A 57,671-nucleotide genomic window follows, 5' to 3' on the forward strand; every position below is an offset into this window, starting at 1 on the left:
ACCTCGACGGCTCCGCCGCTGACGGTACCTGGCTCGCCAGCCAACAAATCAGCCTCTCTGCTGGCCGCGCCTACATCAAGATCTATGGCTACAGCGGCGGCTGGGCAAGCTGGGGCAAGACCTACACCCTCAACATGGGCTGGATTTGGTCCTCAACTCCTGTACCAGGCATCTCCGGGACTCCCCAGGTGGGCCGGACCCTGACAGCGGTGACTGGAACCTGGTCGCCCACGCCGGACGTACTGCGTTTCCAGTGGTTCCGCTCCGGAACCGCCATCACGGGGGCGACAGGGAAGGCCTACACCCTGCTTGCCGCCGACTACGGCAAGACAATCACTCTGAAAGTAACCGGGAGCAAGGCCGGGTACCCCAGCATCACCAAGACCTCCGCCGCCACAGCAGCAGTCGCGAAAGGCTCCCTCGTAGCGCCTGTGCCGACCATCACGGGCTCGGTTAAGGTCGGCTCGACCCTGACCGCGGCCCCTGGGACTTGGGGACCGTCACCGGTGACCCTGACGTATCAGTGGAAAGCCAACGGCGTCGCTATCACCGGCGCGACCGCCACAACATACAAGCCAATTGCAGCCGACGCCGGCAAAACCCTCACCGTCACCGTCACCGGAACCAAGACCGGCTACACCACCACCGCGAAGACCTCCGCCGCCACGGCAGTGGTCGCGAAAGGCTCGCTCGTAGCGCCGGTGCCGACCATCACTGGCACGGCTAAGGTCGGCTCGACCCTGACCGCGGTCCCGGGAACCTGGGGACCATCACCGGTGACCCTGACGTATCAGTGGAAAGCCAACGGCGTCGCCATCACCGGCGCGACCGCCACAACATACAAACCCGCCGCAGCCCAAGCGGGCAAGACCCTCACCGTCACCGTCACCGGAACCAAGACCGGCTACACCACCACCGCGAAGACCTCCACCGCCACAGCAGTAGTCGTTTGACGACGGTAGATGGATCCGGCCGCCAAAATAAACGGTCAGAAACCACTGCTTCTACCTGCCGGTGCGGATCAAGGCGTAGGAGCCAGCCCGATTTGCAGCTCGAAGCCTTCCCTCGGAATGGAAAGCTGTGGTGCAGCGTTGGCGCCGCCTGGGCGGCTGGCCCCACGTGCATGCCCTGCCTTGGCCGCCCAGATCCAATCCCACCGTCTGGGCGGGGCCTGCCTCATCGCTGCGCTACCCCGGCACTTGTCGGGAATGGCGGTGGTTGGGGGTCCACCCTTTTCCGGGCGAGGGAGGGTAGCGTTCCATTATGAGTGCGCAGCAGCCTGACGATGTGTACACGCACGGCCACCACGAGTCGGTGGTCCGCGCCCATGCCTCCCGCACGGCGGAAAACTCGGCAGCGTTCGTGCTCCCGCATCTGATGCCCGGGACCTCCGTCCTCGACGTCGGCTGTGGGCCTGGCAGCATCACCTGCGACTTCGCGGAGCTGGTGGCGCCGGGCAGGGTCACAGGCTTGGACCGCTCCCCCGACATCATCGCCCAGGCCGCGGCCCTCGCCGTCGAGCGCGGCGTGGACAATGTCGGCTTTGCCGCCGGCAACATCTACGACCTCGATTTCCCGGACGAATCCTTCGACGTCGTCCACGCCCATCAGGTCCTCCAGCACCTCACGGACCCCGTCGCGGCGCTGCGGGAGATGCGGCGGGCGGCCAAGGCAGGCGGGATAGTGGCGGTGCGCGACGCCGACTTCCACGGCATGAGCTGGTACCCGGCCATCCCCGAACTCGACGACTGGATGGAGCTCTACCAGCGGATCGCCCGCCGCAATGGCGCCGAGCCCGACGCCGGCCGCCGGCTCGTGTCCTGGGCGCAGGCCGCCGGCTTCACGGATGTGGCGCCGTCCAGCAGCAACTGGCTCTACGCCACTGGGCATGAGCGGCGCTGGCAGGCCCGGGTGTGGGGCGAGCGGGTGCTGCATTCGTCTTTTGCCGACCAGGCGCTTGAGTACGGCCTGGCCAGCGAGGCGGACCTGGCCCGGATTTCCGCGGGCTGGCACCGGTGGGGCTCCACCGACGACGGCTGGTTCTTGATTCCCAACGGCGAGGTCATCGCCCGGGCGTGAGCGGCGGCCGTGGTCACAGCACCGGCACAGGCCGCCGAAAGTGCAGCCATAACTCCGCGCCTGAGGCTGGGTACAGGCCGAATCCTCGGCCGGCCCGGAATTCCGGGCCCCAGCAAAGGAGTTTCAGCATGGCAAGAATCAATAAGACCACCGCGGGCATTATGCTCGCTGCGGTGATCGGCGGCGGCGCCATCGGCGCGTCGGCCATCCCCGCGATGGCTGCCGATTCCACGGGCAGCTCGTCCTCGGCCCAGGCCACCGACGGCTATGGCACCGGGGGCCAGCGCGGCCCGCACCAGGCCAACGGAAAGACGGAGGAGGTCCTCACCGGCGACACCGCCACGAAGGTCGAAGCGGCGGTAAAGGCCGCCCAGCCGGATGCGGCGATCGAGCGGATGGAGACCGATGCCGACGGCGCCACCTACGAAGCCCACATCACGAAGGCGGACGGCACGCGCGCCACTGTCCTGCTGGATGCGAACTTCACGGTGACCGCAACCCAGGAAGGCCAGGGCGGCCCAGGCGGCGGCCATGGCGGCCCCGGCGACACCGCCACGGATGGCTACACGTCCAACGGCTAACCCTTAGCGGGTCTTGGGCGTGCCCCTTGCACGCCCAGGGCCCGCGATCCTTGGCGGCACAGCCGGCCTCCGGGGCGTTCGCCGTCGAGTTGCCGGCAGCCATTCCCTGCTTCCGGGTCTGCGGATAGGGTGCATTAGATATCTGCACTGGAGACCCACGGCAAGGAGATACCCATGCGCAAATTGACGGCCGGCCTTTTCTGCTCTGTGGACGGCGTGGTTGAAGACCCGTTCAAGTGGCAATTCGACAGCTTCGACGAAGAGCTCGGTGCCGGGATGGCCGAGATGATGGGCCGGATCGACACCGCGCTCCTCGGCCGCGTGGGCTACCAGCAGTGGGCAGAATACTGGCCCAACGCCGAAAGCGACGCGGACTTTGCCGGATTCATCAATCCGCTGCCGAAATTTGTCGCGTCCCGGACCCTGACAGGCGAGCTGGAATGGCAAAATTCACGCCTGGTCGAGGGCCCGCTGGAAGACTTCGTCGCGGCTCTGAAGAACAGTGACGGCGGCGAAATCGGGATCTTCAGCAGCATTTCGCTGGTCCGCCAGTTGCTGTTCGCCGGGCTGCTCGACACCTTGATGCTGATCGTCCATCCGGTGATCGCGGGCAGCGGGCGGCGGCTGTTCAACGACGGCGATGCCCTCACCCGGCTGGAGCTGCAGTCGTCCCAGCAGACCAGCAAAGGCAACATGATTCTCAGCTACGGCCTCCGCCGCGACTGACTCCCGTCATCAATCGGACCCGCCACGGCCGGGACCGTAAACTTACCTGGTGCAACCCTCCCTTTGGCTGGCCCTGGCCGGCGCCGGCGTCCTGATCAGCTTCACTCCCGGCGCGGGCGCCATCAACACCATGAGCAACTCCCTGAACTCGGGATTCCGCCGGTCCCTTTGGGGCATCCTGGGCCAGCAGGCCGCCCTCGTTGTGCACATCCTGATCGTGGCCCTCGGCGTCGGGGTGCTCGTGGCGAGCTCACCGGTTGCCTTCAACGTGATCCGCTACGCCGGCGCCGCCTACCTGGTCTACCTGGGCATCCGGCAGTTCCTGCACAAGCCGGACCTGGACCAGGAGAAGGCCGCGGCCCTGCGCAACGAGCCGGGCCTGTCCATGTTCCGCCGTGGCCTCTGGGTCAATCTGCTCAACCCCAAAGCCGTGGTCTTCTTCCTGGCCTTCATGCCGCAGTTCATCCGGCCGGAGCAGCCGCTGCTGCCTCAGTACGTGGTCCTGGCCGCTACCGTGATCGTGATCGACGTGGCGGTCATGTGGTTCTTCTTCGCGGCTGCGGCCCGGTCCTTCCAGCGCTTCACCCGCGACGCCCGCGGACAAAAGCTCCTGAACCGGACGTTCGGCGGGCTCTTCGTCGGTGTCGGCGTCCTGCTGGCCGCAATCCACTAGGCACCGCGGCCGCCGGCGTCCCGGCACCGGCGGCCGGCTCACCGTCCGGGACCGGGGGCCACCGTCAGACGTGGCCGGGCGCCAGCTTCCGAAGGTCCGCTTTCCGGATCTTGCCGCTCGCTGTCCGGGGCATCTCGTCCACGAAGACGACGGATTTGGGGATCTTGTACCTCGCCAGCCGGCCCTCCAGGTGGGAGCGCAGCTGCTCTTCCGTGAGCCGGGCGCCCTCCCGCAACAGCACCACGGCCCGCGGCACCTCGCCCCATTTCTCGTCCGGCACCCCGATCACCGCGACGCTTCCGACGGCGTCGAGCTCGGCGATCGCCTGCTCCACCTCGGCGGGATAGATGTTCTCCCCGCCGGAGATGATCATGTCCTTGAGCCGGTCGGAGATGAACACGAAACCGTCCGGGTCCTTGTAGCCCATGTCTCCGGACTTGAACCAGCCGTCCCCTGTGTAGGAGTCCGACGAGGCCTCGGGCCGGTTCCAGTACTGGTGGATGACGTTGGGACCCTTGATCTGGATCTCCCCCACCATTCCGGGCGCAGCGGGCCCGGACGCCGGGTCGAGGGGATCGGCCACCCGGACATCGGTGAAGAAATGCGGCAGTCCGGAGGACCCGGCCTTGTCCCGGGACCTCGCCGCCGGCAGCGTGGTGGCGCCCGGGGCCGTCTCGGTCATGCCGTAGCCGTTGGAGAAGCGCAGCCCCCTCCGCTCGTAGGCTTCCAGGACCCGCATCGGCACCGCGGACCCGCCGCAGGTCAGTTTGTTCAGCGAACTGAGGTCCGTGGCGTCCCAGTCCGGGTGCTCGCACAGCATCTGGTAGGTCGTGGGCACCCCGCTGATAGTCGTTGCGCGGTGCTGCTGGATCAGCTCGAGCGTCCGGCGGGGATCGAACTTGGCCTCCAATATCACGGTGCCACCTTTGAGGAGCGTGGGCAGGACGCCCATGTCCAGGGAGGCGACGTGGAACATCGGGGAGATCATGAGAGCCACGTCGGTGGAGGCAAAGTCGAAATCGACCAGCACGTTGATGCAGTTCCACGTGATGTTGCCGTGGGTCAGGAGCGCGCCTTTGGGGTTTCCGGTGGTTCCGGAGGTGTAGAGGATCATGGCGGCGTCGTCCAGGCCCACGGGCTCGTCCGGCGCCAGCGCCGCACCGGACGCAATGACGGCCTCATACGCCTCCACGGCGGTTCCCCGGCCAGCGCCGCCGTCGGCCCCGCCGTCGGGCAGCGTTGGATCGGGCAGCGTTGGATCGGGCACCGTTTCGGCTGGCACTGTTGACTCGTCGACGACGATCCGCGAACCCACGGCGGTCTCCGCCGAGCCGCGTTCGGCGAGCACCGCGAGCGCCTCCGAGTGGACCAGCACGACAGCGCCGCTGTCCCGGAGCTGGAACTGGATCTCGGGCGGCGCGAGCCGGGTGTTCAGCGGGACGAAGACGGCACCTGCCAGGCCGGCGGCGAAGAGGGTCTCCAGGAAGGAGGGATCGTTTTCGCCCAGGTAGGCCACCCTGTCGCCTTTGATTACGCCGCGGTCCCGGAGGGCGTTGGCGAGCCGGGTGGAGCGTTCCGCGAGCTCGCTGTAGCTGAGACTGCGTTCCCCGGCGATGATTGCGGTCTTGGTGCCCGACTTCGGGCGGCGCCGTTGCAGCCACGAGCCGATGCCAAAATTCTCCACGGAAAATCCTTTCTAGTTAGACGGTAGCGCCGGCGGGCCTGGTTAGGACCGGACAGTCTGCAGATCGTTGTTCTTGGGCTCTCGCGTCAGCAGGATGAAGACGATCGACACGACGGACATGATGGCCAGGTACCAGACCACGGCGGCGGTGTCCTGTCCGGAATCCTTGAAGATCTGCGCCACGATGCCCGGCGTGAATCCCGCGCCGAGGAGCGTGGCGAGCTGGTAGCCCAGCGAGGCGCCGGTGTAGCGCGATGTGGTGCCGAACTGCTCGGACACGAAGGCCGCGAGCGGGCCGAACAGGGTGGAATGGATCATGAGGCCCACGGCGAAGGCCACGAAGATCAGCCCGATGTTGTTGGAGGACAGGAGCTGGAACATCGGCGTGAGGTACAGGATGAAGAGCACCAGGCCGCCGATCATGACGGGCCGCCGTCCCAGCTTGTCGGAGAGCCGGCCGCCCATGATCACGAAGGCGATGGACACGAAGGAGGCGGCCGCGAAGGCGTAGAGAACGCCCTGCCGGTCCGCACCCTTGGACACGGCGTAGGTCACGGAGAACGTGGCCAGCACCACCTGGAGCGCAAACCCGGCCGCGCCGGCCAGCATGGTGAAGATCAGGGTCTTGGGCCGGCGCAGGACCTGCAGGAGGGGAATCTCGCGGCGCACCGGCACGCGGCCCTGCGCCGCCTGCCGCGGCTGGGTGTTGTCCCGTTCGGCCTGTTCCCGCTCGGCTTTCTCTTGTTCCAGTGCCGCCTTGAAGATGGGGCTTTCGGAGACCTTGAGCCGGACGAACATGCCGATGCCCAGCAGGACGAAGGACAGCAGGAAGGGCACGCGCCAGCCCCAGGCCAGGAACTGCTCGTTGGGCAGGGCCGCGAACGCGCCCATGACCAGGGTGCCCAGCACCGCGCCGGTGGGGGCGCCGGCGTTGACGAACGAAGCCGCGAAGCCGCGCTTGCCCGATTCCGAATGCTCCAGCGCCATGAGGGCGGCGCCGCCCCACTCCCCTCCGACGGCAATGCCCTGGCAGACCCGGAGGATGACGAGCATCACGGCACCCCAGGCTCCGGCCACCGCGGCGCCGGGCACCAGTCCGATCAGGGTGGAGGCGATGCCCATGACCAGCATCGAGACAATCAGCATGTTCTTGCGTCCCAGCCGGTCGCCGAAGTGGCCGAAGATGATGCCGCCGAGGGGCCGTGCCACGTAGCCGGCGGCGAACGTCCCGTACGCGGCCACCACCCCCACCCATTCGTCCGCGCCGGAGAAGAACACCTTGGGAAAGACCACCGCGGCGGCCGTGGCGTAGAGCAGGAAGTCGTAGTACTCGATGGTGCTGCCGAGATAGCTGGAGGCGATGACGGTCCGTGCTTCACGGCGACGCGTACCCGCGTCCATGGCCTGCAACTGCGAAATTTGGGACATCGTTGTTCCTTATGGCAGAGGGGGGATGGTGAAGGGGTGTGGCGGTTTACTTGTAGAAGCGGGCGAGGAACTCGGCCACGACGGCCGGGCGTTCCTGGCCTTCGATCTCGATCGTGTTGGCGACCTTGATCTGGGCGCCGCCCTTGACCTCGGTGACTTCGGCGATGGTGGCCCGCATGCGGATGCGCGAACCCACCTTGACGGGGGAGGTGAAGCGGACCTTGTCGAGGCCGTAGTTGACCTTGGTGGTGACGCCGTCGACGTCGAACAGCTCGCCCCAGAACGGGATGATGAGCGAGAGGGTGAGGAAGCCGTGGGCGATCGGGGCGCCGAACGGGCCGTCCTTGGCGCGTTCCGGGTCCACGTGGATCCACTGGTCGTCGCCCGTGGCGTCGGCGAACTTGTTGATCTGTTCCTGGGTGATTTCGCGGTAGTCGGTGGCGCCGAGGTCGGTGCCGGCGAGGGTGAGGAGTTTGTCGAAGTCGACGACGAGGTTGGGCATCTTTGGCTCCTGGAGCGGTTGGGTTTGGGTGTACAACGACGGCGGAACACCGTCAGCGGGTAAAGAGCGTCAGCGGGTAAAGAGCGTCAGTGGGTGAAGGCGCTGTGGCCGGTGAGGGCGCGGCCGACGATCAGGGCATTGATCTCGTGGGTTCCCTCGTAGGAGTAGACGGCTTCGGCATCGGCATGGAACCGTGCGACGTCGGCCGCGAGCGTGATGCCGTTGCCGCCCACCACTTCGCGGGCCAGCGCCACGGTCTCGCGCATCAGCAGGGAGGTCTGCATCTTGGCCAGGGCCGAGTCCTGGTCCCGGTAGATGCCCTTCTCCTGCTGTTCGGTCAGCCGGACCACCAGGGACAGCGCCGAGGTGACGTTGCCGAGCATCCGGGCGAGCTTTTCCTGGACGAGCTGGAAGGACGCGAGCGGGCGGCCGAACTGCCGGCGCCCGGAGACGTAGCGCAGCGCGGCTTCGAAAGCTCCTGCAGCGATGCCGGCGGCGATCCACGCGACGTCCGAGCGCATGGCCCGCAGCATCGCCGCCACGTCCCGGAACGAGTTCACGTTGTGGAGCCGCCTGGCCTCGGGGACGCGGACGCCGTCGAGGGTGATGTGGGCGTTCTGCATCATCCGCAGCGCGGTCTTGCCGTGGATCTTCTCCAGGGTCACGCCGGCCGCCTCGCGGTCCACGAGGAAAGCCTTGACCTGGCCGTCGGCGACGTCGCGGGCGAAGACGGCAAGGACGTCGGCCGTTGCCGCGCCGCCGATCCAGCGCTTGGCGCCGTCCAGGACCCAGGTGTCGCCGTCCGGGCCGGCCTCACGCCCTTTTTCCCTGCGGGCCGTCGTCGCGAGTCCGCCGGCGATGTCGGAGCCGGATTCCGGCTCCGTCAGCGAGAAGACGCCCTTGAGCGAGAAGTCGATGACCCTGGGCATCCATTCGGCCTGCTGTTCCGCGGAGGCCCCGACCCGGATGGCGGTCCGGAACAGCCCGGCCTGGGCCGTGTACCAGGTGGCCAGCGAGGCGTCCGTGCGGGCGAGTTCGAAGATCCGGAAGCCCTGGTAGATGCCCCGGGCCGGTGTCTGACCCGCACCCGGGGCGCCGGTCAGTTCCGCCGGTTCCATGAGGTCCAGATCGATCAGCGGCCGCGCGAGCTGGTCCGGGAACTCGCCGCGCTCCCAGTAGTCGGCCAGGAGCGGCCGGGCCTGGGTGTCCAGGAACTCCCGCAGCCGCCCCAGCACTTTCCGCTCCCCGTCGGCGAGGAGGGATTCGGCGTCGTAGTAGTCGCAGACGCCGTAGAGGCGCTCCTGGGCTGTTGTCTGGGGCGCGGTTTCCACGGACACCTCAGCCACCGAGCCCGAGCAGGCGGACGGCGTTGTGCTTGAGGATCTTGGGCCGGACCTCGTCCTTCAGCGGCAGGTCCGCGAAGGCGCCCAGCCATTTCTGCGGGGTGATGAGCGGGAAGTCGGTGCCGAACAGGACCTTGTCCTGCAGGACCGAGTTGGCCATCCGGACCAGGGACTCCGGGAAGTACTTCGGGGACCAGCCGGAGAGGTCGATGAACACGTTGGCCTTGTGCGTGGCGATCGAGTTGGCCTCGTCCTGCCACGGCACCGAGGGGTGGGCCATGATGATTTGCAGCTCCGGGAAGTCCGCGGCCACGGCGTCGAGCAGGAGCGGGTTGGAGTAGGCCAGTTTGATGCCGTACCCGCCCGGGAGCCCGGCCCCCATGCCGTTCTGTCCCGTGTGGAAGATGGCCGGCAGGCGCAGTTCCTGCAGGGTTTCCCAGAGCGGGTAGAACTGCTCGTTGGAGGGGTCGAAGCCCTGCAGGCTCGGGTGGAACTTGAACCCGCGCGCGCCGAGGTCGATTGCCTGGTGCTTGGCGCCCTGGATCGCCTCGGCGCCGGTGCGGGGGTCCACGCTCCCGAAGGGGATCAGGACGTCGTTGTTCCGCGCCGCCCCGGCAATGAGGTCCGGGATGCTGTTGGGCTCGTGCTTGAGCTGGGTCCGGGCGTCGACGGTGAAGACGACGGCGGCCATGTTCAGTTCACGGTAGACCTCGGCGATCCGGTCCAGCGAAGGGCTGCGGTCCTCGGCCTTGAAGTACTTGGCGGAGGCCTCGGTCAGGGCTGCCGGAAGGGACTCGTGGCCGTGTCCGTCCACTTCGAGGTGGACGTGCATGTCGATCGCATCGAGTGAGGCGGCGTCGATGCCGGGTTCGTAGCGCTGGGCAGCCATGTCAGCGGACCTCCGCCGGTTCGGGCTGCAGTTCCGCCGGCAGGGGCAGGAAGTCCTCGCCGACGCTTTGCAGCTTGTCCCCGAAGAGCGCGCCGAAGTTCTCCACGAGGTCCTGGTAGCCCCAGCCGCCCTCGCGGTATTCGGTGGCGGCTGCCTCGGGGTGGGTCCAGAGTTGCAGCCGGTCACCGCCCGCTCCGATTGCCTGGCCGGTGACGCCGGCGGAAGCGTCGGAGGCCAGGAAGGCCACCAGCCCGGCGACGTCGCCGGCCGTGCCAAACCCGAGGTCGTGGCGGAAGAAGGCCGGCATCGCCTCGCCGCGCTCGTCGGCCTCGACGGCCTTCTGGAAGTACGGGACGGTCTTGGTCATGGCGGTGGCGGCCACGGGAATGACGGCGTTGGCGGTGACGCCGGCTTTCTTCATTTCCAGCGCCCAGGTGCGCACCATGCCCACGATTCCGGCCTTCGCGGCGGCGTAGTTGGTCTGGCCGAAGTTGCCGCGCTGGCCCGTCGGGGAGCCGATGGTGATGATGCGGCCGGGAATGCCGTGCTCCTTGAAGTAGCCGAAGGCCTCCCGGGCGCAGGTGAAGGTGCCGCGCAGGTGGACGTTGATCACGGCGTCGAAGTCCTCGTCCGTCATCTTCAGCAGGCTCTTGTCCCGCAGGATGCCGGCGTTGGTGACCAGGATGTCCAGCCGGCCGAACTCCGTGACGGCCGCCTGCACGAGCTTCTTGGCGACGTCGGAGCTGCCCACCGGGGCGACGACGGCGGCTGCGCGGCCGCCGTCGGACTGAATCGTCCGGACAGCGTCGGCGGCGACCTCGGCGTCCACATCGTTGACGACGACGGCGGCGCCCTGGCGGGCCAGTTCCCGGGCGTAGGCCAGGCCGAGGCCCCGTCCGCTTCCGGTGACGATTGCTACTTTTCCTGACAGGCTCATTGCCGCTCCTTTGCTAGCTGCCTTGTGCATCCGGCCCCGCGGCATGGGATGCTGTTCTGTATCCATGAAAATATGGATAGTTGAAAAAGTCAACGATTTATTTTTTGGACTATTGGAGTTGGGCATGGCGACCGAAGTTGACGACGAGCCGGGCACCGAGCCTGCGGAGAAGCTCACGGCGGCAACCATCAGCCTGGACGCGGGTTTCCTGCTGGCCAAGCTGCATGCCGGCGGGTCGGTCCTGAACAACCGCGCCCTGGCCGCGTTCGATCTCAAGGAGCGCTCCTATTCGGTGCTGGCCCTGGCCAACAGCGGGCTGGAACCAACCCAGCGGGAGATGGCCGAGTTCCTCAGCCTGGACCCGAGCCAGATTGTCGCCCTGATCGACGAGCTGGAGAAGCGCGGGCTGGTGATCCGGGCGCCCGGGAAGCTGGACCGGCGCGCCAAGATTGTTTCCTCGACCCCGGAGGGGGAAGCCCTCTTCCGGCGGGCCGAGGCCGCGGCGCGTGACGCGGAATCCGCCGCCCTGGCCGGCCTCAGCGCCCCGGAGATCGCAACCCTCAAGGGGTTGCTCCGCAAGGCGCTGTGGGGACCGGCGGCCTGATCGCGGCCGCTCAAGCGCCGCGGGAATACCCTTGGGGCAGGAGGGAGCCATGACCGTTCGCAGCGCCGGCCTTCTGCTGTACCGGCTAAGGGGTGCATCACCGCCCGGCGGGGCGCCGCCATCCGGCAGCACACCGCAGCTTGAGCTCTGGATAGCCCACATGGGCGGACCGTTCTGGGCCCGCAAGGACTCCCGCGGCTGGTCCATCCCCAAGGGGGAATACCTCGCCGACGAGGACCCCCTGGCGGCCGCGCACCGCGAGTTCACGGAGGAAATCGGCACACCGGCACCCGCCGCCGACTACCACCGGCTTGGCGACTTCCGCCAGCCCTCCGGCAAGATCATCACGGTCTTCACGGCGGAAGCGGACTTCCGGCCCGAACGCATCGTGAGCAACACCTTCGAGCTGGAGTGGCCGAGGGGATCCGGCACGATCGGCAGCTTCCCCGAGATCGACCGCGCGGAATGGACCGCCGAGCCCGCAGCCCGGTCCAGGCTGGTCAAGGGCCAGCTGCCGGTCCTCGACGCGCTGGTCCGGCACCTCGGGCTGGAGCCGGCCGCACCCGGGCCCGGGCATGACAAAAACTAAAAGTCAGTTGACATTTTTTGTAATACTTCGCGGGGGCCAGCTAGCCAAGAGGCCCGGGATCGTTCATGCTTAGCTATGACCTCAATGTCGAGCCAGTACCGGATCATCGCGGTCTGCACCGGAAACATCTGCCGGTCCCCGATGGCGGAACTTATGCTGGCGGAGGCATTCCGGGCCGAGCGCCTCACGGGGGCCGTGGTCGATTCCGCCGGCACCACCGCGTATGAGGCCGGCCGGCCCATCGATCCCCGGGCAGCGCGCAAACTCACGGCGCAGAACATCGCTTCGGACCGCCACGTGGCGCGCGAATGGCGGCCCGAATGGTTCGCGAGCCGGGATCTGGTCCTGGCCCTCGACGTCGACCACTACGGCTGGCTCCGGCAGGCAGCACCGGACCGGGTCTCGCTGGCCAAGATCCGCATGCTCCGCAGCTTCGACCCCGCCGTGGCGGACAAGGACCCGCTGGAGCAGGGCATCGAGGACCCGTGGTACGGCGGCCACACCGACTTCGACACCACCTGGAACCTTATCCGGTCCTCCCTTCCGGGGATTGTGCAGCACGTACGCACCGAGCTTGAGCGGCAGGACGGGCAACATCACGGCAGTGATCAAGCCAATGCACAGCAGCCGGTACGCTCTATTTCATGAGCCCCGCACCCGTCATCATCGCAATCGACGGGCGCTCCGGCTCCGGCAAGACCACCCTGGCCATCGAGCTGGCGGCGCGGTTGAGGGAACACCACAAGGTCTCGCTCTTCCACCTCGAGGACATCTATCCCGGCTGGAGCGGGCTGGCGGCGGGGATCGAACGCTACGTCACCACCGTGCTTTCGCCCTTGCGGCGCGGGGAGAACGCGGAATGGGTCAGCTGGGACTGGGCACGGCACTACGACGGCGAGGCCCGCACCACACGCCCGGCCGAAATCGTCCTGGTGGAGGGCGTCGGTGCCGCCGCGGCGGCCGCAGTGCCCCTGCTGGACGCCGTGATCTGGGCGGACTCCTCCGACGCGGACCGCCGGGCCCGGGCGCTGGCCCGGGACGGCGACACCTACGAACCGTTTTGGGACCAGTGGGCTGCGCAGGAAGCGGAGTGGCTGGCGGCCGATGACGTCCCGGCCCGCGCGGATCTGCACGTGCTCAACCTGGCGGACGGCACCGCCCCGGACGACGTCCTGCAGGCCCTTCAGTACCTTCCCGCCGTCGCCCCTGCCCTGCTGCCCGAACTCGCCGCCCGGCGCGGGCTGCAGTTGCTGGCAGAACGGATCGAGGCCCGGCCCGAGGCCGGGCAGCTGTTTGCGGCGCTCTTTGGCGGTTCACCCAACGCCGTATGGCTCGATTCCTCCCTGGACCCGGCAGGACTGGCCCCGGGGGCCGCGGAGCGGAGCCGCTTCAGCATTTTGGCCGACGACGGCGGCCGCTTCGGCCAGGCCGTCCGGCACAGTTCCGGACGGACCCGCGTCAGCACGGGCCAGGCCACCGTGACCACCGATGGCCCGTTCTTCCGCTGGCTCGACGGCGTGTGGGGCCGCCGCGCGCTCCGCGCACCCGAAGCCTACCCGTGCGAGTTCACCCTGGGCTGGCTCGGGTACCTCGGCTACGAGCTCAAGCGCGAAACCGGCGGGAACGACGTCACCGCCGCCACCCCGGACGCCTGCCTGATCTTCGCCGGCCGTGCCGTGGTCCTTGACCATGCCGAGGGCACAGCCTGGCTGCTGACCCTGGACGCACCCGACGCCGGGGACTGGCTTCAGACGGCACGCACGGCCGTCACCGCGGCCGCGTCGGCGCAAGCGGCCGCTCATGCCTCCCCGGCCCAGCGTGTCAGCGCCCCGCAAACCACCGCCCCGCGCTTCGCCGCCCGGGACACGGAAGCCGGCTACAAGGCGAAGGTCACCGAGGCCCAGCGTGAGATCGCGGAAGGAAACACCTACGAGGTCTGCCTGACCACGGTGCTCACGGCTGCCTCGCCCGCGGGGCCTCACGGCGTGGATCCGTGGCCGGCCTACCTGGACCTGCGGCACCGGAACCCGGCCCCGTTCGCCAGCTTCCTGCGGTTCGGCGGGCTCGCCGTTGCGAGCACGTCGCCGGAGCGGTTCCTGCAGATTGCCGCGGACGGCAGGATGCGGGCCGAGCCGATCAAGGGCACGCGCCGCCGGGACACAGATCCAGGCACGGATGCCGCCCTGCGCCAGGAGCTGGAGTCTTCGGCCAAGGACCGGGCGGAAAACATCATGATCGTGGACCTGTTGCGCAACGACTTGAGCCATTTCGCCGTCCCGGGTTCGGTGGCCGTCAGCCGGCTGTGCGCGATCGAGAGCTACGCCACCGTGCACCAGATGGTGAGCACCATCGATGCCCGGCTGCGGCCCGGGATGCCGCGGGCCGAGGCGGTTGCGGCCTGTTTCCCCGCGGGTTCGATGACCGGCGCCCCGAAGGTCAGCACCATGGCCATCCTGGACCGGCTGGAGGCCGCGCCGCGCGGCGTGTACTCCGGGGCGATCGGCTACTTCTCCCTGAACGGGGCTGCCGACCTCGCCGTGGCAATCCGGACCCTCGTGGTCAGCGCCCTCGGGGAGGGTGCCGCGGAACTGAGTCTCGGCGTCGGCGGCGCTGTCACCGCCGACTCGACCCCGCAGGAGGAGTACGACGAAATCCGGACCAAAGCGTTCGGCGTCCTCTCGACGCTCGGCGCCGGGTTTCCCACGGGCTGAGTCGGCTGTCCCGCCGGCCCCGGCTACTGCAGGGTGGCCGTCAGCCGCGCGACGTTGTCCACGTATTTGACGCCCATCGGACGTTTCATCCAGTCCTCGAGCGTAAGTTCGCGCGAAATGCCCCGGTAGGTGTCCTCCACGGCGCTGATCCGCCGCACGATGTCCTCCCCCAGGAGCATCACCGAGACCTCCAGGTTCAGCGAGAAGGAGCGCATGTCCATGTTGCTGGAACCCAGCACGGCAACGTCGTCGTCGATCGTGAAGTGCTTGGCGTGCAGCACGAAGGGGGCCTTGTAGAGGTAGATCCGCACCCCGGCTTCAAGCAGCGCCTCATAGTAGGACTGCTGGGCGTGGTGGACCAGGAACTGGTCGCCTTTTTCCGAGACGAAGAGTTCGACGTCGACGCCGCGCTGCGCCGCCGTCGTCACCGCATACAGCAGCGAGTCATCAGGGACGAAGTACGGGCTGCAGATCGAGATCTTGCGCTGAGCCGAGTAAATCAGCGTGTTGAAGAGCCGCAGATTGTTTTCGGTGATGAAGCCGGGGCCGCTGGGCACCACCTGGGCGGTGATGTTGCCGGCGTGCAGTTCGGGCCGGTGCGCGAGCTGTTCCTCAATGGATTCGTCGGTCTCGCTGAGCCAGTCCGTGGCGAAGACGACGTTGAGCGTGGTGACGATCGGTCCACGCAGGCAGGCCATCAGCTCGACCCATTCGCGGCCGATCTTGCGGTGCTTGGGGTTGTTGTAGGAGGGCTCGATCAGGTTCTGCGATCCGGTGAAGGCGATCTCGCCGTCGATCACCATGATCTTGCGGTGGTTGCGCAGGTCCGGTCGGCGCCACTGCCCCTGCAGCGGGTTGAGCGGCAGCATGGGCCGCCAGCGGATCTTGCTGGCCTTGAGCCGGGCGATCAGCTTGCGATAGCCCTTGATGCGAAGCGTGCCAAGGTGATCGAACAGGACACGGACCTCGACGCCGCGCTCGGCGGCCTCTTCCAGCGCAGTCAGCAGATCGTCCGTGACGTGGTCCGAGCTCATGATGTAGAACTCGGCGTTGACGAAGGACTTTGCGCCGCGGACCGCCTCGGCCATCGCCTTAATGGAGTCGGGGTAGCCGGGCAGCAGCTCCACTTGGTTACCGTCCACCATCGGCAGCGAGCCCAGCGTCTTGTTCAGTTCCGCGGCGGAAGCCACCCATTCGGGTCCGGCGTAGCGGCTTTCCAGCATCGCCAGTTCCGAGGTCCCGGCGCGCACTCGGGTATTGACCGCGTCCTGCTGCGCGCGGCGCTTGCGGGAGAGCCGGAAGTTGCCGAACAGCAGGAACAGGAGCAGGCCGATGGTCGGCACGATGAAGATGCCCAGCAGCCACGCCATCGCGGTGGTGGGCCGCCGGTTTCCGGGGATGATGCCCAGTGCCAGCACTCGGATGGCGAAGTCGATCACGGTCAAAATCAGAATCGCCCAGGACGGTAAAGTCTCCGCCAGCGGAAATGGCCAAAACACAGGCGAACCCCTCAACGTACAAGCCACGCGGAACAGTTCCGAACGGGCAGTGACCAAATCCTATCCCGGGACCACCGAGACTAAGCTTTAGCCATGACCACTCCTGCCCCTGTTCCCGCGCCCGCGACCGTTCTGGTCTTCCTCGACCCGGCGTTCGACGGCGGCCGCGTTGCCGACGCGTCGCAGCCGCAGCTGATGGCCACGGACCTGGGCGCCACCCGCGGCGACGGTGTTTTCGAATCCCTCCTGGCCGTCGGCGGCAGGCCCCGCAAGATACAGGCGCACCTGACCCGGCTGGCGGGCTCTGCCCGGCTTCTGGAGCTGGACATCCCCGCCGAGGACGCATGGCGGCGGGCGGTGGAAACCGCCATCCGCGAGTTCCGGGGGCAGGAACCCGCCGCGGCTGCAACGGTCGGCACGGAGCAGGACGAGGTGGTGGTGAAGCTGATTGTCACCCGCGGGCCGGAGGGCGCGGCTGCCCCCACGTGCTGGGTCCAGGCCTCCGCCCCGGCGGCCGCGGGACGGCGGCAGCGCGAGACCGGGATCGACGTCATCCTGCTCGACCGCGGCTACGACAGTGAAGTCGGCGAGCGCGCCCCGTGGCTCCTGCTCGGCGCCAAGACCCTTTCCTACGCCGTGAACATGGCGGCGCTGCGCTACGCCCACCGGCAGGGCGCCGACGACGTCATCTTCACGTCCGCGGATGGCCGGGTGCTGGAAGGTCCGACGTCGACCGTTCTGCTGGCCCACCTGGAAACCTTGGACGACGGCGCCGGCGGCGTCCGCACCATCCGGCGGCTCATCACGCCCCAGCTGGACAGCGGCATCCTGCCCGGCACATCACAGGGCGCCCTGTTCACCGCCGCCAAGGCCGCCGGCTGGGAGCTGGGTTACGGCCCGCTGGAGCCGAAGGACCTGCTGGACGCCGACGCGGTCTGGCTGATCTCCAGCATCCGGCTCCTGGCCCCGGTCAACCACATCGACGGGCAGGAAATCGGCACCCCGGAACTCCGGCGCCAACTCACGGCCGAACTCAACGCCCTCTTCGCGACCATCGAATAGCAACGCGGGGTCAGTTACGGCCCATCCCATGTCCCCGGATGGGCCGTAAGTGACCCCGCGTTGGTGTTGCGCTCACCCCAGGGCGTCCGCGGGCACTGCCGGGCACAGGCGGAACGAGGCCGGGTTGAACGCCGGGAGCATGAACGTTGCGAGCACGGCGTCGAGCATTTCCGGGGCCCAGGTGCTGTTCTCCCCCAGGGTCGCGCAGACACCCAGCACCACGGGCGTTCCGTCGGTGCGGCGGCGGATCTGGACCTGGACCGGCCCGGTCAGCCCGAGCGTGCGGACGGCGGCCAGGCCCAGCTTGCGCACATCCCCGGCCTGGTTCGCCGGCACCCTGCGGCTGACCTCGTCGCTGCCGGCGCGTCCATACGGAGTCCTGGTCTTCTCGAGGACCACCGCCACCGGCGCCATCGCGTTGCGTGCCGGGGTGCCGAACACCAGGCACACATAGTCGGCGCCCGGGATAAATTCCTGGACCAGTTGCCCCGCCGGCATGTTCTTCCAGCTAACGGAGTCGGTTCCGGCCAGCAGGTGGATACCATGGGAGCCTTTGAAGACCCGCGGCTTGACCACCACGGGGCCGCTGAGGCCGGCGAGGGAAGCCGGCGCGGCGGCGAGGTCGCCCGGAACCGCGAACCGGGGCACCGGGATGCCGGTGGCTTGCAGCGCCCAGGTGGTGAACAGGTGGTCGTTGGCGAGGGCCACCGCGGCGGGGTCGGCCACGATGATCCGCACGTCCTGGGCGAATCCCGCGCGGGCCGCGGCCAGGACCGGGAGTTCCACGGTGAGGGTCGGAATGATGACGTTGATGGCTTCGCGGTCCACCACCCGGCGCAGGTCCAGGACCATGTCCGGGTTCGTCGCCGGCAGGAGCCTGACCGCGGCGGCGGGAGCCTCCCCGGCCTGGCGGGTGTCGGCACGGGCGTCGGAGCCGAGGTACGGGAGGCCCCGGGCTTCGAGCTGGGCCGCGACGGCCCGTCCGGCGGCGCTTGTAATCCCGGTAACGAGTATGCGCGGGCCCACGATTGCTCCATTCCGCCGTCACCGGCCGGACCGCGGCTGCGGCTCCGACCGTTCCAGCCACCGATTCCCAGACAGCTTGTTGATGGACAGACGAGTCGATTCCGGGACTGCTTGATTCGCACATTGCTCGAATCACCTGCAGCTCCGGCCGACTCGTCGGACCTAATCCCCCCCAGTAAACGGCGAATCGTCCCGGCAGACACGAGTGGGCTGTACCCGAAACTGGAGCCCGCCACTACTCGCCCGGGCCGCGGTCCGGTTACGGAACATGACGACGGCGGCGGTGCGGGCCGGCGTCGCAGGTGTTACGTTTTTGGGGAGTAATGAGAACCGGTGCCAAGCCCTGACTGGCCGGTCGGCAACCCTCCCTTTCGCGGCGGGGTGCCTCAGGTGAATACTCGGCATTCGAGAATTCGAGCTGCAAGCGTGAAAGAGGAGATCCGTCGTGCCCGACACGTCAATACCCACAACAGCCGCACCCGGCACAGCACCCGGTTCAGCATCCGGGGGCGAGGAGAGGCTGGCCTACCGCCTGTTCACCGGGGCGGATGACCGCGCCTTTTGCGAGCGGGTGTCAGCCGCCCTGGCCGAGGGCTACGTGCTGCATGGAAGCCCCGCCGCCAGCTTCAACGGAAGCACCGTGATCGTGGCGCAGGCGCTGGTCCTGCCGGCCGCGATTGCCAGTGCGGACGCCGCCGTGGCCAATGCGGTTGATGAGCTCGACGCCGACGAATTTGGCGCCGACGGGGCCTTCGCGGGCCACGCATGAGCTACGCCGGAGACGTCAGCCCGCAGGAGGCGTGGGCCAAGCTGGAGGCCGGAGCCATCCTGGTGGATGTCCGGACCGAGGGCGAATGGGCCCACATCGGCATCCCGGACACCGCGGCCGCGGGCGAGAGCCGCAACGATCCGCTCTTCATCCAGTGGAACCTCGCCGGCGGCACGCCGAACCCGCACTTCGTGGAACAGCTAAGGCAGCAGGCGCCGGAGGACACCGCCGTCGAACTGGTGTTCCTTTGCCGTTCCGGGGCCCGGTCGATCGCGGCCGCGACGGCCGCGACGGCCGCCGGCTACACCTCGTACAACGTCCTTGAGGGCTTCGAAGGCGAGACCGACCGCTTTGGCGAACGCACCGTCAATGGCTGGAAGAACCGCGGCCTGCCCACCAACCTCGGAAAGATCTAAGTGACTTTCAATCCCGACGCCGCCGGCTGGGCGGCCGACACCCAGGCCGTCCGTGGCGGCCTTGACCGCACCGGCTTCCAGGAAACCACCGAGCCGATCTTCCTCAACTCAGGATTCGTCTACGAGTCCGCGGCTGCCGCCGAGCGCGCCTTCACCGGTGAGGACGAGCGCTTCGTCTACTCCCGCTACGGCAACCCCTCCGTCGCCACCTTCCAGGAGCGGCTCCGGCTGCTCGAGGGAACGGAGGCGTGTTTCGCGACGGCGTCCGGCATGTCCGCCGTCTTCACCGCCCTGGGCGCGCTGTTGGCGGCCGGCGACCGGGTGGTCGCGGCCCGCTCGCTGTTCGGCTCGTGCTTCGTGATCCTCAACGAAATCCTGCCGCGCTGGGGTGTCGAGACGGTCTTCGTGGACGGCCCGGACCTGGAGCAGTGGAAATCCGCGCTGTCCGAGCCGACCACGGCGGTGTTCTTCGAGTCGCCGTCGAACCCGATGCAGGAAATCGTGGACATCGCCGCCGTGAGCAAACTGGCGCACGCGGCCGGCGCCACGGTGGTGGTTGACAACGTCTTCGCCACCCCGCTGCTCCAGCGCTGCGGCGACCTCGGCGCGGACGTGGTGGTCTACTCCGGCACCAAGCACATCGACGGCCAGGGCCGCGTCCTGGGCGGGGCCATCCTGGGCACCAAGGAATTCATCGACGGGCCCGTCAAGCAGCTCATGCGGCACACCGGTCCGGCGCTTTCGGCGTTCAACGCCTGGGTGCTCACCAAGGGCCTGGAGACCATGGCCCTGCGCGTCAACCATTCCTCGGCCTCCGCGCTGCGGCTGGCCGAATGGCTCGAGGGACAGCCCGCGGTCGGCTGGGTAAAGTACCCGCTGCTGCCGTCCCACCCGCAGTACCCGCTCGCAGGGCAGCAGATGAAGGCCGGCGGGACCGTGCTCACCCTGGAGCTGCAGCCCTCCCCCGGGCGCACGGCGAAGCAGGCCGCGTTCGCACTCCTGGACGCGCTGCGGATCATCGACATCTCCAACAACCTGGGCGATGCCAAGACGCTCATCACGCACCCGGCCACCACCACGCACCGCGCGATGGGCCCGGAAGGCCGCGCGGCGATCGGGCTCAGCGACGGCGTGGTCCGGCTGTCGGTGGGCCTGGAGGATGTGGAGGACCTGATCCGCGACCTCGGCCAGGCGCTCAAGCAGGTCTAGGTGTACTGCCCAGGGACGTTGGTTCGGTGAATGTGATGACTCGCTGGAGTCGTTGACCTAAAGGTGAGGACCTCCGGTTGCACAGTGGAGTTGCTTAGACAACCGCTGCAGCGACCAGGAGGTCCTCGTGTCCCACGCTAATGCCGCTTTGACTCCACGCCAACGTTTGCGCGTCGCGCGTCTGGTCGTAGACCACGGCTGGCCGGTGTCCCGGGCTGCCGAGCAGTTCAATTGCTCCTGGCCCACGGCCAAACGGTGGGCGGCCCGCTACGCCGCGATGGGTCAGGACGGCATGGCCGACAGGTCCTCGCGCCCGCACCGGGTGGCGAACCGGACACCGCAGCAGCTGGTGCGCAAGGTAGTGCACCTGCGCTGGAAGCAACGGCTGGGGCCGGTCGCGATCGGGGCGAAGCTGGCCATGCCGGCCTCGACCGTGCACGCGGTTCTGGTCCGGTGCCGGCTGAACCGCCTGCACCACGTGGACAAGCGCACCGGGGAGGTCATCCGCCGGTACGAGCACGACAGGCCCGGGGCCATGATCCACGTCGACGTGAAGAAGCTCGGCAATATCCCCCACGGCGGCGGCTGGCGCTACGTTGGGCGGCAGCAAGGAGACCGGAACCGGGCAGGAACCCCGGACAAGGCGCGTAGCAGACACCGCGGGCCACTGATCGGCATCGCCTACGTGCACACCGTCATCGACGACCACTCCCGGGTCGCCTACGCAGAGATCCACAGCGACGAAACAGCAGCCACCGCAGTCGGAGTGCTCAGGCGGGCCGTGTCCTGGTTTGCCGCCCGCGGCGTCACCGTCGAGCGGGTCCTCTCCGACAACGGCTCAGCCTACAAATCCCACCTCTGGCGGGACACCTGCCGGGAGCTGAACATCAAGGCGAAGAAGACCCGCCCCTACCGGCCGCAGACCAACGGCAAGATCGAACGCTTCCACCGCACCCTCGCCGACGGATGGGCCTTCAAGCGCTTCTACGCCACGGAATCAGCCCGCAGAAACGCCCTCCCGGCATGGCTGCACCACTACAATCACCATAGGCCCCACACCGCAATCGGAGGCCAGCCGCCCATCAGCCGCTTAACCAACCTCCCTGGGCAGTACATCTAGGGCATCCCGCACCCGCAACTGTTGCGGGCTCCCGGTCAGGCCGGGCGCAACCGGCCCAGGGCCGAACGATTGTCTGCCGGCCCCTCGGCGACGGGCCCCTGGGTGGTCAGTTCGATGGCCCGCTCGACGACGGCGGGCAGGCCGCCGGCCCGGAACGGGCCGCGCTGCAGCTGCGAACCGGTGCCCTCTGCCAGAATCCGCTCGACGCCCTCGCGCGCCAGTTCCAGCTCGCCCTGTTCCTCAAGCACCGGGGCCACGAAGTCCACGAGCGCCCTGACCACGTCCGCGGCCGGGGCCGGGGTGAAGGTTCCGAAGTCCAGGAGCTCCCCGCGCAGTCCGCAATTGCTGGCCTGCCACGCGGCCATCCGCAGCAGCAGCGTGGGCACCGGGGCGGGATCGACGCCGTCGTCCCATTCCCGCGCGGCCGACTCCACGAGGGCGCGCACCAGTACGGCAATCAGGGCAGCATCCTCGGCCCGCAGGCAGACATCCGCGACCCGGATCTCCACGGTGGGATGCTGCCGGGCCAGCCGCGCGTCGAAATAGACCATCCCCTCATCCATCAGGACGCCGCTTTCGACCAGCCGGGTGACCACGCGGCGGTAGACGGGCAGGCTGCCGAAGATCATCGTCGGACCCGAGCCCGGCCAGCGGTTCCAGGCCTGGGTGCGGTAGCTTTCGAATCCGGTCTCGGCCCCGTTCCAGTAGGGGGAATTCGCGCTGAGTGCTATCAGCACGGCCAGCTTGTCGCGGATCCGGTCCATTACCGCCACGCCCTCCTCCGGAGACTCCACAAAGGTGTGGACGTGGAGGCCGCAGGTCAGCTGGTTCCGGACGGTGAGCCCGAAGCGCTGCTGCATGGTCATATAGCGCGGATTCGGCGTCAGGTGGGTGGCTGAGCCTTGGGGCGACGTGGCCAGGGCCGCGACCCGGCCGCCGTGCGCCCGGGCGGCCTGGTCCGCAAGGGACCGGCCACGCCTGAGCTGCCGGAGCAGTTCCGTGTATTCCAGGCACGGATGCGTCTGGGTCTCGATCTGTTCGAGCTTGAGCTCGTAGCTGAAGTCGGCGCCTTCGTGGACCGGTTTCTGTGCCGGGAGAACCCTGGCGGCTTCCTGTTGCGGCGGCACCAGACTCGGCAGCATGAGGTCAGCGAGGGCAAGCAGCATCCCCGATTCGGGGTCCACTATCAGCAGTTCTTCCTCCACGCCGAAGGTGCGCATGAATCTATTGTGCGTCAGGATCCGCCGAAACGCCCCACACCAACGCGGGGCTCAGTCTTGGAAATACTCGATCTTCGCCCCGATGGTGTTCAGCCGCTCGGCCAGGTCCTCATAGCCGCGTTCAATGACATAGATGTTCCGCAGCTCCGAGACGCCACGGGCCGCCAGCATGGCCAGCAGCAGGCAGGCGGCGGGGCGGAGGGCAGGCGGGCAGCCCACCTCGGCCGCTCGCCACTTGCTGGGCCCGTTGACGTAAATGCGGTGCGGATCGAGCAGCTGGACCTGGGCGCCGAGCTTGTTGAGCTCGGTCAGGTAGATGGCCCGGTTCTCGTAGACCCAGTCATGGATCATTGTCTGGCCGTGGGCGTTGGCGGCGATCACCGCGAAGAAGGGCAGGTTGTCGATGTTCAGCCCGGGGAAGGGCATGGGGTGGATCTTGTCCTCCGGCGCCCGCAGCTCCGAAGGCTTGGTGGTGACGTCCACCAGGCGGGTGCGGCCGTTGCGGGCAAAGTACTCCCCGGAAACCTCGAGCCGCTGGCCCATCTGCTCGAGCGTGGCGAGTTCGATTTCCATGAACTCGATCGGGACGCGGCGGATGGTGACTTCCGAGTTCGTCACGATGCCGGCGGTGATGAGGCTCATCGCCTCGATGGGGTCCTCGGACGGGAAGTATTCGATGTCGGCGTCGATCGACGGGCGGCCGGTGATCTTCAGCGTGGTGGTGCCAACCCCGGCGATGTCCACGCCGAGCATCTGCAGGTAGAAGCACAGGTCCTGCACCATGTAGTTCGGGCTGGCATTGCGGATGATGGTGGTGCCACGGCGGTGGGCTGCGGCCATGATGGCGTTCTCGGTGACGGTGTCGCCGCGTTCGCTGAGCACGAAGGAGCGGTCGTGACCGTCCGACGGTGGCGCCTGCACCGCGTAGAACCCGGACTTCGCCTCCACGCTAAGGCCGAACTGGCGCAGTGCCTGCATGTGCGGCTGCACGGTGCGGGTGCCGAGGTCGCAGCCGCCGGCGTAGGGCAGCCGGTAGGTGTCGGCCTCGTCCAGCAGCGGGCCCAGGAGCATGATGACGCTGCGGGTCCGTCGGGCCGCCTCCACATCCATGGAGGCCAGGTCCAGGACGGCGGGGCGGCGGATCTGGAGGTCGTTCGCGTTGAGCCAGGTGCACTCGACGCCGATGCTGGTCAGCACCTCCACGATCCGGTTGACTTCCTCGATCCGGGCAAGTCTGCGCAGCGTGGTGGTGCCGCGGTTGATGAGGCTGGCGCACAACAGCGCGACGCCGGCATTCTTGCTGCTGTTGACGTCCACCGCGCCGGCGAGGGTGCGGCCGCCCTCGACGCGCAGGTGGGTCATCTGGGGCCGGCCCACCTTGACGATGCTGTGCCCGACGATCGCCTCCAGGCGCTGGATCATCTTCAGGCTCAGGTTCTGCTTGCCCTGTTCCATCCGGGCGATGGCGCTCTGGCTGGTGCCCAGCTCGGCGGCGAGTTGCCCCTGGGTCCAGCCCTTGGCGCCGCGCGCCTCGCGGAGCAGGATGCCTACGTGTTCAGCAGTCGGTTGAGTCATGCTCCCGAAAATATCACGCATGATTTTTAAACCACGGCAATTCCGGCCGGAATGGCGCCAATCTCACACGGATACCCACGCCATGCGATAACCGGCAGGCCGCCGGAACTCCCGGGCCGCCCCGCCGGGCCTCCCGGGCTGCCCGGCCGGCGGCGCCGGTCTACTGGCGGGTGAGGAAGACGAGGTTCCAGGTGCCCGCGCCGAGGGCCGCGGCGACGGCGGCGGCGGCGATGCCGAGCCCGCCCAGCAGCACCCAGGCATCGAGTCCGCTGAACGTGGAGGGCCGGGCCCAGGTCCGGGCGGCACCGCCGAACCCGCGGGCCTCCATGGTCACCGCGAGCCGCGAGGCGCTCCGGATCGCCTGCACCAGCAGGCCGAAACTCTGGCCCAGCGTGGCGCGGAACCGCTGATAGGGGTTGCCGCTCGAGCCCACGCCGCGGGCCCGCCGGGCCATGCCGATGGTCTGCCATTGCTCGGCCATGATTCCGACGAGCCGCATCGCGGCCAGGGTGCCCAGGACGAACCGGTGCGGCAGTTTCGCGTTCTGGGCCAGGGCGTCGGCCAGGTCCGTGGGGTCGGTACAGCTCATCAGCAGCACCGCGGGCAATGCGATCGCGAGCCCGCGGAGCATGAAGCCGATCCCCAGCTGCAGGGAACCGGAGCTGACGGACCAGATCCCCGCATCGAGCAGGACGGGTCCGGAATCGGCCGCCAGGATGGCCGTGCTCCAGCCGCCCAGCGCCGCGGCGAGGATCAGCGGCCAGCCGCGCTGCCACAGCAAGGCCACAGTCAGGCCCGCCAGCGGCAGGAGCAGCAGTTCGAACGCCAGCGCCACCGACGCCGACACCCAGTCAATGGAGAGCGCCAGGACCAGGGTGATCAGGGTGACCGCCGTGAACTTGGCGAGCGGGTTGGCTCGGGTCAGCAGCGCGTGATTGCCGCGCAGGCTCAGGGCGTCCCTCATGGCGAGGCCCCCTCCGGCAGCTCGAGATCCGGGCCGGGAGCGTCCGCGGCGGCGGTTTCCCGTGGCCGGAGGCGGAGTTCGGCGCCGCCGAGGACGGCGCTGAATTCGGCGTCGTGCGTCACGGACACGACGGCGGTGCCGGCGTCGAGGAGCTCGGTGAGGAACGAGGCGAGTTCGGCCCAGGTATTGGCATCCTGGCCGAAGGTGGGCTCGTCCAGGACCAGCACCTGGGGGTGCGCCGCCAGCACAGTGGCAACCGAAAGGCGCCGCTTCTCGCCGCCGGAGAGCGTGTAGGGGTTGGCGTCCACAAGCTCCGTCAGCCGCAGCCGCTCCAGCAGTTCGTCCACGCGGTCTTCGCCGTACCCGAGGTGGCGCGGTCCGAACATGAGCTCGTCGAGGACCTTGCCGGTAACGAACTGGTGCTCGGGTTCCTGGAAGACGGTTCCGATCCTGGCGATCAGCTGCTGGGCCCTCCACCGGTAGGGATCGGGTCCGGCGCCGTCGCGTACGCGGCCACTGGAGCGACCACTGGAGTGACCAGTGGCAGGACTGCTCAGCTCCGCCGTGGCCGAGACTGTTCCCGCGACGGGCCGCAGGAGACCGGCCAGCGTCAGCGCCAGGGTGGACTTCCCTGTGCCGTTCTGTCCGGTGATGGTCAGCGCCTCGCCGGCGCGGACCCGGACCGAGACCCCGGACTGGACCGGACGCGGCGCGATGGTGCGGAAGCCGTCGCGCAGCCCGGCCCGCCGCGGCCGCTCGCGGGACACCGCGAGCGCGTCGGCCGCGAGCAGAGTCTGTCCCGCACCCCGCGCCGGTGTCCGCATCCGCGTCGCCGGGACGTAGCCCGGCACCCAGACGCCCGCACCGATGAGCATGTCCCGCGCCTCGGCCAGGACCCGGTCCGGCGGTCCGTCAATCAAGACCGCGGAGTCCGTGGCGGACCCCGGCTGCAGCACCACGATCCTGTCCACCAGGTCTTTCCAGACCCCCACCCGGTGCTCCACGACCACCAGCGTGGCGCCTGTCTTGTCCAGGCAGCGGCCCACAGCGTCGCGGACCTCCAGGACGCCCGCGGGGTCGAGGTTGGCGGTCGGCTCGTCGAGCAGCAGCAGCCCTGGCCGCATCGCGAGGATCCCGGCGAGCGCGAGCCGTTGCTTTTGCCCGCCGGAGAGGGCCGCCGTCGGGTGGTCCAGCGGCAGCTGTCCCAGCCCGACGTCGTCGAGGGCCTCGCGCACGCGCGGCCAGATCTCCGCCGCCGGGACGGCGAGGTTCTCCGCCCCGAAGGCGACGTCGTCGCCGAGGCGGGAGAGCACCACCTGCGTTTCCGGGTCCTGCTGCACCAGCCCGGCGCGGCCGCGCTGCGCCCGTGGCGCGGCGCCGTCGATCAGGAGGCTGCCGGTCTCGTCTGTGTTCTCGGCGTCGCCGGAGTCGCCCGGGTCCCCGGAGTCGCCGGCCGCGCCGTCGCCCAGAACGCCGGCCAGGGCGTGGAGCAGCGTCGACTTGCCGGCGCCGGAGGGCCCCAGCAGGAGCACGCGCTCCCCCGGCTGGATGTCCAGGTCAAGGCCGCTGACGGCGGGCCTGGTCCGTCCGGCATGCCGCCAGCCCCAGCCGCGGGCCGTGACGGCGGCCGGCCGGACGCCCGGTGAAGATCTCATGATTCTCTGCAGGATTCAGCGACGGGGCTCAGGAGAAGACGGGCTCCGTGGCGGCCTTGCGGGAGGCAAAGGAGCCCAGCACTCCGGTTTTCGCCAGGCCGCGGGTGGCGAGCCAGGCCAGTCCGCCGGCAATCACTGCGCCGGAGATCGTGGTGAAGACGATGTAGGCGAGCTTGTCGCCGGCTTCGTAGGCGATGTTCCAGCCCCACGGCAGGAAGGAATCGTTCAGGCCGCAGAAGAGGCCCGCGCCGGCGCCGGCCAGCACGGAGACGGGCAGGTTGAACTTCTTGTAGAGGAAGGCCGCGAAGACCAGTTCGGCGCCGAGGCCCTGCAGGATGCCGGAGATCAGCACCGTGGTGCCGTACTGCGAACCCATGATGAGCTCGCCGGTGGCCGCGACGGTTTCGCAGAAGAGCGCGGCGCCCGGCTTGCGGATGATGAGCATGCCCAGCACTGCCGGGATCATCCAGCCGCCGGCGTAGAGTCCGCTCAACGGCGGGTAGACCGCGTTGACCGGAGTCGAGATCAGGTTCGCGCCCTGGGACCAGGCCCAGAAAATGACGCCGCCGGCAACGGCGATCAACGCGGCCACCACAATGTCCACCACGCGCCAGCTGTAGTTGCGCCGGGCGGATGAACGGCTGGCGGAACCATGCTGTGCTGAAATATCTGTCATGTCGTCCTCCTGAGGAACAGGAGGGGAGGGTGCGCCGGCCGGTCTCGGCTTCCGCCGCCCTCCGCGCATCCTGAGAACTCGACTCCCTTGCGCCGGTACTAACCGGATCAGGTTCGAGGGTCTGCGGCTGTCCGCACTCTCAGCGCCCACCAAAGGTTTCCCCGGATTGTTCCGGCGATGCCCGACGGCGGCGCTCCCCTGTCGTAATTATTTTCGCCCTTGTGGGCTGGCTCAGTTTACACCCGGACGGCCGGGATTTCAGTGGTGTGCCGTCACAATCGTGGACCGGACGGCGGCAGTCCCGGCGGCCCGGAAAACCCTCTTGGTAGAGTCGTCGTGCCGGACCCCCGGACCCGCCAGCGGGCGGCCTCGTCACCCACCGGAAAGCTGGAATATTTTGTCGCACACACCGGTCACCCAAGATCCCTCCGGGGAATACGATCCCGACTCCAATGAGCCGCAGCCGCGGGGTTCCCTGGCGGCGCTCATTGGCCGCGTGCTGGCCGAGATAGAGGCGCTCCAGTTCGCGTCGTTCAGCAAGGATGACGCCCTGGACCTCGGGCTCCTCCTTGTCGAGCTGGGCAGGCAACGCTCGCTGCCCATCGCCGTCGACATCACCAAAGGCGAGCAGGTGCTCTTCCACGCCGCGCTGGACGGCGCCACACCGGACAATGAGCGCTGGATCAACGCCAAGAAGCGTACCGCCCTGCGGTACGAGGTCCCGTCCCTGCTGGTGGGCCTCCGGGCCCGCGCTGCCGGCGGAAGGATCGAGGACAACGCCTGGTGGGATCAGTCGGAGTTCGCCGCCCACGGCGGGGCGTTTCCCATTTACGTGCGCGGCACGGGCGCCGTCGCCGTCGTCACCGTCTCCGGCCTGCCCCAGAAGGCGGATCACGAACTCGTGGTCGAGGCCCTGCGGATGGTCCTCACCCCGGAACGCTAGGCTAGGGGAAAACCGTTCCCGTCCCAAGGAGACCGAAGAATGAACATCCTCATCAAGCTGCTCGGCACCGGCGTCAGCCTCCTGGCCGGCTTTGCCGGCACCAAGCTGGTGGACACCATGTGGGAAAAGTCCACGGGCAACAAGCCGCCCAAGGGCCAGGAGGACGACGTTCCCACCACCCTGCGCTCGGCCCTGACGTTCGCCCTGATCTCCGCCTCGGTCAGCGCCATCATCCAGGTGCTCGCCAACCGCGGCACCCAGCGCGCGATCACCCGCTTCGCCAAGACCCAGGACGTCGTCTGACCTGACCCGACCAGCCGCGGCGCCCGCCGCGGCAGTCGAAGGCCCCGGCCGGGTCCGCCGGGCCGGACGGGGGCTCAGCGGTCGTCGTCGTCGTTCGCTCCGTGCGTGGCCGCCTGCTGGGCGGCCTTCTGGACTACCGCCTCGAGCTCGTCGGAGCTCAGCAGCTCCGGGTGCAGGTGCTTGGTCCGGTAGCCGGCCCGGCCCACCATGTGGGCGGACACGGGGACGGTGAGCAGCTGGAAGAGCCAGGCCACCAGCAGGACGGGCCACACCGACCAGGTGCGCATCTGCAGGCCGAGGGCCGCCAGCAGCAGGAAAAGGCCGAGGACCTGCGGTTTGGTGGCCGCGTGCATCCTGCTCATGAGGTCCGGGAATCGCAGCAGCCCGATGGCGGCCGCGAGGGACATCAGGGCTCCGGTCACCATGAACACGGCGGAGACGGCGTCGATCACTGTGTCAGGATTCACGGACGCCCTCCCGTCTGTCGGCCACGAACCGGGCCACGGTGACCGAGCCGACGAAGCCGATCAGGGAAATGGCAACGAGCAGCATCAGGTTGTTCAGGTGCCGGTTGGCGGCCATGTCGATGCACAGGGCCGCGCCGAAGATGGCCAGCAGCACGTCGGCGGCCAGAACCCGGTCCAGCAGCGAGGGCCCCCGCGCGATCCGGACGATCGCCCCCGCGGCGGCCAGGGACAGTACGACGGCGGTCACCGTCAGGACGGTCTGCATCATGCGGCGGTCTCCTGTGTCAGGGCGGAAAGTTCGGCTTTGGTCCCCATGATCCGGATCAGCCCGGCCTCGGTGTCCCGGACCTCTTTGCGCAGCTTGGCCGCGTCCTCGGCGTTGCGGACGTTGATGCCGTGGATGTAGAGCGTGGACGTCGACCTGTCCACCTCCACCACGAGGGACCCGGGAATCAGCGAGATCACGTGCCCGGTGGCCGTGACCAGGAGGTCTGAATGGCTTCGGAGCGGCACGGCTACGACTGCGCTGACCACGTTGGGGCCGCGGACCACGGCCAGGTACAGGACCTGGAAGCTTGCCGCGACGACTTTTCCGAGGAAGATGAGGGCGAACGGCACGGCGCGGAGCACGTTGAAGCGGCCGCCGAGTTCCACCGGGGGCAGATAGAAAATGCGCGCCACGAGCACCGCGATGAGGGCGCCGAAGAGGAGATTGCCCGGGCTGAAGTTCTGCCAGAGCGCGCCCCAGACAAAGACGAGCCAGACCAGCAGCGGCAGTTCCTGGCGCAGCGAGATCCTTTTCCGGTTCATTTTCCGCCGCCCTCCCGGACCTGCACCGGATGGAGCGACGGGGGCACCGGCGGCACGGGCGCGTCCGGGCCGAGCACGGCCTGGATGTAGGAGGTCCGGTCCAGCATCTCCTGGGCGGACTGGTCGGCCACCCTGAACAGCGGCCCGGCAAAGACCGTCAGGGCCACGCCAAAGACCACCAGGCCCAGGGTGGAGCCCACCATGGTGCGGGGCAGCAGGGTCACATTCGTCTTGCCGGCCCGGTCACCCGTGGCGGAGTCGGCCGGCGCTGCCAGGAGCACCGGATCGGGGTGTTCGGCGTCCCCGGGCTTGCGCCAGAACGCCCGGTTCCAGACCCTCGCGATCGCCAGCAGGGTCAGCAGGCTCGTCAGCACGCCGCCGATCACCAGGGCGTAGGCCAGCGGCGTCCCCAGTTCCACGCCTGCCTGAAGCAGCCCCAGCTTGCCCAGGAAACCCGAGAACGGCGGGATTCCGGCGAGGTTCATGGCGGGAATGAAGAACAGGACCCCCAATACCGGGGAGAGCTTGGCCAGTCCCGCCACGCGGTCCATGGACGAGCTGCCGCCGCGGCGTTCAATCAGGCCGGTCACCAGGAACAGGCTGGTCTGGACAGTGATGTGGTGGGCCACGTAGAACACCGCGGCGCCCAGACCGGCCACGGTGGACATGGCCAGGCCGAACACCATGTAGCCAATATGGCTTACCAGGGTGAAGGACAGGAGCCTCTTGATGTCACTTTGGGCCAGGGCGCCGAGGATGCCCACCACCATGGTCAGCAGCGCCGCGACCATGAGCGGGGCGTTGAGCGCATCCCCCGGGAATAGCAGCGTTTCCGTGCGGACCATCGCATAGACGCCCACCTTGGTCAGCAGCCCGGCAAACACCGCGGTGACCGGGGCCGGGGCGGTGGGGTAGGAGTCAGGGAGCCAGAAGGACAGCGGGAAGACGGCGGCCTTGATGCCGAAGGCCACCAGCAGCATGACGTGCAGCAGCGTCCGGGTGCCCTGGTCGAGGTCGCCGAGCTTGATGGCGAGGTCCGCCATGTTGATGGTTCCGGTGGCGCCGTAGATCATGGCGATCGCGATCAGGAACAGCACCGAGGACACGACGGAGACCACCACGTAGGTCACGCCGGCCCGGATGCGCGGGCCTGTCCCGCCGAGTGTGATGAGCACGTAGCTGGCCGTCAGCAGGATCTCGAAGCCCACGTAGAGGTTGAAGAGGTCTCCGGTGAGGAAGGCGTTGGACACCCCGGCCACGAGGATCAGGTAGGTCGGGTGGAAGATCGAGACCGGCGCGTCGCGGTCGCCGTCGGCCATGCCCTGTCCCGTTGCGTAGATCAGCACCGCAAGGCTCACGGCCGAGGACACCACGAGCATGAGGGAGGAGAACTGGTCCACCACCAGCACGACGCCCCACGGCGGCAGCCAGCCGCCGATGTTCACCGCGGCCGTGCCGCCATCCCAGACGGAGGCCAGCAGCCAGCATTCCAGCAGCAGTGTCAGCGTCAGCACGGCGATGCTGACCGCGCGCTGGACCCTGGGGTGATGGATGAGCAGAAAGGTCAGGGCGGCGCCCAGGATGGGGAGTACGACGGCGAGCGGGGCAAGGCTGGTGATGTTCACTCTCCGCCTCCTTCCGGGCTAGGGTCAACGTTGAGGGAACCGGGCTGTTCTTCAGAGGCGGCCTTGTCGGCCCGCACGGGGCGGTCACCGGACATGACCGTGGCCAGCGGGAACTCCGACGTCTCGACCGGGATCACGGAGTCGTCCTCGGCATCGAAGCTTGGCGTTTCCGCGACGCGGCGGTCCTCGGCGTCGTCCTGGATTTCATCCTGGCGGGCCAGGACCCAGGTGCGGTAGATGATGCCCAGCATGAACGCCGTGACGGCGAAGGAGATCACGATCGAGGTCAGGATCAGGGCCTGCGGCAGGGGGTCGTTGTAGTCCCCCGCCGGGGTGTCCTTGTCGAAGAGCGGCGCCAGCCCGGCGTAGCCGCCGGTGGCGAGGATCAGCAGGTTCGTGGCGTTGGCCAGCAGCATGAGGCCCAGCAGGACCCGGGTGAGGCTGCGTTCAAGGAGCAGGTAGATGCCACAGGCGTAGAGGGCGCCCATGACCGTCAGCAGGGTCAGGTTGACGCTCATGTTCTCCCCTTGGCAGTGGTTTCCGCGTCGGCGGACTCGTCGGCGGACTCGGCGGGGACCCCGCCTGGGAATCCTCCGCTGTCCCGGTCTTCGGCGGCCCCCTCTTCGGTCGTCTCGGGTTGCTCTTCGAAGTGCTCGTCGATCTCCGCGCCGAGGCTGCGCAGCACATCCAGGGCCAGTCCGACGACCACGACGTAGACACCGATGTCGAAGATGGTCGAGGTGACGAACTTGATGTCGCCGAAGACGGGCAGCCACAGCTCCACGATGGCGCTCTGGAACACTTCGCCGCCCAGCAGCAGCGGCGTCATTCCGGCGGCGGCCGCCGTGGCCAGACCGATCCCCAGCAGGGTGCCGGCGCCGACTGGTGTCGCTTCGCGCAGTTCGAAGCGGCCGCCGGCCAGGTAGCGGATGGTCAGGGCGAGGCCGGCGGTGAGGCCGCCGGCGAAGCCGCCGCCGGGCAGGTTATGGCCGGCGAGGAGCAGATAGATGGAGAACACGATCATCGAGTGGAAGATGAGGCGGGTGACCACCTCGAAAATGATCGAGCGGCGTTCGGGTGCCAGGGTCCGGCCGGCCACCAGCCAGGCGTCGCGAGTGGCGGCAGCGAACCGCCGGTTCATCGCCAGGGCGGCGTCTTCCCTGGTGCTGCCCCTGGCCCCGGTCCGCCGGCCCACGGTCCCTTCCGCGACGCTCGCGGATGTCCGGATGCGGTCACCGCGGCCGCGGACGAAGATGAGGCTTGCGACGCCGGTGGCGGCCAGGGCCAGGACCGAGATCTCGCCAAAGGTGTCCCAGGCCCGGATGTCCACAAGGGTCACGTTGACGACGTTGAGTCCGCCGCCGCCCTCATAGGCCAGTTGCGGGAACTGCAGGGAGACCGGCGGCGCCACCCGGGCGCCGAGGGCGTGGATGGCCACGAAAATCATGGTGACGCCGAATGCCAGGCCGATCACCACGCGGATGACCCTGTACTTGCCGCCGGTGCGGTCCCGCAGCCCCGGCGGAAGGCTCCGCATGGCCAGCACGAACGCCACCAGGATCATGGTTTCGACCAGCATCTGGGTCAGGGCGAGGTCCGGGGCTCCCTGCAGGGCGAACATCATGGCAATCCCGTAGCCGGTGACGGACACCATCAGGACGGCCAGGAACCGTTTGTTGGCGCGCACCGCGGCCAGCGCCCCGATCACGATTCCGGCGCCGGCCACCAACTGCAGCGGCGAGCCGGGATCGATGACATAGAGACCGGGCGGCAGCGGTTTGTTGGCCAGCAGCAGCGCCGTCAGCGGCAGGACGAACGCCACGGTCAGGATGACGGACAGGTAGAAGAAGAGCGAACCTCGCTGGGTCCGGCCGGTGATCCATACCGCGGTGTCGTCCAGGGCGCCGATCGTCAGCTGGTAGGCACGGTCGCTGTCGATCCAGCCCGGCACCAGCGCCTGCAGCCGGGCCACGGCGTTGCGGCCGTAGAACATCGCCAGGCCCAGGACGAACGTCACTGCGGTCAGGCCCAGGGCCGGGGTGATGCCGTGCCACAGCGCCAGGTGCCCGGGCGGGGCCTCGGAGCCGTGCACAAAAAGCTCCGCGTAGGGCTGGATCCAGGCGTCAACGGTGGCAGGCCACAGCCCGTAAAGGATTGTGAGGAGGCTCAGGATCGCCGGTGCGGCGAGGAACGCCGGTTTGACCGGCTTGAAGGCCGTGGGCTCCACGCCGGGCTTGAGGGCGAAGGCTCCCCACATGAACCTGGCGCTGTAGGCGAAGGTCAGGATGGAGCCCAGGACCACACCGGCCAAGAGCCAGGGTCCGGTCCCGGTCTCCGACTTGTACTGGAGGAAGGCCTCGAACACCGATTCCTTGGCGACGAATCCGGCCAGCGGGGGCACGCCCGCCATCGAGGCCGCGCCGATCGCCGCGACGACCGCCAGTGCCCTGGCCGATCCGTAGACGCCGGAGAGCTCGCGGATGTCCCGGGTCCCGGACTGGTGGTCGATGATGCCCACCACCAGGAAGAGCGTGGCCTTGAACAGCCCGTGCGCCAGGAGCAGGGCTATTCCGGCGAGTGCCGCGTCGGGGGTGCCGAGGCCCACCACCATGGTCATGAAGCCCAGCTGGCTCACGGTGCCGTAGGCGAGGATGAGCTTGATATCTGTCTGCCGGAGGGCCCGGTAGCCGCCCACCAGCATGGTGGCCAGGCCCAGGCCGAGCACGATCGGCAGCCAGGCCGCGGTGTCCGCGAATCCGGGGGCCAGCCGGGCCACAAGGTAGATCCCGGCCTTCACCATGGCCGCGGCGTGCAGGTAGGCGCTCACGGGAGTGGGGGCAGCCATTGCGCCGGGGAGCCAGAAGTGGAACGGCACCAGGGCGGATTTGGTGATCGCACCGATCAGGATGAGGACGACGGCGGCGTTCACGACCCCGCCTGCGGGGCCGGCGACCAGGGTGGGAGCCAGGTCCATGATGGCCTGGATCCGGTAGGTTCCGGCCGTCGAACCGAGCATGATGAGCCCCACGAGCATGGCCAGGCCGCCGGCGGTGGTCACCACGAGTGCCTGCAACGCCGAGCGCCGCGCGGACAGCCGGGTGCGGGCGTAGCCGATCAGCAGGTAGGACAGCACTGTGGTCAGTTCCCAGAAGATGAACAGCAGCAGAAGGTCATCAGCGGTAACGAGGCCGAACATCGCCCCGGCGAAGGCCAGGAGCTGGGCGCCGAAACCGCCGAGGTAGTCGTCCTTGTCCTTGAAGTAGCGGGCGCAATAGACCAGCACCAGCGCGCCCACCCCCAGCACCAGCAGGGACATGACCCAGGCCAGGGCGTCCATCCGGAACGCGAGTTCGAGCTGCAGCCCGGGAATCCAGGGGATGACTTCGGTAATCGCCCCGTCAGAACCTGAATAGACTGTGCCTGAATAGACTGCGTCGTGCTGCAGCAGCAGCCAGATAAAGGAGGCCGCGGGGACCGCGGCCAGGGCGAAGAACGAATTCCTGCCAAACTTTCGGAACAGCAGCGGGGCCACAGCAGCCACCGCAAAGTGCACGGCAAGGACTGTGATCACTGGTATCTCCGCAACGTCAGAAAGTCGATTGTCAGCAAGTTGGAGCAGGCGGGTCATTTGTTAGGTTCGGTGCCGTCAGTTTACCAAGCGTGTACAAATTCTTTTGGCCGAGACACCGGTCACTGAACAATTCGACGCAAATGTGAAGCCGGGGCTAAACCCTGCCTGGCAAAACCCCCTGCCGCTCCCCCTCGGAGGACGCCCGGGGCGGCTACGATTCTGGCTATGAACACTGCCGCCGCCCCAGAGGCCATGCGCCCCTCGGAACTGGAATCGGGAAGTCCCGTCCCGCACCGTGGCCGGATCCTCGCGTGGGCCTCGTGGGACTGGGGTTCGTCAGCCTTCAATGCCGTCATGACAACGTTCGTTTTCACCGTCTACCTGACCTCCAAGGCATTCGGCGGGGAGGACCAGGCCTCGGCAGTCCTGGGCGCCGCGCTGGCCGTCGCCGGCGTGGCCGTTGCCCTCCTGGCCCCGGTCACCGGGCAGCGCTCGGACACGGGCGGCCGGCGGAAGCTGTGGCTGGGGGTCAACACGGCCGCCGTCGTCGTCCTGACCGGGTTGTGCTTCTTTGTCTTCCCGCGGCCGGACTTCCTGATCCTGGGCGTCACGCTCATAGCGCTGGGCAACGTCTTCTTCGAGTTTGCCGGGGTCAACTACAACGCCATTCTCACCCAGATCTCCACCCCGCGGAACATCGGCAAAGTGAGCGGCTTCGGCTGGGGAATGGGGTATCTCGGCGGCATCGTCGCGCTGCTGGTTGTGCTCCAGCTTTTCGTCCAGCCCAGCGTGAACTGGTTTGGCGCCTCCACCGCGGACAGCCTGAACATCCGGCTGGTGGCGGTGTTTTCGGCCCTGTGGTTCCTCGTCTTTGCACTGCCCGTGCTGTTCGCGGTCCCGGAGCTGCCGCGCTCGGACCGGGGCGCCGGGCTGGGGTTCCTCGCCTCCTACGGCCTGCTCGTACGGCGCATCAAGGCGATCTACCGGACCAGCCCGCACACTATCTACTTCCTCCTCGCGAGCGCCATCTTCCGGGACGGGCTGGCAGCTGTCTTCACCTTCGGCGGGGTGATCGCGGCCGGCACCTTTGGCTTCGAGCTCAAGGACGTCATCTTCTTCGCGATCTTCGGAAATGTCGTGGCGGCCGCCGGCGCCATCCTCGGCGGCTTCCTGGATGACAGGATCGGGCCGAAGACCGTGATTATCGCGTCTCTGGCCGGCCTGCTGGTCGCGGGTACCGCGATCCTGGTCCTCGGCAACGGCAGTTACATGTTCTTTGGCATGGCCTGGGCCGGGACCACCACGTTCTGGGTCTTCGGCCTGCTGCTGTGCCTCTTCGTGGGGCCGGCCCAGTCGTCCTCCCGCGCCTACCTCGCCAGGCTCGCCCCGCACGGCGAATCCGGCGAGCTCTTCGGCCTCTACGCCACCACGGGCCGGGCCGTAAGCTTCCTAGCCCCCGCGCTCTTCACGCTGTGCATCGCCGTCGCCGCACCCTTCGTAGCGGAGGGCGAGGCCCAGCGCTGGGGCATCCTCGGCATCATGGTGGTGCTGCTCGTGGGCCTGCTCGTGCTCCTGCCGGTCAAGGCCCCCGATCAGACCGAAATCGCGGTGGTCCCCGAGTCCTGAGGCGGCCGAATCAACGGTTCGCGCACTAGGCTGAGGGTATGAACGTGGATGAGACGGACCTCCCCGGCCTCGGCCGGCGCAAGGACTTCATGACTGCCTCCGGACGCCGGATCGGCGTTGTCGAATACCGCGAGGGCCAGACGGAACTCATCGTCTCGACCTGGGACGATCCTGACACCTGCCAGGCCTCTGTCCCGCTGACTGCGGATGAGGCCGCCGCCCTGGGCAACCTCCTGGGCGGCCAGCGCATCGCCATGCAGCTCTCGGAAGCCCACCGGGAAATCCCGGGTATTGTCACGCGCCAGTTTTCGATCAGCGCTGAGTCACCCTTCCAGAACCAGCCGATGGGGAAGGCGTGCATCCGGACCCGGAGCGGGGTCTCGATCGTGGCTATCATGCGCGAAGGCGAGGTCGTGCCCTCCCCGGGACCCGACGTCGTTCTCCACCCCGGTGACCTCCTCGTTGCGGTGGGTACGCAAGAAGGCCTGGACACGGCGGCCGGCATCCTGCGCAACGGATAAGCCGGATGGATCCGCTCGCGCTGACTCTGATCGAGCTGGGGGCCGTCGTCTTCTGCCTCGGCCTGCTGGCCAGATTGGCCGGGCGGATCGGCATGTCCCCCATCCCGCTCTATCTGGTGGGCGGGCTGTTCTTCGGGGCCGGGGGCCTGGTCAAGCTCGAAGGCATGCACGAGTTCGCGCACCTTTCCGGCGAGATCGGCGTAATTCTCCTGCTGCTTATGCTTGGGCTGGAATATACGGCGTCCGAGCTCGTCACCGGCCTGCGGCGGTCCTGGCAGGCCGGCGTCCTGGACCTGCTGCTCAATTTCCTGCCCGGTGCCGGGCTCGCGGTGATGCTGGGATGGGGCGTCGTGGGGGCCATGGTGATGGGCGGCGTCACCTACATTTCATCGTCCGGGATCGCCGCCAAGGTCATCACGGATCTTGGCCGGATCGGCAACCGGGAAACTCCGGTGGTCCTCTCCATCCTGGTGTTCGAGGACCTCGCCATGGCCGTGTACCTGCCGGTCCTGACCGCCACGCTGGCCGGCGTCAGCATCCTGCTGGGGCTGCAGACGGTGGGGATCTCCCTTGCCGTCGTCAGCCTGGTCCTGGTGGTGGCCCTTCGGCACGGACACCACGTGTCCAAGGCCGTGCACAGCGAAAACTCCGAAGTCTTCCTGCTCAATCTGCTCGGCTTGGCACTTCTCGTCGCGGGGCTCGCGGCCGCCATGCAGGTTTCTGCTGCCGTGGGGGCGTTCATGCTCGGCATCGCGATTTCCGGGGCCACGGCCCACAGCGCCACGCGCATCCTGGAGCCGCTCCGGGACCTCTTCGCGGCCATCTTCTTTGTTGTTTTTGGCCTCAACACCGACCCCCGGTCCATCCCCCCGGTCCTGGGCTGGGCCCTGCTGCTGGCCCTGGTGACGGCAGCCACCAAGGTGGTCACCGGGTACTGGGCGGCCAAGCGGGCCGGGATTGGCATTCCCGGCCGCTACCGCGCGGGCGCGGCCCTGATCGCACGCGGCGAGTTCTCGATTGTCATCGCCGGCCTGGCCGTTGCCTCCGGCGTGGTGCCCGCCGATCTGGCAGCCCTCGCCACCGCCTACGTTCTGATCATGGCGATCGTGGGGCCGCTGGCTGCCCGCTTTGTGGAGCCGCTGGTCCGGCTCCTGCGCCGTCCGGCACGGCGGCCCGCGTTCCGGACCTCGGGCCCGGCGTAACGCTGCCGCCCTGCGACTCAGCGCACTGGGTGCCTGGCCAGGAGGCTGGCTTGGCTGGCGCGGCCGTCCGGCCTGGCAGCCGTCCCGCCTAGATGTTGGTGAGGTGGAAATTCAGGTGGCTGCGGCTGGCCGTGGGCCCGCGCTGGCCCTGGTAGCGGTTGCCGTATTCCCCCGAACCGTAAGGGTGCTCCGCGGCCGAGGACAGCCGGAAGAAGCACAGCTGGCCGATCTTCATGCCGGGCCAGAGCTTGATGGGCAGCGTGGCCATGTTGGACAGTTCCAGCGTGACGTGGCCGGAGAATCCGGGATCGATGAAACCCGCCGTCGAGTGCGTCAGCAGGCCGAGCCGGCCGAGCGAGGACTTGCCCTCGAGGCGGGCCGCGATGTCATCCGGCAGCGTCACGGTCTCGTACGTGGAGCCAAGGACGAACTCCCCCGGGTGCAGGATGAACGGCTCGCCGGACTCAACTTCCACCAGGCGGGTCAGCTCGGGCTGTTCCTCGGCCGGGTCAATGTGGGCGTATTTGTGGTTGTCGAACAGCCGGAAGAACTTGTCGATCCTGACGTCCACCGAGGACGGCTGGACCATGTCGGGGTCGAAGGGTTCGAGGACAATCCGCTGGGAGTCAATTTCGGTTCGAATGTCGCGGTCAGAGATCAGCACAGGTTCAAAAGTACCGCACTCACTACGGTCCGCCTGGCCGGAGGCCTGTATTACACCCTGGGCGCCGGTCGGATAACAGCGCCCAGGGCTCGTGAACCGGCTACGGGACCGCCGCCGTCACATTGTCCAGCAGCACAGTGATCGGCGCATTGTTAGCACTGCTGGAAAGATACGTGAATAACCCGACGCCGCCCGCCGCCTGCAGAGCCGCCGTCGTGTCAGTCACGGAGCGCTGCCAGCTTACCGGTTCGGCCGTCCCCACTTCCCAGACTTTGGCGCGGATCGTGGTGGTCCCCGTGCCCGTGACCTGCAGGCGCATTGCCAATCGATCGCCGACGGCATAGTTCAGGCCACCGATCGTGAGTCCACTCTGGATCGTGGTTTCGGCACCGCTGGCCGATGTCCTGATCAATGACAGGTTCACAGCTCCCGTGGATGTCACCTGGGCCTTGGCCCGGTATTCTCCGGATCCCGCAACCCGTCGTCCGACTGCCGAGAAATACAGACCGGAACCGGTGGCGGGTTTGTCGGTCGCAAGCTCAAGGTAGAGGTCGGTGGCCGAGGAACTGACAGAACCCAGATAGGCGTACTTGACGGCGCCTGGAGAGGCGATGCGCAGGCGTCCTGTCCCGCTGGCCACGGAATAATCGCTCGTGCTGCCCGTCACGGACCATGGGCCACCCGTTTCCGCGGTGCCGAGACCATTACTGACCGTCCTGTTGAACGTGTCCTGGGCAAACGGTGCTGTGCCAGCTGTTGTTGTGACGGTTCGCGTTGTCGCGTTTGTGGCTCCGCCGTTGTCAGTGACAGTCAGGGTGACGTCGTAGCTGCCGGGGGCGGCGTAGGAGTGCGACGGCGAAGGGCCGCTGCCGCCGATGCCGTCACCGAAGTCCCAGGCATAGCTTGCTATGATGCCGTCCGGATCTGTGGACGCCGACGCGTCGAATGCACAGGTGAGACTAGAGCAGGACGAGGTGAAGGACGCGGCTGGAAGCACATTGCCCCCCGCCGAAGCGACGATGAAGGCATCCGTGAACGCCCCGTCCGTGGCGACAAATCCGGCCTCCAAGGTGGTGGCGGTGAACTTCATGTCCAGCAGGCCGTGACTTGGGTTCAGGTTGAGCCCCGAATAGGCGGCGAAGTACGGTGTTTCCGGATCGGCGGTATTGACGTCGCGCAGGCCTATGCCGCCCGTCCCGACAGTTGCGAATACGGAGCCGGCTCCCTTGGCCAGGGAATTGTCCCCGTCACGCACGCAGGATGGGTTGTAGACGCCAGGCTGGAGCCCCGCGCATCCGGCTGCTACTGAAAGCTGCTTGCTGCGCTGATAGTGATGTTCATGGCCGTTCAGGACGACGTCCACTTTCTTGCTGAGAAGCAGGTTAGTAATGTCGGTGCCTGCAACGCAGTCGTATATACCGATCGAGATGCAAGGTGTGTGCATAGCCACCACGACCCAGGGTATGGACGCGGACCGGGCTCCGTCGATTGCTGCTGCTGTCCAGTTATAACGAGGGCTGCCGACGGAGTAGTCAGGGGTTCCGCCCGTAAAAGGAATTCCCGGAGTGATAAATACAAATCGTGCCAATGGATTCTGCTGTGGGACATCGACGTAGTATTGCCGGCCGTAGGTCCCTACCGCCCCGGGAAGCTGGTTGGGCAAGCAAGCAGAAAAATCATTAATGTTTCCGTTCTGTCCGTTGCTTTCGTGGTTGCCCGACACCAGCGCGAACGGGAAGCCCGCGCCTGTGCGGGCTGTGACGAAATCGCACCAGGACTGCTCTGCTCCGGTGGCACCGTAGGAAAGGTCACCCAGGGCCAGGTGCAGGTCCGGTTTGAGCTGTCCGACTCGGGAGAGGACACCGGCAGCGGCGGCTGAAGTGGAATAATCGCCCGCCGCTGTGACGCGAAGTTCCCCCGGAACGGCGGGGACGACGGCGGCTTCGGCAGCCTCCGTTCTCCCGGGCAGCAGTTGGGCCATCGCCGGACTCCAGGCCACCGATCCGGCGAAGACAAGGGCAGCGCTCGTAACCGACACCGTGACGAGATGCCAAAACGTGGCGACACGGAGCGTTAATCGCCTCTTCGTTGCGCTCGCGGCACGCTTATCCGTGCGCCGGTTCCGAACAGCGAGCCACTTCTTACCCGTCATCGGCTGCGGAGGCCCGCTGTGATGGCCATGGCTGGCATCGGGCGGCTGGGGCGGCGACGGTGCACACTCCGTTGATGGACCGCTGTTTTCAACGCTCATGCTGCCCCCTCATGAATTTGCTTCGAACGGCATCGCTGGTGATGTGCTGGGCCGGCACTTCAGCGATACATTCCGCTCAACCCAGCACACCACTTGTGTGCTGGGTTGAACGGTAAGCTGAGCCCCCTTCGGGTCCCCGAGTATGCGGTACTCGACTTTCTCGCCGTTTCGTCGGTCCTACTCGCATTTGTACTTGCATCTGCCTTGAGCAATGCATGCTCCATCAGGGCGCAACAGACCCGCAGGGTTTGCCTCGGGGCATATCGAACCGACGGTAATGCGAAGAGTCGGCCAACTATTTTTCGGCTGCCTATTACTTTCCAGAGTCCGCTGTTTCGAGCGAACCAGCCGCTTTGGGCTGTCGGTTGACATATGGAACACGAGTCTGCAGCCAGGCCGTCACTGGCAGTTCCACAAACCGATAAATTAGCGTGGTTGCAACCAGTGCCGCCGCGATCGACAGCAGGACAGAAACGACGCCGTTCGTGACTCCCAGCCGAACCAGCACTTCGGGTATTGCTGGCGCAATTAACGGATGAAACAGGTACAGGGAGTAGGACGCGGCTCCCAGAAACGTCGCGAACTTTGGGACCCCTCGTCCAATGAGCGGCTCAAGCCAGGCTACCGCCAAGACGATTGCGCTTACCGCGAGCATTTCGAAGAAACGATTGTTCAACGAACCATCTATATCGGGGTGGATCACCATGTATAAAATCCCGAGTGCAAGTACCGCAAGGACCGCCGGCGCCAAGCGGCGGCGCGTTCGGGGGTTGAGAGTCAACTTCGCAATGAGCATGCCCACAAGGAAATAGAGAACGATCGGATCAAAGTAGACGGCCCAGGCAGGCCAGTTGGCTCCGCGGAACAGAGATCCGCAAGCCACAAGGACTAGCACGCCCCCAGCCAGGTAGATGACGTTCGCCCTGACGAGCAGCGCAACGGCAAAGACTGCGTAAAAGAACATCTCGAACACCAAAGTCCAGCCAACACCCAAGAGTGGTTCCACGGCTCCGTCCGCGTTACGTGAGGGCAGGAACAAGTATGAAAGGACAACCTTGCCGGGATCAAGCGCTGAATGAAGAACCGCCGCAGGCAGTACCAACATCGTTAGTAATTTGACCGTGGTGGCCATCCAGTACATCGGAACAATGCGGATTATTCTCCGCATTGAAAAGTACTTCCAGCCGTCCCGAGTACCGGCGAGAGAAGTCGTCGAGGCAACCATGACAAAACCGCTGATCACGAAAAACACCCGGACGCCAACCACGCCGTCATTCCAGACGGGGACCGATGACGACAGTCTTTCGTGAGCATAAAAGGTCGAGTGTGTGACCACTACCAGTAGTGCGGCGATGAAGCGAAGGGCCTGAATACCCTGGAACTTACCCGGTTTGGCCTGCGGCAAGTCCGTCCGCTGGGCGGCCGATTTATCTTGGTCTTTCGGCGAGCCGAGCCTCGAAAATCCGATGAGTCGCATTCGTTACCTCTTCGTCCTCACAAACAAACACCAGGAGCGGAAACACGGCATTGCTCCGACCCTAGTGCATCTGCCGGCTCCGTGGGGTTTTGCGTGCGGGATTTTTCTGTCGGTAAATTTCCACAGGCTCTCCCGCCGTGCGCATCCGTGGCAGCCTGCCATCACGGCCCTTGGGAAGGAAGCCAGGCTGGAACATAGTTGGCCATTTGGCAGCCGACGTGACTTGGCCCAGAACTATGCACTGTCGACTTTGATCCCGCGGAAGGATATGGGGACTTTTCCCTTATAGGCCTTACAGAGGGTGAAGTAGCCGCCGCGGTGTTCCGCGGTTGTTACCGATACCTTCGCCTCTTCGGCGTCGGGCCGGGAAAACGTTATGCGGGAGCTTTCCACTGAGATCCTCAAACTGATCCATGATCCGGGCACCGGAGGAGCTGTCCTCAACACGCCCAAACTTTCGGAGGCGCCGGACTCGCGCCTGGCGTAAAGCCGAAGCTCGCCTTTGTCATCCAACAAGAGATGGTAACCGGCTGGACCAGGTTCGAGCGGTTGATACGGGCTGTCGCTGGTGAGGCCGAATGCTAGTCCGGCCTGCACCGAAGAAGGCACCCTCGTGGGCCAGCACAACTGAAATTCGATGGAATATTCATCGCCGGCGATGGGGCACATGGACCCAAGTGAATAGCTTTGGTCCACGTCGTCGGCAAGTGTGACGGTTGCTTCCCGGGGTGAAATAAGGGGCTGGAAGGCCCAACCGAGGGTCGACGGAAGGTCCCCTGCGGCGCGGAGCCCCGTGGCGAAAGTGTCAGCGGTGGCCGCCGGAACGTCGGTCATCACGTAGGGAATGTTGGGACACATCATGCCCCGGACTCCCAGCCCAAGAAGGCTGTCTCTTCTCGAACGTGTATGAACCTCCCAACAGATCGTGGGCCGTCCGAAACCGACGAGCCGCTGTATATCCGCGTCAGCCGCCAGATGATAAATGCCTACGAAGTCATGACGGGCGGCGTACTTTTCAAATTTCTTGTCCGCTCCGTCCACAAAGTAGCCCCAGGTTTTATAGCCGCGGGCCCGTGCGTCTTCGAACGTTTTGACGCCCGCGTCCTGCTTCCAGACGAAATGGCCGGTCGAGTCCGGATAGGTATCCATGAGGTCCAGGAGCACTTTGGTGTTGGTGCCCTGCTTGTCCTCCAGGAAGACAACGTGTGTGGCGGCGCAAGCGTCCAGGACGTCCGACAATTTGGGTATCGGCTGGGGGGCCGTTGACGGCCCCAGCCATTGCCGCGCGTCGACGCGGAACTCTGCGAGTTCCGCGTACGTCATGTTCTCGATGTCCTTGTCGACGCCTGTTAGGCGCGAAAGATTAGCGTCATGATGACAGACCAGGACGCCGTCGGACGTTGAGTGGACCGAGACCTCTATAGCCCGCGCCCCCGCGGCCCTAGAGGAGTCGTAGGCGACTTTCGTGTGTTCGGTCCAGTTGTCTCCGGAGCCCCTGTGGGCGATATAGAACGGTGTCGTTCCGGTAAGGCTGTCCACCGTATGGATCGGCGATCGCTCGGGCACGGCATCATTCGCTGAACAGGATGCGAGCACCAGGCCGGACGACGATGCGATGAGGAAGGTCCTCCTCGATACATGTTCTGGTGATTGTCTGCCAGTCCTACCCATGGGACCGGACCTTACGGACTGGGTCAGACGGCTGCCGTGCAACGTAGTTGGAACTTGCCGTCAGCGAGTTGAAGGAGAGTTGGTGAATTACATTCATAGCCATCCGTCTCGGTCGTCCTTTAATTGGCATCTCGTAGTGGCCCAGCAGCACTCGTCTCGCGCTGTTGGTTCTTCTTTGGCAGCATTAGTCCCAGGCCCAGTCCCATCGTGGCGACGGAAGTCAGCAGGGGACTGAAAAAGATATTCCACAGCGTGATGACAGCCAGGAAAAGAGGCAACGCGCTTCCCCGTCCGTGCGTGATTCCAACGACTATGGCGCGAAGCGCCCAAACGGCTATAAACGACGCTAGCGCGAGTGCAGGAATGCCAAACAGTGCCCACAGGTCCCCCACCACGGAGTGGACCTCGAATTGTGACCCGAACATGTATTTTTCTACGTAACCGTTGTTGGGTTCATAGTTGATGGAGGCCATGCCCGTTTTCGCTACGGTGACGTCCGTCGGCGAGGGAATGATACCGAGGCCAAATCCCAGCGGGTTGTGGGCGAACAGTCCCAGCGTTGCGGCCATTTCCGGCCGGCCTCCCAGGATGAGGGATCCTGTCATGTTGATTTGTGTCACGGAGCGGTCTTGTGCAGCAGCGCCGAGGTAACCCTCCACGAGCAGACTTGTAAGGACGTCGTACACTGCCACCGCCATGCACGCGAGCGCGAGCATGGTCTTTATCACTGACCTTCGCCCGCTCTTGCCTCGAGGCACCAGCTGCCAGAGTACGAGAATCATGACCATTCCCAGCATTCCAAACATAGATCGCGAGTCGTTTAGCTGGCACAGGACAGCCAACAACGTCAGTGTGAGGGCCTCCACTAATCCTTGCCGGCGCCTGCCCCAACGGCCAACGCCATACGCAATGGATAAGCTGATGACAATGACGGGAACGGAGTATCCGAATTTCCAGGCGTTCTCCGCTGCGGCTCCCGACCGCGATACGCCCAAGAGCATACCGAGCCCGTAACTTAACCCGATCAACCATTCGGGCATTACTTGCTTTGCCCATAGGACCGTGCCAACGGTGAGCAGAAGACCCACGAGCAGTGTCACGTTATTTATGGCAGTGCTCGAATCCACCTGGTGATCAGGGGCATTGAGTGCCAACAGCCAGAAACCGGATAGGCAACAGGCTATTCCCAGCACAAAAAGGCTGGCCGCTCCTCGGAACTTTCCGAGAGCCCCCAGCCAAAGGGGCGCGATGACCAGCGCAGCCACATAACCTACGGTGATTGTGTGGCTCAATTGCAGGCGGGCGCCCAGAAGGACCAGGACGATAAACGCCACCCAGACAGTCGCGTGCTGCCACTGTGCGGCGTCAATGCTAGCTAGTGGTCGATCCGGCCGTCGCAACGCACTCTGGCTCACACAAGTTTCCTCAGGGCGTCGCCATCGATGGAGAGGTCATCGGCTCTTCCGCCCAGCTCCCACTCGTGCTCGGGCGCCATGGCATGTTTTGCCGCCGGCAGGGCAGCGTCGCCATAGCTCCTCGGGATGTCCCGCCCGAGTTTGATCCGGTTCAGGATGACGCCGAGGACCCGACCCTTGACGTTTTCGACCGCGTCCGCGGCCGCCTTCAACTGGCCCCGGCGGGTGGAATTGGCCCGCGCCACGAGAAGCGCCCCGTCGGTCAGCCGGGATAGGGCGAGCGAGTCGGCCACGGGCAAGAGTGGCGCGGAATCAAAAATGACAATGTCGAATTGCTGGACCAGGGCTTCCACCGTGGCCGCCATCATGGCTGAAGTTACAAGTTGGTTCGGATTCGGGGGTACCGCACCGGACGGGAGGACCCGGATGGGACCCCAAGGTTCGATGACGTCCCCTAGTTTGGCCCTGCCGGTAAGAACGGTGGTGAGTCCGAGCGTTCCATCGATGCCGCAGTACTCAGCTATCCGGGGCCGGCGCAAATCCGCATCGACCAGGATTACCCGGTCAGATCGTTCTGCCAGGGCTAAGGCCAGGTTGATTGCCGTAGAACTTTTTCCCTCCCCGGCAACTGCTGACGTGACAACCACGGACCGGACACGCGCATCTGGATCAAGAAACTCTAAATTAGCGGCGAGTTTCCGGAACGACTCGGCGGTCACACCGGTCTTTTGCGTCCGGAAGTCGGCCACCTCGGCCCCGCCCTTTCTGCGCAGACCGGGAATGGTCCCCAGGAGCGGAATCTCAGTAGCTCGCTGAACGTCCTGCTCTGTTCGTAGCCGCGTGTCGATAACCTGTCGGCCCAGGGCATAAGCCGATGCCACGGCCAGGCCCAGGGCAAAACCGGTTAAAGCCATGAATCGCTTATCAGGGGCAAACGGGTTGTTGGGCGCCTGGGCCTGCTCGACCTGCTGCATCGTGATAGCAGGAGTTCCATTGTCAGCTTTAGGAGACAGTGCCTGCGCAGTGGTTGCTAGCGAAGAGGACACCGCATTTGCAATGAGGGCAGCCTGGGTAGGCGATTCATCGGTCACCGCGATCTCGATCAAGACCGTATTCAGCGGAGTATCCGCGGAAACCGCATCGGCCAACCGCTCCGGCGTGGTTTGCAGATTCAGCTTCGTGATGACCGGACCGAGGACAGACGGCATTTTTGCAAGCTTCGCATACGACTGGATCAAGTTCTGCGTGAACGTTGACCCCTGCACGAGCTCCGTGGTTGTACTCCCGCGCTGAGTCGACACGAACACGCTGCTTGAAGCCTTGTACATTTTTGGTGAGTTGAGCCCCAGGACGAAGCCGATACCCGCACCCAAAAGTGCCAGTGCGGTTATGAACAGCCACCGACGGCGCAGCGTCCCTAGGTATTCGGCAAGCTCCATCCAAGATCCCCCTTGCAGCGTTTCGGCCAACCCTACCGCTTGCTGACCGGAATATGGTCCGAAATTATCACCCGTTTTACAGATGACGGGCTACACTGCGGTCATGGATGGCGGACATGAGGACACAGTCTTGGCATCGATCCTGGTAGTCTGCACCGCTAACGTCTGCCGGTCGCCGTACGCGGAAGCGTTACTGACCGACTACGCAGCGCGAGTCGGCCGGTCCGGCGTTGAGATCCAGAGCGCCGGGACGCATGCGGCGAACGGTCAGAGCCTCTGTCGCGGCGCCTCCGCCCTTTTGCGCAAGGGTGGCGTTGAAAGTGGTGCCTCAAAGGAGCACCGCTCAAGGAAACTGGAACTTGGTCTCGTGCGCCGCGCGGAACTAATTCTAGTCGCATCGCTCGAGCATCGCTCTGAAATTGCTTATCTGGACGCAGCTGCACGACGCCGAACGTTCACCCTCAGGGAAGCCGCTGCCTACCTCGGTGAACTGGCATCCCGGGGGAGGCACGCAGGCGGGGTGCCAGTCGGCGATGCCTCCCTGTTCCAGATCGTGGAAGCGATGAACTGTCTCCGCGGTACCGTCGCTATCCCGGAAGGCTCGCCGATGGCGCTGCCGGCGCTGCTCAGTCGGGGCGGTCCAAGCGCCCAGCGGCGCCTGGATATTGCGGATGGGCATCTTCAGGGCCCACTGCACCATAAAGCGGCCCTGAATCAGGTGCGCCAAGCCGTGGGGAAGATACATCTCGGCCTCAGCGCCTTAGGCGGCTATTGACGAACCTTATGACCAACGCCGAAGAAGGGTGAGACCGTCCCAGGTTCCGCGGACGGCGGCCCACACTGGCCTGACGGGCCGCAGGAACTGCCGGCGTCCGCCGCGAAGCAGGATGCGCCAAGCGGCCGGAATGGCCGAGCCCTTCCATCGCCTTCTGTCATCCGGATTTAGGTGGATCGCTGCGAAGAGCAGCCGGTTGCGGATGTTGTAGTAGTAATAGACGGGCGATTTGGCCCTGGAACCCGGTCCGCTGCCCTGGGTGCCACCTTCATCATGAGTGGCTGTGGCCTCCTCCACCACCTCTAGGGCTCCACCGGCTGCCTCAACGCGGAAGGAGAAGTCCACATCCTCCCAGTACAAGAAGTACCGGTCATCGAAACCACCTGCGGCTTGCCACATTTCGAGGCTTATCAGTAGGCATGCTCCTGTTAGCCAACGGCGCTCACCGGGCGGCAGCGCAGCGGATGCATGGCGTCTCCCCCTGGTTTCTCCGTCCTCCATACGAACTGTGGCCCCGGTGAACCAGATACTTCCGTCCGACCGGACGATACGGGGAGCCACGACGGCCATCGGGTTGTGTTCGACGGCGTCCCTCAGCAACTGAAGGCTGGACATGCCCAGTGTCGCATCGGGGTTGATCAGCAGGAATGCTCGTGCGCCGGCTCGGGCAGCAGCTTCGACGCCTAGATTCATCCCGGCCCCGAATCCCAAGTTGGTCTCCGGCGCCACCAAGGTCCAGCCTCGCCGGGCAACGAGGCTCGCAACGGCGTCCCGTTCTGTTCTATTCGTGTAGTTGTCGACCACTACTACAGAAACATCCGGTGTGTGGCCGGACACGGGCGCAATATTCGTCTCTAACAATTCATGCGAGCCGTAGTTCACGACGATAATCGCCAATTTGCGCTTCGGATTCATTGCCATGTGAGCACCATATAGCTTACTGTCCAGAAAGTACCGTCGTCAGACCCAGACGGCGGCGCGGTGTCTGACAGCGAAAAGCGGAGGTTTGCCGCCCAGATTGGACTGGAGTAGAGGACCCTATGCATGCATGCGTCACGTCACCAGCGGTGCTAATGGCCCACCCGAGTTCTGAACTCTACGGCGCCGACCGGGTGATGCTCGAAACAGTAGAGGGACTGGTTGAACAGGGCTCAAGGGTCGTTGTGACGGTACCTCAAACGGGACCGCTTGTGGCAGAACTTGAGGCGCGCGGCGCCACCGTCAGCTTGTGTCCGTCGCCGGTATTGCGCAAAAGCTCAGCCAATCCGCTCGGTTTGCTCAAGCTGGCAGTCGAGGCAGCAAAAGCCTCAATACACGGGCTGAGGCTCATCCGGAGGACTGGCCCTGACGTGATTTACGTGAGTACTCTGACCATTCCTCTGTGGCTTTTGTTGGCCCGGCTAAACCGGCTCCCCGTCCTGACGCACGTCCATGAAGCGGAGAAGTCGGCCAAGTGGCCAGTCCGCTTGGGGATTGTTGCCCCTTTGATTCTGGCGGATCGAATTATCGCCAACAGTCGATACAGTGCAGAAACCCTCACTGACACTCTTCCGGCACTCGCGAAGAGGGTGCGGGTTGTGTACAACGGAGTGGTCGGCCCGGATGCCGTGACCGCCCCCAGGGAAGCCGTCGTAGGGCCCCTGCGCATGGTCTATGTGGGCCGGCTGTCTCCACGTAAAGGCGTCGACGTTGCCGTCGCCGGGGTGGCCGGGGCTCGCCGGCGCGGGATTGACGTGAGCTTGGAGCTCGTCGGCGCGGTGTACCCAGGCTACGAATGGTACGAGGCGGAACTGCGAAGCCTGGTGACCAGCCTGCGCTTGGAAGGGCACGTCCGTTTTCTTGGTTTTTGCACCGATGTTTGGCCCAACCTGGCGCGCGCTGATGTCGCCATTGTTCCGTCAAGGCTTGACGAGCCCTTTGGAAACACGGCGGTAGAGGCGCTTCTCGCCGCACGGTTGCTGATTGTCAGCGATACGTCGGGCCTTCGGGAGGCTGCAGGAAACTATGCCGTGCCCCTATTCGTACCAGCCGATGACCCCGACGCCATAGCGGATGCCATTGAGCTACTACACCGGGCCTGGCCGGACTACCGCCGTCGGGCAATTGAGGACTCCGTGGTAGCCGAAGAGCGGCATCGTCCATCTGCCTATCGAAGCCGCCTTAACCGCGAGATTAAGGAGACTGCCGCATTGAAGAGGTCCAGCAAATACGAGGCAGGACCGGACCGGGAACCGGTACGTTAATCTGCCGCGTGCCGTGATCCGATTTCCTTTGGCGGGGCCTCCCTGACCGATCTGAGAAGCACGCGAGCCGGACATGTGTCACTGTTCGAAGGAGAGAGACTGAGTGTTTTTGCCTAAACTGAACTCCACCCGTGCCCGGCTCTATGAATCATTAAGGACGGCACACCTCGAACGTGCCCGGCAACTGGAGCCGGCTGTTATCCTCTACCGCCAGAAAAGGTACGACTTTGATGAACAGCTGACGCAGGGACTGCACCTGGTCCATGCCAACCGGCTGAAAGCAGCCTTTCTCCTCGGCCGCTCCCGGGTCCGTCAGCTGGAGATTAATGAACCCCTCATGCTCTCCAGTCTCCCCGCGACGTTCTTGGCTCTTGTTGCAGTCCGCCTGGCGGGGGCGGTACGAGGTCACCGCACCCGGATCGTGACGTACGCGATCGGCAACGCCGATCCCTTTGCAGGATCTGGCGGTCAGGGCTGGAAGTCCCGGACGCGGAAAATGGTGGAACGGCGCCTCGCCCTCTACGTCTGGCGTCATGTGGACCGGATTGCCTTCGGAACGCTGGCCGCGCAGGAGGTTTACCGCGACGTGCTCCCGCGCCTGCAGGAGGGACAGGAAGAATGTCTAGTTCCCGCGTTGCCGGCCCCGTGCGAGTGCAATCCGAACTATCCGAAGGTCCCAGCACGCGTCGTATACCTTGGTGATCTGTCCCGACGGAAGGGATTCCCGTTGGTACTGGCGGCCTGGTCCGGCGTTGTTCAGCAAGATCCGGGAGCGGCACTTGTCATCCTGGGCAAGGGCGCCATGGTGGCAGAAGCAGAAAGCGCTGGGACCTCAAACAGCAGTGTTGAGGTCCACATCGATCCAAGCCGCGATGAGATCCATCGGGTCTTACGGCAGGCCCAGGTGCTGGTTCTGCCATCGCAGTCCACAGCTACATGGCGGGAACAGGTCGGGCTTCCGATTGTAGAAGGGCTCGCACACGGCTGTTCCATCGTCACGACCACCGAAACGGGCCTGAGCGACTGGCTTGCCGACCACGGCCATGCGGTGGTGTCGCCGCACGCAACAGCGCAGGAGCTTGCGGATGTCATCTGCAAGGCCATAGCCTCGGGTCCCTTCGGCAACGACGTGACGGCAAGTCTTCCTGACTCTGACGGACGGTTGGCCGCCGACGAGTGGCTGTTCGAGGCCTCACCGGACGTGGCACGGTGACGCTTCGCAGAAATCCCCAGGCTGTAGGCACAGAAGCGTATCGGTCAAGCATGTGGTCCAAGCTGGGGAAAACCGCGGGCACAAAAATGATTGTCCTAGGTCTTTCAGGCCTGTGCGCCATCGTGACCAGCCGAATGATACTTTCTCACTTCGGTACGGAAGCCTATGCGCAATACGGCCTGCTTGCCTCTCTGCCGAGCCTTCTTCCCTTTGCGGACTTAGGCATTGCCGCCGTCGTCATAAATTCGATCGCCGAGGCCAAGAATCCCAGGAGCGACGAGCACGTTCGTCGGTCCCTGCTGACTGCCTTGAGGATCCTCCTCGTTTCCGGCACCGTAGTCGTGGCAACGTCCGCCCTGGTTTCCGTCCTGGGGCTTTGGCCCGTGTTGCTAGGCAACGGCCTTCTACCGGATGGCGGAGCTTGGGCGGCCTTTTTGTGCATGGCCGTATTCGGGATCACCCTTCCCCTCGCGGTGGGGCAACGGATCCTGGTCGGGCTTGAGCGGACAGCCACACAGGTTAAGAGCCAAATAGTCGTTGCCCCGCTCATATTGCTGGCAATTCTACTATCGATTGGGCTTGCGGCGCCGGTTGGCAGCTATTTGGCAGTGTTTTCCTACGCCGCTGCTGCCGTCAACTCCATCATCTGCCTCATCATTGCCAGCCGTCTGATCAGTCCTCAGCTGACCTCAGCTCTCAGATCCGTTCCGCACATAAAACGCGAGCCCGGCATCAAAGCCTTCCATCTTGCCTGGCCCATGCTCCTCCAGATGGTCGCCCTTCCAATAGCTATGCAGAGCGACCGGCTGCTGCTCAGCCATTTGACCCATGGAGAGGAGCTGGCGCAGTACAACCTTGCCTCGCAACTTTTTGGCATGATTCTGCAAGTTATTGCCGCGGCAGGAATAGTTCTGTGGCCCATTTATGCCAAGGCGAGATCGGCGTCGCGCATCGAATCGCCGCTCGTTCCGACAATTTGGTTTGCCGCGGGTGGCCTATTCCTAGGCGGACTACTGGCCATCGCCACGCCATTTCTCGTTGCCTTTGTTTCCGATGGCAGAATTATTCTGGATGCGTGGCTCGTTTCCGGGTTCGCGGTTTTCGTCGCCCTCCAGGCAGCTAAATACCCAACGGGCATGTACATGACCGACAGCGCAGGCCTGCGGTTTCAGGTCCTGCCCATACTCATGCTTGTCCCGCTGAACATTGCCATATCGTGGTGGCTGATTTCGCTGCTGGGCGCGGCGGGGCCGATCATCGGCTCCGCCATCTCGGTTGCAGCCTGCCAGCTGATCCCTAATCTCTGCTACGTGACGCGCGACTTGGCCCGGCGCCGGCAGGGGCAGGGCACCGGGGCCAACTTGTCGCCCCATGAAAGCAACACGGCCAAGCTATGAACTTCCTGCTGATGAGTCTCACTTTGGTCGCAGGCCGGGGTGGTGACGAGAACAGGCTTTAGGCCGGATGCAGCCAAGTGAACGGCAGCGCGGCCCCCGTCGGGCCATAAACGCGGGGGGCGGACTTTTGGGCCTGGTTCCCCATGGTCCAAGTCTCGACAACGAATTTTCCGGAGCCCACACTCGTCCCGTCCCACTTGGGGTTTTTCACCGTCAGCACACAGTCTGTTCCGCCGCGGGCTGCATCGGAGTTTAAGGACATGTGCAAAGTACCGCCGGCGGTCTTCCGGTCACAGATCATCACGGGATCGTTGTACGTGATACGCGTGGACTGTTCGTGGTTGAAGCAGTACCCTGCAAGCTTGCCTGTCCCGGAGCCGATGTATTCCGAACGCACCCGGGTCACAGTTGAATCACGCGACTCGAACCAGGCAATGCCGCCGCCACCAGTAAGAGAATGGTGGAAGTAGCAGTCCTGGAATGTGATCCCCGAGCTGTTGTTCACCATTACGGGGCTGGAACTAACCCGCACACCTGCGCGGCGGCCATCCACTTCGGTATTGGTTACCCGCACCGAAGTGCACTGGAATATGCTGATGCCCCCGGTTTCGCCCGGCGGGACAGAGTCGTAGCCGGTGATGCCATTGATATAGACGTTATCGACGACGCCGTTTGCCCGGCTCAGCCGAAGGCCGTTGTACTCATGGCCCAGGCTGGTTCCCTGGATTTGGAAGTTGCGCAGTTCGACTGTGATCATCGGATCTGCGCTGGAAGCGATCGCGTGAATGAGCATGTAGGGCGAAGCTCCACCGGTCCACCTCGGCTGGCTCGAGGAGGCCATCCTAAAAATAGTGTTGCGTCCGGACCCCACCAGGCCGCGACAGCCGGCACCACCGGAACGATTCCCCAACCGCACGCCGTCTTTGTACCCGTAGCGGAAATTGGACGGAATGGTGAACACGCCTTCGGGGAAGGTCAGCACCCGATTACCGGTAACTTTGTTGATGACCGTCTGCAGGTCGTTGCCGGAGCTGTACAGGTCCTCATAGCGGACGTAGCCGGTGCCCGTCGGACGAGCGATGGCCGCTGCGGACGGTGTGGCGTTACCGAGCTGGCCTGCCGCCAGCCCGAGGGCCGCCGCGGCCCCTAATCCCAGGGCGCTCCTACGGGAAAGATGAGTCGCTTCCATTATTTGTTCCTTAGATCTGAGGGGCCGCCCAAGCTTGCGCTCTACCGCAACGTAACGACTGGATAACTTTTGCCGTTACAGCATCGGGGAAGGTGCGACGGCGTGTCAAACCAGCACTACGAGTTTGTTCCCCCTTGAGGCGCGGTGTGTCGGGTCACCTCAATTGCGCTCCCTTTGGGGTCCCCCCGGCCAGACGCGAGTCCTGACGCGGGTGACGCCGACCACGCGCGAGTCCCGCCCCGACGGCGGAGAGCCCCCTTGAATGTGATTAATACCACGCCCAAGGGGGCTCTCCGCCGGCGTTCCCGGCCGTGTCGCGCCGGAAGTTAGGGCTCCCTGCTGGTAAGCCAGTTACGCAGGGTCACCTTTACCGGGCCGTTGAGGTTCGACCCCGACACGTAGCTGAGTATGCCGACGGAGCCAGGGACCTGGAGCGCCGACGTCGAGTCGGTCGCGGTCAGGCTCCATGCTGCCGGCTCAGCGGTGCTGGTTTTCCAGGCCTTAGCGCTCAAAGTACTGGGCGACGTTCCGGTCACGGCCATTTTGATCCGCACGGAATCTCCCATGTTGTACGTCAGCCCGAGGGTCCTGGTCGAAAGGATGGTTTCCGCCCCTGCAACCGTTTTGGTCAGGTACAGAGTCAAGGCTCCGGTCCTGGAAATCCATAGCTTGGCTCGATAGTCGTTGGAGCTGCCGGCGTTACGGCCTATCACCGAGACAAAGGTCCCGCCACCGTCTCCGATCTTGTCGAGGGATACATCGAACTGCGTCACGGCCGAGGCCGCAGAAACCGCATTCAGGAATGCGCTTCGAGTAGCTCCCGCAGCGTTGTTGATCGTTGCATTTCCATTGGCGACCGAATAGTTGCTCGCACCGGACGGAGTCGTCCAGTTGCCTCCGACATCCGCCTGCCCGAAGCCGCCGGCAACTGTCCGACCGAAGTCGTCCTTAGCCAGGGGCTGGTTGGCAGGAGCCGTTACCGTGATGGACTTGCTGACGGTACCCGTCGCTCCCTTGTCATCCGTTACCGTCAGCTTGACCTGATAGGTTCCCGCCGCTGCATATGTGTGCGACGGAGTCCGCCCTGTCCCGGCCGGCGAGGAATCGCCGAAGTCCCAGGCGTAGYTGGCAACCGTGCCGTCCGGGTCTGCCGACGCCGAYCCGTCCAGCGTCGCGGTCAGATCCGCCACAGCCGAGCTAAAGGCAGCCACCGGAGACTGGTTGGCCGCGGCGACCGWTACTGCTTGCGTCACTTGCCCTGTCGCTCCCTTGTCATCCGTYACCGTCAGCTTGACCTGATAGGTTCCCGCCGCTGCATATGTGTGCGACGGAGTCCGCCCTGTCCCGGCCGGCGAGGAATCGCCGAAGTCCCAGGCGTAGCTGGCAACCGTGCCGTCCGGGTCTGCCGACGCCGACCCGTCCAGCGTCGCGGTCAGATCCGCCACAGCCGAGCTAAAGGCAGCCACCGGAGACTGGTTGGCAGGCGTGGTGCCTGCACCCAGGGCGTAGTGAGCCGAAACGTCGGAGGAACTCAGCGCCGTGGAGTACACGGCCACCTCGTCGATGGCTCCCGCGAAGTATGGCTGCGGTCCCCACGTCGTATCTGCACCCACACGCCAGTAGCCGTTGTAGGCCTGGGACTCGGCCTGCGGATTGGAACCGACCTCCTGGCCATCCACATACAGCTTCATCCCGTCCGACGACTGGGTTGCCACCATGTGGTGCCACGACCCGTCGTTGTACGGCTGTGGAGTCGTAATGGTGTTGGCTTGACCTGTCCAAACGCCGAACGTCAATTGTCCGCTGTTCTCCATGTAGACGTGCCGGTCGTAGTTGCCCGAGAGTCCGGTCTGGGAACCACCGAAACCGATCAGCTTGCCGCCATTGGTGGTGGTTGTGTTGAACCACAGCTCCTCCGTGTAAACCGTGGGGTTGGAGAACTGGGCGTCGGACGAGAGCAAGCCGGATGAGCCGTCGAATTCGACGGCGGTATTAGTCACTCCTGCGAGCGCCCCTGGGCGTCCCAGACTCGTTCCGCTGACGAAGGTACCTGTATTGCCTACCGCACCGCTGTCGGCTGCCGTCGTTCCCGTAGTTTCGCCCACCCTCCAGTACAGGTCCGGGTTGAGCTGGAACACTGCCTTGCCGTAGTTGTCTACAGGCGCAGTGGGCAGGTTAAGGGTGCGGCCGGAGGCCTGGAAGTGGTTCTGGACCTGGGACAGCCCCAGTACGGTCGGGTAGATGCTTACTTCATCGATGCTTCCCTGGAAGTAGCTGCTTGCGGGCTGCGACGGCCAGCCGTTGAGGTTGTCGCCACCGATCCGCCAGACCCCGGTGTAGGGCTGTCCGCTGGTCACGTCCGCGCGCTTCGCAATTCGCTTTCCGTCGACATATAGCACCATTCCGTTAGAACCAAGGCTGACGGTGACTTGGTGCCACTGCCCGTCATTGAAACCGGCGGAGCTTTGCAGGGTTTCCGTGTTTCCGGTGTAGACGCCGTAGATGATCCGTCCTGCATTGTCCATGTAGACGTGGCGGTCATAGCTGCCGGACTCTCCTGTCGGGCTATTTCCAAAGCCGAGTATCTTGCCTCCTGAAGTGCTTGTGGTCTTGAACCACGCTTCGGCCGTGAACGTGTCCGGGCCTTGGATCTGGGTCTGGGTAGCCCCGAACCCGGTATTCGTTCCGTCGAAGGTGGTTGCAGCGTTCGTGTCCCCGGTGATGGCGCCGGCGGTTCCGCGTGTTGCGCCGGTCCCTAGGCTGATATCGCTCCAGCCGGCCCAGTCTACGGCGGTCCCTCCGCTGCCTTCGCCCAACCGCCAGTAGTCAGCCGCACCGTCGTCGAGAACGCCACGGGCATAGTCACTGACGCTCCCGGCCGTGGCTGTGGTGACGCTGACGGCGTTCGATTTCGCGGTGTTGCCGAAGGCAT

General features: G+C 65.9%; 50 protein-coding genes, 1 pseudogene and 2 riboswitches (1 of these 53 running past the window's edge). Of the genes and pseudogenes, 23 read left to right on the forward strand and 28 right to left on the reverse strand.

The window, feature by feature from the left end; genetic code table 11:
- From AC1DKN_RS15120 to AC1DKN_RS15140, 5 genes and pseudogenes are all read left to right on the forward strand, one after another.
- Positions 1-953: pseudogene (locus AC1DKN_RS15120) on the forward strand (lamin tail domain-containing protein); the annotation flags it as partial.
- Positions 954-1,263: 310 nt separating this feature from the next.
- On the forward strand, positions 1,264-2,079 hold the full coding sequence (locus AC1DKN_RS15125) for a methyltransferase domain-containing protein (protein ID WP_243180592.1): 816 nt from the start codon (positions 1,264-1,266) through the stop codon (positions 2,077-2,079).
- Between the two features lie 128 nt (positions 2,080-2,207).
- Positions 2,208-2,660, forward strand: a complete 453-nt coding sequence (locus AC1DKN_RS15130; protein ID WP_476860337.1) for a hypothetical protein — start codon at positions 2,208-2,210, stop codon at positions 2,658-2,660.
- Positions 2,661-2,834: 174 nt separating this feature from the next.
- Positions 2,835-3,386: a dihydrofolate reductase family protein gene (locus AC1DKN_RS15135; protein ID WP_476871728.1), complete on the forward strand. Its 552-nt coding sequence runs from the start codon at positions 2,835-2,837 to the stop codon at positions 3,384-3,386.
- A gap of 49 nt (positions 3,387-3,435) precedes the next feature.
- A complete protein-coding gene (locus tag AC1DKN_RS15140; protein ID WP_476871729.1) occupies positions 3,436-4,059 on the forward strand; it encodes a LysE family transporter in 624 nt (207 codons plus the stop codon).
- Between the two features lie 64 nt (positions 4,060-4,123).
- On the opposite strand, the gene AC1DKN_RS15145 is transcribed toward AC1DKN_RS15140, so the two are convergent.
- From AC1DKN_RS15145 to AC1DKN_RS15170, 6 genes are all read right to left on the reverse strand, one after another.
- Positions 4,124-5,743 (reverse strand): acyl-CoA synthetase, encoded by a 1,620-nt coding sequence (locus tag AC1DKN_RS15145; protein WP_476871730.1) that lies wholly within the window; start codon positions 5,741-5,743, stop codon positions 4,124-4,126.
- Between the two features lie 42 nt (positions 5,744-5,785).
- The gene (locus tag AC1DKN_RS15150) at positions 5,786-7,171 is read right to left on the reverse strand and encodes an MFS transporter (protein ID WP_476871731.1); all 1,386 of its coding nucleotides are present in this window, start codon (positions 7,169-7,171) and stop codon (positions 5,786-5,788) included.
- A gap of 46 nt (positions 7,172-7,217) precedes the next feature.
- On the reverse strand, positions 7,218-7,673 hold the full coding sequence (locus tag AC1DKN_RS15155) for a MaoC family dehydratase (protein WP_090952699.1): 456 nt from the start codon (positions 7,671-7,673) through the stop codon (positions 7,218-7,220).
- 86 nt (positions 7,674-7,759) lie between these two features.
- Positions 7,760-9,004, reverse strand: a complete 1,245-nt coding sequence (locus AC1DKN_RS15160) for an acyl-CoA dehydrogenase family protein (RefSeq protein WP_476871732.1) — start codon at positions 9,002-9,004, stop codon at positions 7,760-7,762.
- 7 nt (positions 9,005-9,011) lie between these two features.
- Positions 9,012-9,905, reverse strand: a complete 894-nt coding sequence (locus AC1DKN_RS15165; RefSeq protein ID WP_476857334.1) for an amidohydrolase family protein — start codon at positions 9,903-9,905, stop codon at positions 9,012-9,014.
- A gap of 1 nt (position 9,906) precedes the next feature.
- Complete coding sequence (locus tag AC1DKN_RS15170) at positions 9,907-10,842, reverse strand: SDR family NAD(P)-dependent oxidoreductase (RefSeq protein ID WP_476871733.1); 936 nt, start codon at positions 10,840-10,842, stop codon at positions 9,907-9,909.
- Positions 10,843-10,966: 124 nt separating this feature from the next.
- Here AC1DKN_RS15170 and AC1DKN_RS15175 point away from each other — a divergent pair, with 124 nt between their 5' ends.
- The 4 genes from AC1DKN_RS15175 to pabB all read left to right on the forward strand — a co-directional run bounded on the left by AC1DKN_RS15175 (position 10,967) and on the right by pabB (position 14,746).
- Entirely contained in the window at positions 10,967-11,446 is a 480-nt protein-coding gene (locus AC1DKN_RS15175) for a MarR family winged helix-turn-helix transcriptional regulator (protein WP_230008326.1), read from the forward strand.
- A 49-nt stretch (positions 11,447-11,495) separates the two neighbouring features.
- On the forward strand, positions 11,496-12,035 hold the full coding sequence (locus AC1DKN_RS15180; protein ID WP_476860342.1) for an NUDIX hydrolase: 540 nt from the start codon (positions 11,496-11,498) through the stop codon (positions 12,033-12,035).
- Between the two features lie 75 nt (positions 12,036-12,110).
- Complete coding sequence (locus AC1DKN_RS15185; protein WP_476871734.1) at positions 12,111-12,683, forward strand: low molecular weight protein-tyrosine-phosphatase; 573 nt, start codon at positions 12,111-12,113, stop codon at positions 12,681-12,683.
- Positions 12,680-14,746, forward strand: coding sequence for an aminodeoxychorismate synthase component I (pabB, locus tag AC1DKN_RS15190; protein WP_476871735.1), 2,067 nt, complete (start codon positions 12,680-12,682; stop codon positions 14,744-14,746). Before AC1DKN_RS15185 ends, pabB begins: the two co-directional genes overlap by 4 nt.
- A 23-nt stretch (positions 14,747-14,769) precedes the next feature.
- Here the strand turns inward: pabB and cls are convergent, their stop codons facing one another.
- Positions 14,770-16,245, reverse strand: a complete 1,476-nt coding sequence (cls, locus tag AC1DKN_RS15195; protein ID WP_374706716.1) for a cardiolipin synthase — start codon at positions 16,243-16,245, stop codon at positions 14,770-14,772.
- Between the two features lie 93 nt (positions 16,246-16,338).
- On the opposite strand from cls, the gene AC1DKN_RS15200 reads away from it, so the two are divergent.
- Positions 16,339-17,307 carry an aminodeoxychorismate lyase gene (locus AC1DKN_RS15200; protein WP_476871736.1) on the forward strand — a complete coding sequence of 323 codons (969 nt, stop codon included), beginning with the start codon at positions 16,339-16,341 and terminating at the stop codon, positions 17,305-17,307.
- A gap of 72 nt (positions 17,308-17,379) precedes the next feature.
- Here the strand turns inward: AC1DKN_RS15200 and AC1DKN_RS15205 are convergent, their stop codons facing one another.
- Positions 17,380-18,333 carry an ATP-grasp domain-containing protein gene (locus AC1DKN_RS15205; protein ID WP_476871737.1) on the reverse strand — a complete coding sequence of 318 codons (954 nt, stop codon included), beginning with the start codon at positions 18,331-18,333 and terminating at the stop codon, positions 17,380-17,382.
- Between the two features lie 319 nt (positions 18,334-18,652).
- Positions 18,653-18,766, forward strand: a riboswitch (SAM riboswitch).
- Between the two features lie 27 nt (positions 18,767-18,793).
- On the opposite strand from AC1DKN_RS15205, the gene AC1DKN_RS15210 reads away from it, so the two are divergent.
- The 4 genes from AC1DKN_RS15210 to AC1DKN_RS15225 all read left to right on the forward strand — a co-directional run bounded on the left by AC1DKN_RS15210 (position 18,794) and on the right by AC1DKN_RS15225 (position 21,847).
- Entirely contained in the window at positions 18,794-19,102 is a 309-nt protein-coding gene (locus AC1DKN_RS15210; protein WP_476871783.1) for a DUF1737 domain-containing protein, read from the forward strand.
- Positions 19,099-19,518 carry a rhodanese-like domain-containing protein gene (locus AC1DKN_RS15215; RefSeq protein ID WP_476871738.1) on the forward strand — a complete coding sequence of 140 codons (420 nt, stop codon included), beginning with the start codon at positions 19,099-19,101 and terminating at the stop codon, positions 19,516-19,518. Before AC1DKN_RS15210 ends, AC1DKN_RS15215 begins: the two co-directional genes overlap by 4 nt.
- Complete coding sequence (locus tag AC1DKN_RS15220) at positions 19,519-20,727, forward strand: O-succinylhomoserine sulfhydrylase (protein ID WP_476871739.1); 1,209 nt, start codon at positions 19,519-19,521, stop codon at positions 20,725-20,727.
- Between the two features lie 127 nt (positions 20,728-20,854).
- Positions 20,855-21,847 carry an IS481 family transposase gene (locus AC1DKN_RS15225; RefSeq protein WP_476871740.1) on the forward strand — a complete coding sequence of 331 codons (993 nt, stop codon included), beginning with the start codon at positions 20,855-20,857 and terminating at the stop codon, positions 21,845-21,847.
- A gap of 35 nt (positions 21,848-21,882) precedes the next feature.
- On the opposite strand, the gene AC1DKN_RS15230 is transcribed toward AC1DKN_RS15225, so the two are convergent.
- The 5 genes from AC1DKN_RS15230 to AC1DKN_RS15250 all read right to left on the reverse strand — a co-directional run bounded on the left by AC1DKN_RS15230 (position 21,883) and on the right by AC1DKN_RS15250 (position 27,937).
- Complete coding sequence (locus AC1DKN_RS15230) at positions 21,883-23,067, reverse strand: glutamate--cysteine ligase 2 (RefSeq protein ID WP_476871741.1); 1,185 nt, start codon at positions 23,065-23,067, stop codon at positions 21,883-21,885.
- 51 nt (positions 23,068-23,118) lie between these two features.
- Positions 23,119-24,642, reverse strand: a complete 1,524-nt coding sequence (locus AC1DKN_RS15235; protein WP_028275394.1) for a UDP-N-acetylglucosamine 1-carboxyvinyltransferase — start codon at positions 24,640-24,642, stop codon at positions 23,119-23,121.
- Between the two features lie 160 nt (positions 24,643-24,802).
- The gene (locus AC1DKN_RS15240; protein ID WP_476871742.1) at positions 24,803-25,606 is read right to left on the reverse strand and encodes an energy-coupling factor transporter transmembrane component T family protein; all 804 of its coding nucleotides are present in this window, start codon (positions 25,604-25,606) and stop codon (positions 24,803-24,805) included.
- Positions 25,603-27,261 (reverse strand): ABC transporter ATP-binding protein, encoded by a 1,659-nt coding sequence (locus AC1DKN_RS15245; RefSeq protein WP_476871743.1) that lies wholly within the window; start codon positions 27,259-27,261, stop codon positions 25,603-25,605. Before AC1DKN_RS15245 ends, AC1DKN_RS15240 begins: the two co-directional genes overlap by 4 nt.
- Positions 27,262-27,289: 28 nt before the next feature.
- A complete protein-coding gene (locus tag AC1DKN_RS15250) occupies positions 27,290-27,937 on the reverse strand; it encodes an ECF transporter S component (protein ID WP_028275391.1) in 648 nt (215 codons plus the stop codon).
- Between the two features lie 66 nt (positions 27,938-28,003).
- Positions 28,004-28,147, reverse strand: a riboswitch (TPP riboswitch).
- Positions 28,148-28,334: 187 nt separating this feature from the next.
- On the opposite strand from AC1DKN_RS15250, the gene AC1DKN_RS15255 reads away from it, so the two are divergent.
- Complete coding sequence (locus AC1DKN_RS15255; protein ID WP_476871744.1) at positions 28,335-28,880, forward strand: heme-degrading domain-containing protein; 546 nt, start codon at positions 28,335-28,337, stop codon at positions 28,878-28,880.
- Between the two features lie 39 nt (positions 28,881-28,919).
- Positions 28,920-29,183: a DUF4235 domain-containing protein gene (locus AC1DKN_RS15260; RefSeq protein WP_223915203.1), complete on the forward strand. Its 264-nt coding sequence runs from the start codon at positions 28,920-28,922 to the stop codon at positions 29,181-29,183.
- A 74-nt stretch (positions 29,184-29,257) separates the two neighbouring features.
- Here the strand turns inward: AC1DKN_RS15260 and mnhG are convergent, their stop codons facing one another.
- From mnhG to AC1DKN_RS15290, 6 genes are read right to left on the reverse strand one after another with little or no spacing between them, the layout of a single operon-like run.
- On the reverse strand, positions 29,258-29,608 hold the full coding sequence (mnhG, locus tag AC1DKN_RS15265) for a monovalent cation/H(+) antiporter subunit G (protein ID WP_476871784.1): 351 nt from the start codon (positions 29,606-29,608) through the stop codon (positions 29,258-29,260).
- 31 nt (positions 29,609-29,639) lie between these two features.
- Complete coding sequence (locus AC1DKN_RS15270; protein ID WP_018774043.1) at positions 29,640-29,918, reverse strand: MrpF/PhaF family protein; 279 nt, start codon at positions 29,916-29,918, stop codon at positions 29,640-29,642.
- Positions 29,915-30,460: a Na+/H+ antiporter subunit E gene (locus AC1DKN_RS15275; RefSeq protein ID WP_028275387.1), complete on the reverse strand. Its 546-nt coding sequence runs from the start codon at positions 30,458-30,460 to the stop codon at positions 29,915-29,917. Before AC1DKN_RS15275 ends, AC1DKN_RS15270 begins: the two co-directional genes overlap by 4 nt.
- The gene (locus tag AC1DKN_RS15280) at positions 30,457-32,085 is read right to left on the reverse strand and encodes a Na+/H+ antiporter subunit D (protein ID WP_476850770.1); all 1,629 of its coding nucleotides are present in this window, start codon (positions 32,083-32,085) and stop codon (positions 30,457-30,459) included. The genes AC1DKN_RS15275 and AC1DKN_RS15280 overlap by 4 nt, the downstream gene beginning before the upstream one ends.
- Complete coding sequence (locus tag AC1DKN_RS15285; protein ID WP_230009245.1) at positions 32,082-32,603, reverse strand: Na(+)/H(+) antiporter subunit C; 522 nt, start codon at positions 32,601-32,603, stop codon at positions 32,082-32,084. The genes AC1DKN_RS15280 and AC1DKN_RS15285 overlap by 4 nt, the downstream gene beginning before the upstream one ends.
- Positions 32,600-35,656 carry a Na+/H+ antiporter subunit A gene (locus AC1DKN_RS15290; RefSeq protein ID WP_476871745.1) on the reverse strand — a complete coding sequence of 1,019 codons (3,057 nt, stop codon included), beginning with the start codon at positions 35,654-35,656 and terminating at the stop codon, positions 32,600-32,602. Before AC1DKN_RS15290 ends, AC1DKN_RS15285 begins: the two co-directional genes overlap by 4 nt.
- Before the next feature lie 225 nt (positions 35,657-35,881).
- On the opposite strand from AC1DKN_RS15290, the gene AC1DKN_RS15295 reads away from it, so the two are divergent.
- From AC1DKN_RS15295 to AC1DKN_RS15305, 3 genes are read left to right on the forward strand one after another with little or no spacing between them, the layout of a single operon-like run.
- Positions 35,882-37,282 carry an MFS transporter gene (locus tag AC1DKN_RS15295; RefSeq protein ID WP_476871746.1) on the forward strand — a complete coding sequence of 467 codons (1,401 nt, stop codon included), beginning with the start codon at positions 35,882-35,884 and terminating at the stop codon, positions 37,280-37,282.
- Between the two features lie 38 nt (positions 37,283-37,320).
- Positions 37,321-37,803: a cation:proton antiporter regulatory subunit gene (locus AC1DKN_RS15300; RefSeq protein WP_028275382.1), complete on the forward strand. Its 483-nt coding sequence runs from the start codon at positions 37,321-37,323 to the stop codon at positions 37,801-37,803.
- Between the two features lie 5 nt (positions 37,804-37,808).
- On the forward strand, positions 37,809-39,005 hold the full coding sequence (locus AC1DKN_RS15305; protein WP_476857318.1) for a cation:proton antiporter: 1,197 nt from the start codon (positions 37,809-37,811) through the stop codon (positions 39,003-39,005).
- A gap of 88 nt (positions 39,006-39,093) precedes the next feature.
- Here AC1DKN_RS15305 and dcd read toward each other — a convergent pair whose 3' ends face one another.
- The 6 genes from dcd to AC1DKN_RS15335 form a co-directional block, all read right to left on the reverse strand.
- On the reverse strand, positions 39,094-39,669 hold the full coding sequence (gene dcd / locus AC1DKN_RS15310) for a dCTP deaminase (RefSeq protein ID WP_026538211.1): 576 nt from the start codon (positions 39,667-39,669) through the stop codon (positions 39,094-39,096).
- A gap of 100 nt (positions 39,670-39,769) precedes the next feature.
- On the reverse strand, positions 39,770-41,920 hold the full coding sequence (locus AC1DKN_RS15315; RefSeq protein WP_476871747.1) for a PKD domain-containing protein: 2,151 nt from the start codon (positions 41,918-41,920) through the stop codon (positions 39,770-39,772).
- A gap of 313 nt (positions 41,921-42,233) precedes the next feature.
- Complete coding sequence (locus AC1DKN_RS15320; protein WP_476871748.1) at positions 42,234-43,397, reverse strand: acyltransferase family protein; 1,164 nt, start codon at positions 43,395-43,397, stop codon at positions 42,234-42,236.
- Positions 43,398-43,631: 234 nt separating this feature from the next.
- A complete protein-coding gene (locus AC1DKN_RS15325; protein ID WP_476871749.1) occupies positions 43,632-44,963 on the reverse strand; it encodes a glycerophosphodiester phosphodiesterase in 1,332 nt (443 codons plus the stop codon).
- Between the two features lie 224 nt (positions 44,964-45,187).
- Positions 45,188-46,483, reverse strand: a complete 1,296-nt coding sequence (locus AC1DKN_RS15330) for a hypothetical protein (protein ID WP_476871750.1) — start codon at positions 46,481-46,483, stop codon at positions 45,188-45,190.
- A complete protein-coding gene (locus AC1DKN_RS15335) occupies positions 46,480-47,922 on the reverse strand; it encodes a tyrosine-protein kinase domain-containing protein (protein ID WP_476871751.1) in 1,443 nt (480 codons plus the stop codon). The genes AC1DKN_RS15330 and AC1DKN_RS15335 overlap by 4 nt, the downstream gene beginning before the upstream one ends.
- Before the next feature lie 130 nt (positions 47,923-48,052).
- On the opposite strand from AC1DKN_RS15335, the gene AC1DKN_RS15340 reads away from it, so the two are divergent.
- Positions 48,053-48,697, forward strand: a complete 645-nt coding sequence (locus AC1DKN_RS15340) for an arsenate reductase/protein-tyrosine-phosphatase family protein (RefSeq protein ID WP_476871752.1) — start codon at positions 48,053-48,055, stop codon at positions 48,695-48,697.
- 6 nt (positions 48,698-48,703) lie between these two features.
- Here AC1DKN_RS15340 and AC1DKN_RS15345 read toward each other — a convergent pair whose 3' ends face one another.
- A complete protein-coding gene (locus tag AC1DKN_RS15345; protein WP_476871753.1) occupies positions 48,704-49,618 on the reverse strand; it encodes a glycosyltransferase in 915 nt (304 codons plus the stop codon).
- A gap of 152 nt (positions 49,619-49,770) precedes the next feature.
- Between AC1DKN_RS15345 and AC1DKN_RS15350 the strand changes: the two genes are divergently transcribed.
- The 3 genes from AC1DKN_RS15350 (at position 49,771) to AC1DKN_RS15360 (ending at position 53,550) form a co-directional block, all read left to right on the forward strand.
- Entirely contained in the window at positions 49,771-50,940 is a 1,170-nt protein-coding gene (locus AC1DKN_RS15350; protein ID WP_476871754.1) for a glycosyltransferase, read from the forward strand.
- A gap of 103 nt (positions 50,941-51,043) precedes the next feature.
- On the forward strand, positions 51,044-52,153 hold the full coding sequence (locus tag AC1DKN_RS15355; protein ID WP_476871755.1) for a glycosyltransferase family 4 protein: 1,110 nt from the start codon (positions 51,044-51,046) through the stop codon (positions 52,151-52,153).
- 50 nt (positions 52,154-52,203) lie between these two features.
- Positions 52,204-53,550, forward strand: coding sequence for a lipopolysaccharide biosynthesis protein (locus AC1DKN_RS15360; RefSeq protein WP_476871756.1), 1,347 nt, complete (start codon positions 52,204-52,206; stop codon positions 53,548-53,550).
- A 58-nt stretch (positions 53,551-53,608) separates the two neighbouring features.
- On the opposite strand, the gene AC1DKN_RS15365 is transcribed toward AC1DKN_RS15360, so the two are convergent.
- Together AC1DKN_RS15365 and AC1DKN_RS15370 are read right to left on the reverse strand one after the other, a co-directional pair.
- A complete protein-coding gene (locus AC1DKN_RS15365; protein WP_476871757.1) occupies positions 53,609-54,739 on the reverse strand; it encodes a hypothetical protein in 1,131 nt (376 codons plus the stop codon).
- A gap of 326 nt (positions 54,740-55,065) precedes the next feature.
- Positions 55,066-57,671, reverse strand: partial view of a LamG-like jellyroll fold domain-containing protein gene (locus AC1DKN_RS15370; RefSeq protein ID WP_476871758.1) — the 3' portion only. Its footprint extends 1,549 nt past the window's final position; the window shows 2,606 of its 4,155 coding nt (coding positions 1,550-4,155); its start codon lies off the right edge, out of view; it ends in the stop codon at positions 55,066-55,068.

It is taken from the genome of Arthrobacter sp. 01N444 (assembly GCF_056399305.1).

Bases quoted from the DNA above. Each gene is read 5' to 3' on its own strand.
- AC1DKN_RS15275 (WP_028275387.1), bottom strand. From the start codon at position 30,460: ATGAACCGGAAAAGGATCTCGCTGCGCCAGGAACTGCCGCTGCTGGTC.
- AC1DKN_RS15360 (WP_476871756.1), top strand. From the start codon at position 52,204: ATGTGGTCCAAGCTGGGGAAAACCGCGGGCACAAAAATGATTGTCCTA.
- AC1DKN_RS15315 (WP_476871747.1), bottom strand. From the start codon at position 41,920: ATGAGCGTTGAAAACAGCGGTCCATCAACGGAGTGTGCACCGTCGCCG.
- AC1DKN_RS15345 (WP_476871753.1), bottom strand. From the start codon at position 49,618: ATGGCAATGAATCCGAAGCGCAAATTGGCGATTATCGTCGTGAACTAC.
- AC1DKN_RS15250 (WP_028275391.1), bottom strand. From the start codon at position 27,937: ATGACAGATATTTCAGCACAGCATGGTTCCGCCAGCCGTTCATCCGCC.
- AC1DKN_RS15155 (WP_090952699.1), bottom strand. From the start codon at position 7,673: ATGCCCAACCTCGTCGTCGACTTCGACAAACTCCTCACCCTCGCCGGC.
- AC1DKN_RS15150 (WP_476871731.1), bottom strand. From the start codon at position 7,171: ATGTCCCAAATTTCGCAGTTGCAGGCCATGGACGCGGGTACGCGTCGC.
- AC1DKN_RS15235 (WP_028275394.1), bottom strand. From the start codon at position 24,642: ATGACTCAACCGACTGCTGAACACGTAGGCATCCTGCTCCGCGAGGCG.
- AC1DKN_RS15165 (WP_476857334.1), bottom strand. From the start codon at position 9,905: ATGGCTGCCCAGCGCTACGAACCCGGCATCGACGCCGCCTCACTCGAT.
- AC1DKN_RS15215 (WP_476871738.1), top strand. From the start codon at position 19,099: ATGAGCTACGCCGGAGACGTCAGCCCGCAGGAGGCGTGGGCCAAGCTG.
- AC1DKN_RS15285 (WP_230009245.1), bottom strand. From the start codon at position 32,603: ATGAGCGTCAACCTGACCCTGCTGACGGTCATGGGCGCCCTCTACGCC.
- AC1DKN_RS15230 (WP_476871741.1), bottom strand. From the start codon at position 23,067: ATGCGCACCTTCGGCGTGGAGGAAGAACTGCTGATAGTGGACCCCGAA.
- mnhG (WP_476871784.1), bottom strand. From the start codon at position 29,608: ATGGTGACCGGAGCCCTGATGTCCCTCGCGGCCGCCATCGGGCTGCTG.
- AC1DKN_RS15320 (WP_476871748.1), bottom strand. From the start codon at position 43,397: ATGCGACTCATCGGATTTTCGAGGCTCGGCTCGCCGAAAGACCAAGAT.
- AC1DKN_RS15365 (WP_476871757.1), bottom strand. From the start codon at position 54,739: ATGGAAGCGACTCATCTTTCCCGTAGGAGCGCCCTGGGATTAGGGGCC.
- AC1DKN_RS15260 (WP_223915203.1), top strand. From the start codon at position 28,920: ATGAACATCCTCATCAAGCTGCTCGGCACCGGCGTCAGCCTCCTGGCC.
- AC1DKN_RS15125 (WP_243180592.1), top strand. From the start codon at position 1,264: ATGAGTGCGCAGCAGCCTGACGATGTGTACACGCACGGCCACCACGAG.
- pabB (WP_476871735.1), top strand. From the start codon at position 12,680: ATGAGCCCCGCACCCGTCATCATCGCAATCGACGGGCGCTCCGGCTCC.
- AC1DKN_RS15295 (WP_476871746.1), top strand. From the start codon at position 35,882: ATGAACACTGCCGCCGCCCCAGAGGCCATGCGCCCCTCGGAACTGGAA.
- AC1DKN_RS15135 (WP_476871728.1), top strand. From the start codon at position 2,835: ATGCGCAAATTGACGGCCGGCCTTTTCTGCTCTGTGGACGGCGTGGTT.
- AC1DKN_RS15200 (WP_476871736.1), top strand. From the start codon at position 16,339: ATGACCACTCCTGCCCCTGTTCCCGCGCCCGCGACCGTTCTGGTCTTC.
- AC1DKN_RS15305 (WP_476857318.1), top strand. From the start codon at position 37,809: ATGGATCCGCTCGCGCTGACTCTGATCGAGCTGGGGGCCGTCGTCTTC.
- AC1DKN_RS15335 (WP_476871751.1), bottom strand. From the start codon at position 47,922: ATGGAGCTTGCCGAATACCTAGGGACGCTGCGCCGTCGGTGGCTGTTC.
- AC1DKN_RS15240 (WP_476871742.1), bottom strand. From the start codon at position 25,606: ATGAGGGACGCCCTGAGCCTGCGCGGCAATCACGCGCTGCTGACCCGA.
- AC1DKN_RS15170 (WP_476871733.1), bottom strand. From the start codon at position 10,842: ATGAGCCTGTCAGGAAAAGTAGCAATCGTCACCGGAAGCGGACGGGGC.
- AC1DKN_RS15300 (WP_028275382.1), top strand. From the start codon at position 37,321: ATGAACGTGGATGAGACGGACCTCCCCGGCCTCGGCCGGCGCAAGGAC.
- AC1DKN_RS15180 (WP_476860342.1), top strand. From the start codon at position 11,496: ATGACCGTTCGCAGCGCCGGCCTTCTGCTGTACCGGCTAAGGGGTGCA.
- AC1DKN_RS15185 (WP_476871734.1), top strand. From the start codon at position 12,111: ATGACCTCAATGTCGAGCCAGTACCGGATCATCGCGGTCTGCACCGGA.
- AC1DKN_RS15130 (WP_476860337.1), top strand. From the start codon at position 2,208: ATGGCAAGAATCAATAAGACCACCGCGGGCATTATGCTCGCTGCGGTG.
- AC1DKN_RS15350 (WP_476871754.1), top strand. From the start codon at position 49,771: ATGGCCCACCCGAGTTCTGAACTCTACGGCGCCGACCGGGTGATGCTC.
- AC1DKN_RS15270 (WP_018774043.1), bottom strand. From the start codon at position 29,918: ATGATGCAGACCGTCCTGACGGTGACCGCCGTCGTACTGTCCCTGGCC.
- AC1DKN_RS15245 (WP_476871743.1), bottom strand. From the start codon at position 27,261: ATGAGATCTTCACCGGGCGTCCGGCCGGCCGCCGTCACGGCCCGCGGC.
- AC1DKN_RS15175 (WP_230008326.1), top strand. From the start codon at position 10,967: ATGGCGACCGAAGTTGACGACGAGCCGGGCACCGAGCCTGCGGAGAAG.